This is a genomic window from Streptomyces albiaxialis (assembly GCF_039530985.1).
GTDB lineage: Bacteria > Actinomycetota > Actinomycetes > Streptomycetales > Streptomycetaceae > Streptomyces > Streptomyces albiaxialis.
In genome coordinates, this window is the sequence record NZ_BAAAPE010000023.1 from 1 (window position 1) to 42,767 (window position 42,767).

At 71.2% G+C, this 42,767-nt stretch carries 48 protein-coding genes; 34 read left to right on the forward strand and 14 right to left on the reverse strand.

Annotated elements, in window-relative coordinates; genetic code table 11:
• Nucleotides 1–361: hypothetical protein (locus tag ABD343_RS36225; RefSeq protein ID WP_344534509.1), on the reverse strand; the 361-nt coding region annotated here is incomplete at its 3' end.
• A gap of 54 nt (nt 362–415) precedes the next feature.
• Between ABD343_RS36225 and ABD343_RS36230 the strand changes: the two genes are divergently transcribed.
• Nucleotides 416–1,567: a DUF2637 domain-containing protein gene (locus ABD343_RS36230; protein WP_344534511.1), complete on the forward strand. Its 1,152-nt coding sequence runs from the start codon at nt 416–418 to the stop codon at nt 1,565–1,567.
• Between the two features lie 88 nt (nt 1,568–1,655).
• Here the strand turns inward: ABD343_RS36230 and ABD343_RS36235 are convergent, their stop codons facing one another.
• Nucleotides 1,656–1,997, reverse strand: a complete 342-nt coding sequence (locus ABD343_RS36235) for a DUF6233 domain-containing protein (protein WP_344534513.1) — start codon at nt 1,995–1,997, stop codon at nt 1,656–1,658.
• Nucleotides 1,998–2,336: 339 nt separating this feature from the next.
• On the opposite strand from ABD343_RS36235, the gene ABD343_RS36240 reads away from it, so the two are divergent.
• Together ABD343_RS36240 and ABD343_RS36245 are read left to right on the forward strand one after the other, a co-directional pair.
• On the forward strand, nt 2,337–2,852 hold the full coding sequence (locus ABD343_RS36240; RefSeq protein ID WP_344534515.1) for an AAA family ATPase: 516 nt from the start codon (nt 2,337–2,339) through the stop codon (nt 2,850–2,852).
• 154 nt (nt 2,853–3,006) lie between these two features.
• Complete coding sequence (locus tag ABD343_RS36245) at nt 3,007–3,462, forward strand: hypothetical protein (RefSeq protein ID WP_344534517.1); 456 nt, start codon at nt 3,007–3,009, stop codon at nt 3,460–3,462.
• A gap of 111 nt (nt 3,463–3,573) precedes the next feature.
• On the opposite strand, the gene ABD343_RS36250 is transcribed toward ABD343_RS36245, so the two are convergent.
• The 4 genes from ABD343_RS36250 to ABD343_RS36265 form a co-directional block, all read right to left on the reverse strand.
• Nucleotides 3,574–4,308, reverse strand: a complete 735-nt coding sequence (locus tag ABD343_RS36250; protein ID WP_344534519.1) for a hypothetical protein — start codon at nt 4,306–4,308, stop codon at nt 3,574–3,576.
• Complete coding sequence (locus ABD343_RS36255; RefSeq protein ID WP_344534521.1) at nt 4,305–6,428, reverse strand: FtsK/SpoIIIE domain-containing protein; 2,124 nt, start codon at nt 6,426–6,428, stop codon at nt 4,305–4,307. The genes ABD343_RS36250 and ABD343_RS36255 overlap by 4 nt, the downstream gene beginning before the upstream one ends.
• A gap of 169 nt (nt 6,429–6,597) precedes the next feature.
• Nucleotides 6,598–7,353: a hypothetical protein gene (locus ABD343_RS36260; RefSeq protein WP_344534523.1), complete on the reverse strand. Its 756-nt coding sequence runs from the start codon at nt 7,351–7,353 to the stop codon at nt 6,598–6,600.
• Nucleotides 7,350–8,174: a ParA family protein gene (locus ABD343_RS36265; RefSeq protein WP_344534525.1), complete on the reverse strand. Its 825-nt coding sequence runs from the start codon at nt 8,172–8,174 to the stop codon at nt 7,350–7,352. Before ABD343_RS36265 ends, ABD343_RS36260 begins: the two co-directional genes overlap by 4 nt.
• A 274-nt stretch (nt 8,175–8,448) precedes the next feature.
• Between ABD343_RS36265 and ABD343_RS36270 the strand changes: the two genes are divergently transcribed.
• From ABD343_RS36270 to ABD343_RS36355, 18 genes are all read left to right on the forward strand, one after another.
• Nucleotides 8,449–8,817: a hypothetical protein gene (locus tag ABD343_RS36270; RefSeq protein ID WP_344534527.1), complete on the forward strand. Its 369-nt coding sequence runs from the start codon at nt 8,449–8,451 to the stop codon at nt 8,815–8,817.
• 8 nt (nt 8,818–8,825) lie between these two features.
• Nucleotides 8,826–9,200, forward strand: a complete 375-nt coding sequence (locus tag ABD343_RS36275; protein WP_344534528.1) for a hypothetical protein — start codon at nt 8,826–8,828, stop codon at nt 9,198–9,200.
• Between the two features lie 54 nt (nt 9,201–9,254).
• The gene (locus ABD343_RS36280; protein ID WP_344534529.1) at nt 9,255–11,975 is read left to right on the forward strand and encodes an ATP-binding protein; all 2,721 of its coding nucleotides are present in this window, start codon (nt 9,255–9,257) and stop codon (nt 11,973–11,975) included.
• Nucleotides 11,972–14,509: a hypothetical protein gene (locus ABD343_RS36285; protein WP_344534531.1), complete on the forward strand. Its 2,538-nt coding sequence runs from the start codon at nt 11,972–11,974 to the stop codon at nt 14,507–14,509. Before ABD343_RS36280 ends, ABD343_RS36285 begins: the two co-directional genes overlap by 4 nt.
• Nucleotides 14,509–15,030, forward strand: a complete 522-nt coding sequence (locus ABD343_RS36290; protein ID WP_344534533.1) for a hypothetical protein — start codon at nt 14,509–14,511, stop codon at nt 15,028–15,030. The genes ABD343_RS36285 and ABD343_RS36290 overlap by 1 nt, the downstream gene beginning before the upstream one ends.
• A gap of 3 nt (nt 15,031–15,033) precedes the next feature.
• On the forward strand, nt 15,034–16,062 hold the full coding sequence (locus ABD343_RS36295) for a C40 family peptidase (protein ID WP_344534535.1): 1,029 nt from the start codon (nt 15,034–15,036) through the stop codon (nt 16,060–16,062).
• 13 nt (nt 16,063–16,075) lie between these two features.
• On the forward strand, nt 16,076–16,330 hold the full coding sequence (locus ABD343_RS36300) for a hypothetical protein (RefSeq protein WP_344534537.1): 255 nt from the start codon (nt 16,076–16,078) through the stop codon (nt 16,328–16,330).
• Nucleotides 16,327–16,581, forward strand: coding sequence for a hypothetical protein (locus tag ABD343_RS36305; RefSeq protein ID WP_344534539.1), 255 nt, complete (start codon nt 16,327–16,329; stop codon nt 16,579–16,581). Before ABD343_RS36300 ends, ABD343_RS36305 begins: the two co-directional genes overlap by 4 nt.
• A gap of 191 nt (nt 16,582–16,772) precedes the next feature.
• Nucleotides 16,773–17,039, forward strand: coding sequence for a hypothetical protein (locus ABD343_RS36310; RefSeq protein ID WP_344534541.1), 267 nt, complete (start codon nt 16,773–16,775; stop codon nt 17,037–17,039).
• 4 nt (nt 17,040–17,043) lie between these two features.
• Complete coding sequence (locus ABD343_RS36315; protein ID WP_344534543.1) at nt 17,044–17,466, forward strand: hypothetical protein; 423 nt, start codon at nt 17,044–17,046, stop codon at nt 17,464–17,466.
• 126 nt (nt 17,467–17,592) lie between these two features.
• Nucleotides 17,593–18,186: a hypothetical protein gene (locus tag ABD343_RS36320; RefSeq protein ID WP_344534545.1), complete on the forward strand. Its 594-nt coding sequence runs from the start codon at nt 17,593–17,595 to the stop codon at nt 18,184–18,186.
• A complete protein-coding gene (locus tag ABD343_RS36325) occupies nt 18,183–18,788 on the forward strand; it encodes a hypothetical protein (protein WP_344534547.1) in 606 nt (201 codons plus the stop codon). The genes ABD343_RS36320 and ABD343_RS36325 overlap by 4 nt, the downstream gene beginning before the upstream one ends.
• Before the next feature lie 144 nt (nt 18,789–18,932).
• Nucleotides 18,933–19,616, forward strand: a complete 684-nt coding sequence (locus ABD343_RS36330) for a hypothetical protein (RefSeq protein WP_344534549.1) — start codon at nt 18,933–18,935, stop codon at nt 19,614–19,616.
• Nucleotides 19,613–20,362, forward strand: a complete 750-nt coding sequence (locus ABD343_RS36335) for a nuclease-related domain-containing protein (RefSeq protein ID WP_344534551.1) — start codon at nt 19,613–19,615, stop codon at nt 20,360–20,362. The genes ABD343_RS36330 and ABD343_RS36335 overlap by 4 nt, the downstream gene beginning before the upstream one ends.
• Nucleotides 20,359–20,628, forward strand: a complete 270-nt coding sequence (locus tag ABD343_RS36340) for a hypothetical protein (protein WP_344534553.1) — start codon at nt 20,359–20,361, stop codon at nt 20,626–20,628. The genes ABD343_RS36335 and ABD343_RS36340 overlap by 4 nt, the downstream gene beginning before the upstream one ends.
• 4 nt (nt 20,629–20,632) lie before the next feature.
• Nucleotides 20,633–20,920 carry a hypothetical protein gene (locus ABD343_RS36345; protein ID WP_344534555.1) on the forward strand — a complete coding sequence of 96 codons (288 nt, stop codon included), beginning with the start codon at nt 20,633–20,635 and terminating at the stop codon, nt 20,918–20,920.
• Nucleotides 20,921–20,925: 5 nt separating this feature from the next.
• A complete protein-coding gene (locus tag ABD343_RS36350) occupies nt 20,926–21,069 on the forward strand; it encodes a hypothetical protein (RefSeq protein WP_344534557.1) in 144 nt (47 codons plus the stop codon).
• 98 nt (nt 21,070–21,167) lie between these two features.
• The gene (locus ABD343_RS36355) at nt 21,168–21,806 is read left to right on the forward strand and encodes a hypothetical protein (RefSeq protein ID WP_344534559.1); all 639 of its coding nucleotides are present in this window, start codon (nt 21,168–21,170) and stop codon (nt 21,804–21,806) included.
• Nucleotides 21,807–22,022: 216 nt separating this feature from the next.
• Here the strand turns inward: ABD343_RS36355 and ABD343_RS36360 are convergent, their stop codons facing one another.
• The 6 genes from ABD343_RS36360 to ABD343_RS36385 all read right to left on the reverse strand — a co-directional run bounded on the left by ABD343_RS36360 (nt 22,023) and on the right by ABD343_RS36385 (nt 26,403).
• Nucleotides 22,023–22,937 (reverse strand): hypothetical protein, encoded by a 915-nt coding sequence (locus tag ABD343_RS36360; protein WP_344534561.1) that lies wholly within the window; start codon nt 22,935–22,937, stop codon nt 22,023–22,025.
• Entirely contained in the window at nt 22,934–23,839 is a 906-nt protein-coding gene (locus tag ABD343_RS36365; protein ID WP_344534563.1) for a ParA family protein, read from the reverse strand. Before ABD343_RS36365 ends, ABD343_RS36360 begins: the two co-directional genes overlap by 4 nt.
• A gap of 125 nt (nt 23,840–23,964) precedes the next feature.
• Nucleotides 23,965–24,243 (reverse strand): hypothetical protein, encoded by a 279-nt coding sequence (locus tag ABD343_RS36370; protein WP_344534565.1) that lies wholly within the window; start codon nt 24,241–24,243, stop codon nt 23,965–23,967.
• Entirely contained in the window at nt 24,240–24,593 is a 354-nt protein-coding gene (locus ABD343_RS36375; RefSeq protein ID WP_344534567.1) for a DUF6247 family protein, read from the reverse strand. Before ABD343_RS36375 ends, ABD343_RS36370 begins: the two co-directional genes overlap by 4 nt.
• Nucleotides 24,594–24,654: 61 nt before the next feature.
• A complete protein-coding gene (locus ABD343_RS36380; RefSeq protein WP_344534569.1) occupies nt 24,655–25,599 on the reverse strand; it encodes a formylglycine-generating enzyme family protein in 945 nt (314 codons plus the stop codon).
• Nucleotides 25,600–25,620: 21 nt separating this feature from the next.
• Nucleotides 25,621–26,403, reverse strand: coding sequence for an aminotransferase class IV family protein (locus ABD343_RS36385; RefSeq protein ID WP_344534571.1), 783 nt, complete (start codon nt 26,401–26,403; stop codon nt 25,621–25,623).
• Between the two features lie 278 nt (nt 26,404–26,681).
• Between ABD343_RS36385 and ABD343_RS36390 the strand changes: the two genes are divergently transcribed.
• Both ABD343_RS36390 and ABD343_RS36395 read left to right on the forward strand, forming a co-directional pair.
• On the forward strand, nt 26,682–26,933 hold the full coding sequence (locus ABD343_RS36390; protein WP_344534573.1) for a hypothetical protein: 252 nt from the start codon (nt 26,682–26,684) through the stop codon (nt 26,931–26,933).
• Between the two features lie 34 nt (nt 26,934–26,967).
• Nucleotides 26,968–27,261 carry a hypothetical protein gene (locus ABD343_RS36395; RefSeq protein ID WP_344534575.1) on the forward strand — a complete coding sequence of 98 codons (294 nt, stop codon included), beginning with the start codon at nt 26,968–26,970 and terminating at the stop codon, nt 27,259–27,261.
• A 218-nt stretch (nt 27,262–27,479) separates the two neighbouring features.
• Here the strand turns inward: ABD343_RS36395 and ABD343_RS36400 are convergent, their stop codons facing one another.
• Nucleotides 27,480–28,169 carry a hypothetical protein gene (locus ABD343_RS36400; RefSeq protein WP_344534577.1) on the reverse strand — a complete coding sequence of 230 codons (690 nt, stop codon included), beginning with the start codon at nt 28,167–28,169 and terminating at the stop codon, nt 27,480–27,482.
• A 262-nt stretch (nt 28,170–28,431) separates the two neighbouring features.
• On the opposite strand from ABD343_RS36400, the gene ABD343_RS36405 reads away from it, so the two are divergent.
• The 3 genes from ABD343_RS36405 (at nt 28,432) to ABD343_RS36415 (ending at nt 34,607) form a co-directional block, all read left to right on the forward strand.
• Nucleotides 28,432–28,638 (forward strand): hypothetical protein, encoded by a 207-nt coding sequence (locus ABD343_RS36405; protein WP_344534579.1) that lies wholly within the window; start codon nt 28,432–28,434, stop codon nt 28,636–28,638.
• 417 nt (nt 28,639–29,055) lie between these two features.
• Nucleotides 29,056–33,816, forward strand: a complete 4,761-nt coding sequence (locus ABD343_RS36410) for a hypothetical protein (RefSeq protein WP_344534581.1) — start codon at nt 29,056–29,058, stop codon at nt 33,814–33,816.
• Complete coding sequence (locus ABD343_RS36415) at nt 33,807–34,607, forward strand: hypothetical protein (protein ID WP_344534583.1); 801 nt, start codon at nt 33,807–33,809, stop codon at nt 34,605–34,607. The genes ABD343_RS36410 and ABD343_RS36415 overlap by 10 nt, the downstream gene beginning before the upstream one ends.
• Nucleotides 34,608–34,653: 46 nt before the next feature.
• Here the strand turns inward: ABD343_RS36415 and ABD343_RS36420 are convergent, their stop codons facing one another.
• The gene (locus ABD343_RS36420; RefSeq protein ID WP_344534585.1) at nt 34,654–35,124 is read right to left on the reverse strand and encodes a hypothetical protein; all 471 of its coding nucleotides are present in this window, start codon (nt 35,122–35,124) and stop codon (nt 34,654–34,656) included.
• 574 nt (nt 35,125–35,698) lie between these two features.
• On the opposite strand from ABD343_RS36420, the gene ABD343_RS36425 reads away from it, so the two are divergent.
• The 8 genes from ABD343_RS36425 to ABD343_RS36460 all read left to right on the forward strand — a co-directional run bounded on the left by ABD343_RS36425 (nt 35,699) and on the right by ABD343_RS36460 (nt 42,626).
• Complete coding sequence (locus ABD343_RS36425; RefSeq protein ID WP_344534587.1) at nt 35,699–37,006, forward strand: hypothetical protein; 1,308 nt, start codon at nt 35,699–35,701, stop codon at nt 37,004–37,006.
• Between the two features lie 634 nt (nt 37,007–37,640).
• Nucleotides 37,641–38,237 (forward strand): hypothetical protein, encoded by a 597-nt coding sequence (locus ABD343_RS36430; RefSeq protein ID WP_344534589.1) that lies wholly within the window; start codon nt 37,641–37,643, stop codon nt 38,235–38,237.
• Nucleotides 38,238–38,546: 309 nt separating this feature from the next.
• Nucleotides 38,547–39,050 (forward strand): hypothetical protein, encoded by a 504-nt coding sequence (locus tag ABD343_RS36435; protein WP_344534591.1) that lies wholly within the window; start codon nt 38,547–38,549, stop codon nt 39,048–39,050.
• A gap of 82 nt (nt 39,051–39,132) precedes the next feature.
• Nucleotides 39,133–39,621: a hypothetical protein gene (locus ABD343_RS36440; protein ID WP_344534593.1), complete on the forward strand. Its 489-nt coding sequence runs from the start codon at nt 39,133–39,135 to the stop codon at nt 39,619–39,621.
• A 186-nt stretch (nt 39,622–39,807) separates the two neighbouring features.
• The gene (locus tag ABD343_RS36445) at nt 39,808–41,013 is read left to right on the forward strand and encodes a DNA polymerase III subunit beta (protein WP_344534595.1); all 1,206 of its coding nucleotides are present in this window, start codon (nt 39,808–39,810) and stop codon (nt 41,011–41,013) included.
• Between the two features lie 106 nt (nt 41,014–41,119).
• Nucleotides 41,120–41,374, forward strand: a complete 255-nt coding sequence (locus tag ABD343_RS36450; protein ID WP_344534597.1) for a DUF3263 domain-containing protein — start codon at nt 41,120–41,122, stop codon at nt 41,372–41,374.
• Nucleotides 41,375–41,660: 286 nt separating this feature from the next.
• Nucleotides 41,661–42,035: a hypothetical protein gene (locus ABD343_RS36455; RefSeq protein WP_344534599.1), complete on the forward strand. Its 375-nt coding sequence runs from the start codon at nt 41,661–41,663 to the stop codon at nt 42,033–42,035.
• A 78-nt stretch (nt 42,036–42,113) separates the two neighbouring features.
• Entirely contained in the window at nt 42,114–42,626 is a 513-nt protein-coding gene (locus ABD343_RS36460; protein ID WP_344534601.1) for a hypothetical protein, read from the forward strand.
• Nucleotides 42,627–42,767: the final 141 nt, after the last annotated feature.

Genomic DNA, 42,767 nt, shown 5'->3' on the forward strand with positions numbered 1-42,767 from the left:
AAGCGCCCCGGCTCCAAGCATTTTGCTTTTCGCGTTGCGAAAAGCCACGGCCGCCTGCTGATCCGCCTATTGGTCTCTGGATTGCCAGAAAATTCCAGGTCAGAGGCTTGTGAGCTTTCCTGGGGTCGGAGATATGCAATTTATCTAAATTCAGGTGATCGATGCGTGAATTCCTGAAAATGCAAATCTCTGAATTCGTTGGTTCAATTCTTCTGCCTTCTAGGCTAGCACGCTTCGCGTGCTCTTTTGGAAATTTCGGCGCGCCGATGCCCGCCCGGTTGACCTCATGTGCTGTCTCGGATATTATTCTTCCTGTCGCTGAGTAAGTTACATGTAACTTACTTGACTTGAGCACTAGCATGGCCAGCCCCGGCGCGGACCGGTCATGACGGACCATCACGAAAGGAGGACGCGGATGCAGACCGACACAGAGCCCCGCGCGCAGGCCGAGGAAGACCCGCAGGCTTGGACGATGCCCACGCTGTACCGGGCGGAGTGGGTCGTGATCGTGCTGGTCTTCTTGGGAGCCGCTGCGGTCGGCCTCATCGGGCTCTACAGCAGCTTCGACAACGTCGCCGAGCACATGCGGGACAAGGGCTTCGAGCACCCCGAACTCGTGCCGCTCGCCGTCGACATCGCGATCCCGGTCTTCGGAATGTCCTACCTTCTCCTGCTCCGGGTGAACATCCGGCTCGACTGGGTCAGGTGGCTCTCTCACGCCCTGGTCGGCGTCACCATCTACCTGAACGTCACCAGCACCAACGAGCTGGACGCCCAGGTAGGGCACACCATCCTGCCTCTGCTGTGGGTGGCCTTCACGGAGGTGATCGCGCACTTCTACCGCGTGCAGATCGGGCGCGCGAACGGGACTCACACCGACCCGATCCCCCGGAAGCGGTGGATCTTCTCCCCCATCCCGACGTTCCTCCTGTGGAGGCGGATGCACCTCTGGGAGATCACCAGCTACCGCACAGCCCTCGACCTCGAAGAGCAGCGCATCCGCGCGGTCACCGCACTCCGCAAGAGGTACGGCCGCTTCGGCTGGCGCTGGCACACGCCCCTCGACCTCAAGACCGAACTCCGCCTCGGCCGCCTGACTCCGCACCAGGTGTGGACGGTCGACTCCGTCCCCACCCCCCCGACAGCCACCCCCGACGAGCCGACCCCGGCGGCCCTCCCGGTCCCCGCACAGCGCGAGGCCCAGCCCGAGCTGGAGAACACGACCGAGCAGACCGCCCTGCCCACCGGCACCCAGGCCGCGACCGACGAGGGCGACACCCCCTACACCCCCGCCCGCACCACCCTCCTCGACACGGCACCCGCCCCGACGGTCGAGACCACCATCGAGCGCGAGGCCCGCGAGGAGAGCGAGCGGCGGCAGCTCCGCCAGGACAACTACGAGAAGGCCGTGGCCGTGGTCCTTGAGTACGTCGAGCAGAACCAGCCGATCAGCGGTCCCCGCCTTGCCAGCGACGACCGGATTCCCGTAGGCGCCCGCTCCGTACAGCGCTACCTCGACCGCATGGTCAAGGAGGGCGTGGTCTCCGCCGACCTCGTCAAGAAGTAGGCCAGCTAGGCCAGCACCGCCCAACGCGAAGGGGCCCCGACACCATCGGTGTCGGGGCCCCTTCGCGTTCGAGGTAGGCCACCCGGCCTCACTCCGGCAGGAGATCTTGCGGGCGGCACGCCGAGCACAAGTCCAAGATCGACGCCACCTGTCGGTCCTCGCGCGCCAAGAGCGCGTCCTCACGGCTGAGCGGCCTACCGCCCGGCACCCAGCAATCCGCCCGGTGCAGCTCCGCGCGCCCCGGCGGCGTCCGCATCGGCACCAGCCGGAACGGCTCCGTACGGGCAGCCTCCGCAGCACTCAGCGCCGCGTCGACCTCGCCGAGCTGGAGCCGCAAATACGTCGCCACGACCTCATGCCGCGTCGCCTCCTGATCCAGGAACGTACGCAGAATCCGCAGGCGCGGCTCATCCGGCGGCAAATCAGACACGCGTTCGATACTAGCGGAGGTGGCCCGCACAGCTCCTCACCGGTCCGCAGCCACCGCCCCCGGCCCCCAGCCCAGCCGTCGACGCCCCGACACCTCGCAGGTTGCCAGAGGCTCTGAGCGCCCCTCCAGCAGCCGTTCCGCCGGGCTCCGGCGCTCACCCCGGCCCCCCGCATCCACAACGGCAGAGAGGGGCACTCCTGGCTCTGATCCCGTCCCCAGAGGACGGCGCGACCTGGTCATGCCCCCGCAACGAACACCGGGCGCCCTCCGTCACCGCGCGCGACATGATCGCGACACCTCTTTGCTGAACTGGCCTCTCCCCCACGGAGGGAGGCACCGATGCCCCTTGACCGCCCCGCCCTCGTCCCCGTGCCGCCGGGCGCGCTCGTCGTCCTCATCGGGCCCGCAGGAAGCGGCAAGAGCACCACGGCGGCGAGCCTCGCCGCCCCCGAGGCCGTCGCCGGGCGCGACGAGATGCGGCACCGGATCGCCGGTGACCCCAACGACCAAGGGGCGACCGCGGAGGCCGGCATCGCGCAGCACCTCATCCTGCGCGGCCGATTGCGCAGGCAGCTCGCCGCCGTCGCCGACAGCACGAACCTCGACCCCGCCGCGCGGGCCGCCCTCCTCGACCTCGCCCGGCCCTTCACCCCGCACCTCCTGGCCGTGCTCCACCGCGTACCCGTCACGACCTGCCTCCGCCGCGCCGCCACCCGCGAACGCCAGGTCCCACCCGAAGTGATCCGCGAACAGGCGCTCCGGGCACGGCCGCTGACCCTCCCCGGCCTCCGCGCCGAGGGCTGGTCAGCGGCCTACCTCGCAGGCCCACCCGGCGCCCTCCTCCAGCCCGCATGAGTAGCTGTGGCACATGCCTTGATCGGCGAGGGTCTGTGAGCCGGTGCCGGACGAGGGCTAGTGGGTGGTGTTCGCTCGTACTGCCCCGCCCCCGGGCGTGGGGGTCTACGGTCGCTGATGAGTAGACCTGCGGGCGTGTTGAGGAGGAGTTCTCATGGGGCGCGATAAGGCGGGCAAGCAGCGTCGACCTCGGCCAGAGGAGACGCATGATCATCACGGTTGGAGCCTGGATGCCGTGCCGCAGCCTGGTGGTTGGGCGCCGGACAGCAAACTGTTCGAGGACGTCACGGGCGCCGCCTTTGAGGGCTGCGTTTCCTGCCAGGATGCCGCGCTGACGCTGCTGGTCGAGGACGCGGTGACCACGGCCCGGCTGGTGGAACTGGCCTGCGGCGTCATCATCGGCCTAGAGGGGGACATGCCGCCCTCCCAGGTCGATCCCGACGCTCCGGGCAACTCCAGCCCAGAGTTCCGGCGCCTGGCCCGTGCGGGACTGGGCAAGACCACCGACGGGATGTACCACGAGTGCGAACAGATGACGCCCTCCGAACGGCGCGCGGCTGCGAACACCGCACTCGACACCCTCGTCGGCTTTGCCGCCATGCGCCCCTGAGCCACAGCCACTGACCGCGACATCGGACGGCCAGCACACCCGTTGTACGGTCGCGAGAGAGCCCGGAGGCACCACCATTGCCTCCGGGCTCTCTCGCGGCCGTACAGAGCCTCACGCCTCCCCGCTCCGCCTCCCCGCCAACGAGGTGATCAGGAGCCAGCCTCCTACGCAGATCAGTACGGCACCGAGAAAGCCGCCAACCGAGCTGACGAGCGCGCGATGGATCCCCAGCCACTCGACCGGCTTGGACAGCAGCGGGCAGCACACCCCGGCGACCATCAGCAGAATCGCCTTCGGCCGACGCGCCTCGGACTCCCGATCCGCTTTCTCCGCACGCTCACGCTCACGCCGGGCGGCGCGGGCCTCGTCCGCCGTGAGCCAGCGCGCGTCGAAGTCGATCACGCGCGCTGACAGATACTGCACGTACCGCGCCCGCACGTTCTCAAGGACGGTGGGCAGCAGGTCATCGGGGCCGGCCCCGGCCGCGTCCTCCTCCCGCGCCCACGTGAGGCCGGTGAGCATCACGGTCGGGTCCGTGTCGCTCTTCAGCCACAGCGTCCACTCGAACGCGCCCCTCTGGTCGTTCGCCTCGGTCTCCGTGGCGCGGCCCTCCCTCGTGCCCGCCAGCGCGGCAGCAGCCCAGCCCCGCCCGTCGGGGGTCAGCCGGTAGCCCTCGGCGCCCCGCACCGCCCATCCGGACCGGACGAGACTGTCCAGGGCCGTCGTCACACGGTCCGCCCGCACCGTGGACCGGGTGACGAGGTCGGCGTACGGCAGGGGCCCGGCGGCCGTCAGCAGCTCCCGCACCACCCGGCGGACCGGACGGCGCAGCCGTCCCGGGCTCACCGCCCCGTCTCCCGTCGGCTGACGACGTCGTCGGCGTCGAGGGAGCGGACCTCGGTCTCCCCCGTCTCCTGGTTCGTGACCGTCACCTCGATCACCTCGGCTCCGTCCTCGCCGTCCTCGAAGTGAAGATCGGCCACGGTCACGATCTCGGGCACGCCGCACTCGTCCTCCAGCATCACCGTGTCGCCGATCTCCAGCTCGTGGGCTCCCGCCGGGGACCACGTCACCCCCTCGCCCTCGTCCTGGTCCTCGACGGCCGCCGTGTCCGTGTCCGGCTGCTGGTCCGCGCGCGCGTCCTCCTGGTCCTGGTCCTCGACGACGTCCGGACCCGCGGCCTTCGTCAGCTCGACGGGCGCGGGCGCTTCGGGCACCGCCTCCGCCCGCACGGCGTAGCGGTCTTGCAGGTCCCGGATGGCCGCCTCCCGCCGGGCCCTGAGCCGCAGCAGCGACTCGGGGACCTTGACGTCCTTCCACAGCTCGGGCTCGGCAGCGCGCGCGTACGCCGTCTTCCACATGGCCGCGTCCTCCGCGCCATGCCCCTCCGCCGTGGGCGGGAGGACGCGGCAGACCTGGACCTCGCGCGCGGTCCGACCGTCGACGCGCGAGATCGCGCGGCCCTGCACGCTGGGCAGGTTCGTGCCCGTGCGGGCGTCACCCCACATCATCAGCGCCGTCTCCCGCGTGTGCTGGTCCAGCGCCGTCCTGCCCCTGAAGGAATCGCGCAAGACGCCCTTGACGACATCCGCGTCCGGACGCTGGAGGCCCTGGAGGCAGTGCATCTCCGCCGTGCGGCCCATCAGCACGAGGTTCCCCCAGTGCTTCAGGCAGGGGTGATCCTTCGGCCCCTTGTTGCCGCCGCCGTTGCCCTCGGCCGCCCGCGCCGCCTTTTCCTCGGCCCACAGCTCGTTGACCTGTTCCTTGAATACTGCGTACTCGTCCATGACGAACAGGAACTTTCCGTGATGGCCAACCTTGGTAATTCCCGCTTCGATTTCCCCATAACGTTCCTGCATTTCCCAGAACGCGGCCGTAATCGCCGAAGCGATATCCTCCGTATCCGTTACGAGGATCACGCCCGGGAAGTGCTGGAAATCCAGGTACTCCGTACGCTTGGGATCGCACAGCACGACGGGAATTCCTTGAAGTACCGCACTCAGGACGAGGTTGCGGATCATCACCGTCTTACCGGACCCGGTCGGGCCCACGACGAGATGGTGCGGCGTCTTGGACCCCAGGACCCAGGACAGATGATTGCCGTCCTCGTCCACGCAGTAGACCAGTTCGCCGTACTGCGCCCGGTAGTCCACCGGGTACAGCACATTCCTCGGGAACGGCGGGCGCTTCTCGAACCTGACCTTGTTCTCCTCGAATTCCCAGATGTCCCTCCATTCGCCCGGCAATTTGCTCTCCACCTGCATGAGGAGCTTCTGCCGGAACGCGGGCGACAGGTCGCGCGACGTTGTCGCGTAGGCGACACGGATGTCTGTGGGGCTGTCGCTGCCCTCCTCGAACGTGATCTTGTCGATTGTCGCTGTCGCCCCCATGACGGCCTGGACGACATCCCCGGCCCGCTGTCGCATGGCGGCCTGCTCGGCGGTGTCGCCTGTCGTGTCGCCCGTCGCGCCGCTGTCGCGCTCGACCAGGTCGGCTGTCGCGGCGTCATAGTCGAGGCGACAGAGAAGCTGTCGCTTGTGGCGGCGCCATGTCGCCTCGACTGTCGCGCCCATCCGTGTCGCGACGATCTCGCGGACTGTCGCGCGCGCCTTCTCGTCGGCGTCCTTGAACGTCGCCGGATAGACGATCTTGATGCGAGTGGGCCCCTGCCGGTTCCGCTTCTGCACCGTCACCATGCCCCGGGTGCTGCTCGTGCCGAGGACGGGTGCGAGGGCCTGGGCGAGGTCGCGGGCCCGGCTGGTGCGGCGGTGGTGCCACGTGCCGACGAGGCCCCACACGAGGGCCAGCAGCAGCGCGGCGCCGAGCAGCGGCGGGCGCAGCTCGGTCCGGTCGGTCATGCCCGAGGCGGCCCAGCCGACGAGGCCGAGGCCGAGGCCGGCAGTGGCCGCCTGGACGGCGGGGCCGCTGGAGGGCGGCTGCCCGGAGGTGGGTGCGGACTGTGTCACGGTCTCCTCCTTGGATACTCTCAGTGATTCGATCTTGGTTTGGCCGCTCGCCCTCTCCAGGCTTGACACGGGTGGTACGCTGGGGCCGCTTCGCCGCGTAGCAAGAAAAGGACCCAGCGTAAACCCGGACGTCAAGCCCTCCGAGGCCGGAATATCCCGCTGCGCCCCGCTACTCCTCCCCGCCCCCGCCGGACTCCGCCGGGGGCTTCTTCGTGCCCCTCTTGCCCCGCGCCCGCAGCTCCGCGCCGCGCGAGGCACCCCGGGGCCCCGGGCCCGTGCGCAACTTGGGTGCCGGGGGGAACGGCCGCCCGCCGTTGTGCCGCTCCTCCGCCTCCCGGGTGTGCTGAAGGACGGCCTCACGGACGAACTCGGCCAAGTTCTGCGCGGCCCCCTGCTGACCCCGGGTGTGCCACATCGCGTTGCGTGCCCGCTCGTAGAGGGAGTCGGGCATCGGGAAGCTTCGGGGCTTCATCGGGCCTTCCGCTTCGGTGCCGTGCGCGCCCGCGGCCGAGGCCCCCTCCGTGTCGCCTGTCGCCCCGCCCCTCCTGTCGCCGGTGTCGCCGGTGTCGCCGGTGTCGCCGGTGTCGCTGTCGCCCCGCCCGGCTCTGTCGCCGTGTCGCGTGTCGCTGTCGTCTGTCGCTGTCGCCTGTCGCGTCGTCTTGTCGCCGTGTCGCTGTCGCCTGTCGCCTGTCGCCGTGTCGCTGTCGCGCCCGGTGTCGCTGTCGCCTGTCGCCTGTCGCCGCGTCTGTCGCTGTCGCGGGACGCCGTCGCCTGTCGCGTCACGCCCGCTGTCGCTGTCGCCGTCCGCCGTCGCCGGGGTGTCGCCGAGGACGACGTCGACGGGGTCCGGCTCGCGGTGCTCCCGGAGTCCGGCCGGAGCCGACCGCACCCGCCGCCCCTTTTCCGTATCCCGCTCCTCGGTCACTGCCCCGCCCTCTCCTGACGCGCCCGCATCTCGTCGTAAATCCCCTGGTACATGTCTGCGATCTCTATAAGCCCGGCATCACCGAAATCACGCAGCGGCGTATGAAAACTTTCAATGGATTCCCGCACAAGAGGATTCCTCGGAATCGGCGGAGAAAGAACAAGATTCCCCAATGTCCGACTTTCTCTCATAGTCCGGAGAATCCTTTTCGCGTCCCGCGTTCTGTCGAATTCGGTAACGATGATTCCGGCGATTTCCAGTTCCGGGTTCCGTCGGGCCCGTATTCGCTCCGCGCTGTAACGCATTTCCTCGGCGCCCTGTGCGCTCCACAACGAGGCGCGCGCGACGATGAAAAGTTCTTCGATCGCGAGGAGCCCGGCCACAGCAAGATTTCCCAGGCCACGGGGAAGGTCGACCACGACGTCGGCGACCATGTCATCCAGTTCCTCGGAAAGCCGCGCCCCGCGCAGCGCGCGGAGGGATTCCGGGACCATGTCGATTTCCCGGTTCGCCAGGAGCCGCCCGGCGGGCGCGGCCACGATCCCGTCCCAGGCCGTCGGCGTCAGGACCGCCCGCAACGACAGCGGCCCGTCGCCGAGCTGGTCGTCGGCGACGGGCCGCGCGAGGACGTCCTTGATTCCGGGCGACAGGCGCTCGGGCTCCAGCACCGTCGTCGCGTCGCCCTGAGGGTCCAGGTCGAGCACGGCGATCGCCCGCGGATCGCCCTCCTGCCTCCGACGACGTACGGCCGCGTGCGCGATCTCCAGCGCGCTCGTTGTCCCCCCTGTACCGCCCTTGCCCTTGCCTACTCCGATCCACATGTCATGACCGCTCTCTCCATCCGTCCGACCGGCCGCCCGGGGCGACCGGCAAATTGCATGCGACATGCTAGGCCCCTCCGCCCCCTTCCTGACCTGCGGACAACGCATCAGGCAACGCACGGGAAACGCCTGGCAGTTGGCGATTCCGGCTATCGCATTCCCCTCATGGCAGCCTATGGTGGAAAGCCAAATCGCGTAAGTCACATGCAACTAAGGGCGCTTGATGCGGCGTCACAGCATGCGACCGCACCCCACCAACCCCAGAGGTGACCCCATGAACACTCAGCACACCCCCACCACCGCGACCGGGCCCGACACCGAGCCGTCCGGCCGTCTCCGCCGCTGGCTCCACCGTCACCGCGCCCGCCAGCTCCATGCCGGCGCCCGCTCCCGCCTCCGCGCGGACGTGCTCGTCCCGCTCGCCGCCTTCGGAACCTCCGGCCTGGAGAAGTTCCTCAAAGGCGACGCCCTCCAGGTCGGGATCCTTCTTGCCGGGCTGGTGATCCTCTACGGCGCCAAGCAGAAGAACGCCGCCGCATCCCTCACCGTCGGCGGCATCGCCCTCATCGGCCTGGCCGTCATGGGGATCGCCAACGACGGGATGGCCGTGTCCAACTTCCTCGGCGGCTGGATCTGGAACTAGGAGCCGTCATGCAGATGCACACCGACGACGAGATCTACGCGGTCGACGACACCTTTCTCGGGCCGCCTGGCCAGACCTTCCCGTTCGCCGTGCGGTACCGCGCCTACGGCATCGGGGCCGCGATCTTCGCGGTGATCCTCGCCCTTGAGATCTGGCTGGAGATCATCGGCCCGTGGAACGCGGTCTACGGACTGCTGGTCACCGTCGGTCTCACGATGTGGATCATGGACCGCGTCACGCACGAGACCGGCATCCGCCCGCTCCTGACCGTCTTCTGGCACGAAGTCAGCGCCCCCCGGCGCCGCACCCCGCACAGCCGTACGGGCCGCCTGGACCTCGCCAAGGTCCAGCGCCGCCAGCGCAACAACACCCCCGCTTCCTGACCCGAGCGGGGATCTCCGATGACCGCCTCTTGCCCAACACACGAGGGGAACACCGTGCAGCCCAACGACACGACCCAGGCCGCGCCCGCGCCCGACGCGCCGCGCAGCCGAGGGCGGCGCCTGCTGACCACCCGCCGCCGCTCCGCCGACACCCGCTACGACTCCGGCCTCGCCGTTCGCGACATCACCGGACACCTCGCGCTCGCCCAGGACGGCACCGTGACCGCCTGGTACACCGCCGCCCCGCAGCGCTGGAGCTTCCTGTCCGACGCCGACCGCAACGGACTGCTCGCCTCGCACGCCAAGCGCGTGGCCGAGCTGACCGGGCGCCGTCTCCACCTGCGCGTCACCCACCGCCCCTACCCGGTGCACCTGTGGGCCGAGGCCCTCGACAAGCGGGCCGTCAACCCGCTCCCCGGCTGGGACCGCTACCTCCAGGAGGAGCAGATCCACGTGGGCAGGAGCGGCCTGGACCTCAAGGTCGTCTACTACGGGGTCACCATCGGCCGCCTCAACGGCGCAGGACGCGCCTCCGCCCTGTTCACCGGAGGCCAGCGCGAACTCGACGCGCTCGCCCGGGACGTCCACGAGGTGGACGGCATCATGGCCGCGCACGGCATGGAGGCCAGCCCGGTCACGGCAGCAGAGATGGACTGGCTGCTCATCCGCTCCGTGGGCCTGGGCCTGCCCGCCCCGCTCGACGTCCCGCCGCGCCCCGACGACCAGTGGCTCCCCGGCGACTTCGCGGAGTACACCGACTCCGTCGAATGGGCCAGCCCGGAGGCGTACGCGCCGCACATCACCGTGACCGGGCACCGCAGCGGCACCAGCCTCACCCGCTACGTCGCCGTCCTCACCCTCGGCCAGATGGCGCTTCCCGACATCCCCGAGTCCGGACACGCCCCCTGGCTCCAGCGTCTCGACCGGCTCGGCTTCCCCTACGAGGTCAGCGCGGTCATCGACGTCCGCGACCCCGACAAGGTCGTCAAGGAGCTGCGCCAGCAGCTCCAGAAGATCTACCACCAGGTCAAGCACCACACCGAGCACCAGGTGGACATCAAGCAGCAGCTCGCGCGGCAGCGCCAGCACGCCCTGGGCACCGAGGACGACATCCAGTCTTCCGGCGCCACCGGCCTCGGCACGAGGGTCGAGGGCTGGTTCCGGATCGCCGTCTCCTCCTCGACTGAGAAGGGCCTCCTCGACCGCGTCAGCCAGGTCAAGAAGCGCTTCGGCACGCACGTGCTGGTGCACCACACCGCCGACCAGTACCGGCTCGCCCGGGAGTACATCCCGGGCGAGCCCCTGGCGAACTCCGCCTACCGGCGCCGGATGCCGGTCACCACCCTCGCAGGGGCCCTGCCCGCCGCAACCGCCCTGGTCGGCGACCGCGAGGGTGTGAACCTGGGCTACACCTCCGGGGCCTCCAAGCGCGCCGTGATGTGGCACCCCTGGCGCTCCCAGGAGATCCGCGAGGGCTCCGGCCTCACCCCCGTCGTCTCCACCCTCGGCGGTGGCAAGTCCACGCTGATCGGCAAAGTCGTCTACGACACGACGCGCATGGGCGTCCCGTGGGTCGTCCTCGACCCCTCCGGGCCCCTCACCCGCATGTGCGGCCTGCCCGAACTGCGGCCCTACGCCCGCGAGATCAATCTGATGGACGCCGCCCCGGGCACCCTCAACCCCTTCCGGGTCATCCCCGACCCGGACCCCGCGCACTTCCGTACCGCCGACTACTGGCACACCCGTGACCGCCAGGACGCGGCCGAGCGCGCCTACCAGCAGGCGATCAAGACGACCGCGGCCTCACGCCGCACCCTCGCCGTCGACGTGCTGCGCGGGCTGCTGCCGGAGTCCCTGCGCACCAGCGAGGCCACGAACAAGGCGTTGTTGATGGCGGCGCAGCGCGCGGACTGCTCCGTCCACTCCAGCCCGTACGCCATCATCGACGCCCTCGCCACCCTGGACGGCTCCCTGTCCGAGCACGCTACGCAACTTGCCGAGCTGCTGCACGGCGTCGCCGAGATGCCCCAGGGACAGCTCGTGTTCCCCGAGACCGACGGGGGCGACGACAGCTACCTGACCGCCCATCACCGGCTCGTCGTCATGTCCCTCAAGGGCCTGACCTTGCCCACGGCCGGTGTGCCCGCGAACGAGTGGACGCTGGAGGAGCAGTACTCGATGCCGCTGCTCTACCTCGCGGCCTGGTACGCGCAGCGCTCCATCTACGGCCGCGACATGCACGAACGAAAGGGGCTCGCGCTCGATGAGTGCTGGGCGCTGCTGTCCGTCTCCTCCGGCCGCACGCTGCTGAAGAAGACCGGCCGCGACTCCCGCAAGCACGACTGCCGCGCGCTGTACTCCACCCAGGACGCCGGGGATCTCATGTCCGCCGACCTCGGCAACTGGATCGATTCCACGTTCGTGGGCCGGACCGTCGGGCCGGATGCGCAGCGCGGCGCGCTGCGCATGCTCGGCATCGAACCCGGCAATGGCTATGAGGACCAGCTCGCCGGTCTCTCCCAGCGCACCCGCGATTCCGATCAGACGCAGATCCCCCGGGAGTTCATTTTCAGCGACGGCGAGGGCGGTATCGAGCGGATCACCGTTTCCCTCGCGCACCGCCCCGCCCTCCAGGAGGCGCTGAACACCACCGCGAACCCCCTCGCCCACGCCCGCCGGGCCGCGCAGGCCGCCAACCCGTGGACGGCCGACCTGACCAAGACCGGCGCGCTCAACGGGGCCGCGCACCTCAACGGGAACGGGGGCCCGCGATGACGCCGCGCCTCCTGCCCCGGCGCCTCCGTACGGCCCGGCCCGCCCGGCGCCGCCTCCTGGTGCTCGGCCTCCTGCTCCTGGTCCTCAGCGGCACGTTCCTCCTGGTCCCCCAGGTGGTGACGCCCGCGCAGGCCAACCCCTGTGACTCCCTTCCCGGCGGCAAGGACTCCCCGGCCTACGAGACCTGCATGGGCGACAAGCTCCCCGAGAAGGACAAGAACAAGAAGCCGAAGCCGCCGAGCATCGACGACCCGGCCGGCCTCCGGCCCGAGTGCAAGTCCGCGCCCGTCCCCGGGCGCCCCGGCCGCGGTGCGGGCTCCTGGGCCCTGCGCGAGCCCGGGAAGGCCCCCGCCCCGCTCAGCCCCGGCAGCAAGGGCGCCTCGGCGCACCTGTACGAGCAGTACGGGCTCGCGGGCATGCAGTGGCACACCTACGACCTCGCGTGCGACACCGCAGGTGACAGCCTCAAGAACATCCACGCCGATTACCAGACCCAGCTCGCGAACTGGCTGTTCGGCGCGAGCAGGTGGTGGACCTCGCTGGCCATCGGCATGCAGGAAGAGGCCACCGGCAAGGGCTACATCAGCAAGATCTACGACCTGTCCGGCGATGCCACCAAGCAGGTCCGCGACGCCGTCTATGCCCCCTGGATCGGGCTGTCCGTCGTCGTCCTCGGCCTCAGCATCCTCTACCGCGCCCACCGCAAGGACATGGCCGCCACCACCCGGGCGATCGGCTGGGCGCTCCTGGTCATGGCGACCGCCAGCGTGGCGTTCAACTACCCCAAGGCCGTCGGCAGCATGGCCGACACGGCGATCGTGGAGACGGTGGGGCAGCTCCAGCAGGGCGTAGCCGGGGACGTCACCCGGGGCTCCGAGCCCGGGGTCGCACAGGGCAATCTGCTGACCAAGGGCGTGCTGTACGAGGGATGGCTGCGCGGCAACTTCGGCGACTCCGACAGCAAGGTCGCCCGCAAGTACGGCATGAAGTTGTACGACGCGCAGTCGCTCACCTGGGCCGAGTCCCGCCTGCCCGACGACGAGCGCAACAAGATCATCGAGGCGAAGCAGAAGAAGTGGGAGGACATCGCGTCCAAGGTCAAAAAGGAGGACTCGGACGCCTATCAGTACCTCACCGGGCAGGCCGACGGCCGCCTGTCCACCGCGCTTGAGACCGGCCTCGGGGCGACGCCCGCGAACGCCTACAGCTTCGCCGCGTCCACGCTGATCATCTCCGCGCGGCTGATCATCCCGACCGCGTTGGTGTTCTTCCCCGCCATCGCGGTCATCGCACTGCACCGGCTGATGAGCGGCACCCTGCGCTCTCTGGGCTCCAGCGTCGCCGCCGCGCTGATCAACGCGCCGGTGTTCGCTCTCGGCGCCGCCATGGAAGTGCTGTTCGTGAAGACGTTCTTCAGCAACAACGCCTTCCCCGACTGGTTCGCGGTCGTCCTGCTGTGGATCCTCACCGTGATGATGTGGATGATCACCAAGCCGATGCGCAGGCTCGCTGCCGTGGTCTCCCCGAACTCCTCTTGGTTCCAGGCAGGGATCGGGGCGCCGCGCGCGGCCAAGGCCGCCCTGGGCGGTGCCGCGCTCGGCTACGCCAAGGGCCGGATGAGCGCCCGCCAGATCGGACGCATGGTCAACGGCAAGGGCAAGAAGGGCAAGGGGGACGAGGGTCCCGAGGACCACGACAGCACCCTCTCCGACGACCTCACCGCCGACGGCGACCAGGAGCGCCACGGCCGCGGGCCCGACTTCAACGACCTCGTCTCGGCCCGCGCCCGCAACGGCGACGCCCCCGAGCACGACGACGGCGGGTACCGCTGGTCGGATCAGGACTGGTGGGACGACTACAACGGCCAGTCCACCCCGGCCACCTACACGCCGGACCGCACCGGCACCGCCGCAGGCAGCGACACCACGACGCCGGACACGGACCGGCCCACCGTCCCCGAGCAGCCGACGGCGGGAGCCGCTGCGCGGCCCTCGGCCACGGCCGTGGCCGACGCGGACGACGCGCCCGCCGCCCGCGCCTCCTCGGCCCCGCCGCCGCCCCGTCCCTTCCATGACGCCCTCGGCCGCGCCATGGCACGCGACCGCGCCCACGGCATCGCCCCGCCGAACATCCCGGACCCCACCAGCACCCCGACGACCGGCGCCGAGGGCAGCCCGCCGCCGGTCGTCGGCGAGGCGTCCTCCCGCGCCGCCGAGCGCCGCCAGGCCGCGCAGGAGGACATGCCGGACCCTGCCGCGCCCTCCGCCGTGCCGGGCCCGGTCTCGACGCCCGGCACGGGCAGCAGGCCGAGCAGCACCCCGCCGCAGGAGCCGCCCGCCTCTCCCCCGCCGCCGCGCGCGCCGCACGAGGGCGACCGGCCCGCGCCGTTCGTCGCCCCGACCATCGAGGAGGACGGCGGGCAGGTGTTCGTGGTCTACAGCCCGACCAGCACCAGCGGCTACGACACGCACCGCGCCGAGCCGCCGCAGCCCGGCACCAGCACCCCCGAGCGTGACGAGGACGGAGGAGCCTGATGAACGACCGCATCCGCAGCTCGCTCGCCTGGGTCCTGCACTCGCCCCGTCGGCTGGTCGCCGTCCTCGGCGCCGTCGTCCTGGTGCTCGTCCTCGTCGCCGCCCTCGACGGGGAGGACGAGCACCAGGAGCAGGACGCCAAACCGGCCCCGAGCAGGTCGGCGCCGCGCAGCTCGGCACCCGCCTCCCCGAGCCCGAGCACCCCGCCCGACCTGAACGCCGCGCTCGACACCGGCCGCGCCGTCGTCGCGCTGTGGGCCTCACACCAGGACCGGGACGCGTGGCTGAGGGATCTGAAGCCGCACGTCACCGAGCGGTTCGCCGCCCGGCTCGCGTCCGTCGACCCCGACCGGATCGAGAGCAGGAAAATCGGCAAGGCCCGCAACACCGACACCGGCGGCGACACCCTCACGTCCGTTGCCGTCTCCACGGACGCCGGGCCGGTCACGGTCAACCTCATGTGGCAGGGCGAACGCTGGTGGGCCTACGCCATCGAACCCGGCGCGCAACCGGAGGCGTAGACGATGAACCCCGTACTGCTGGCCGCGTCCTCGCGACGCGGCCGGCGGGGCCTGGCCGTGCTCGCCCTCGCCCTCGCCGCCGCCGGAGTCGCCTTCCTGCTGACCACCATGTCGATGCTGAGCACCGCCGCCGCCTCGCCCTCGATGAGCGGCCTGCCCTGCCCCTCCGAAGCGGTCGCCGTCGGCGACGGCGACGGAAAGACCGGCCTCAACGCCCACCAGATCAGGAACGCGCAGACGATCATCGCCGTGGGGCAGAAGAACCAGGTCCCCACCCGGGGTCAGGTCGTCGCGATCGTCGCCGCCCTCCAGGAGAGCAACCTGACCAACCACCCGGGCGGCGACCGCGACAGCATCGGCCTGTTCCAGATGCGCCCCTCGATGGGCTGGGGCACCCCCAAGCAGCTCCACAACCCCACCTGGGCCGCCGGGAAGTTCTACCGCGCCCTGCTCAGCGTCCCGGGCTGGGAGAAGATGAGCGTCAACGACGCCGCGCAGGCCGTGGAGAAGAGCGGTTTCCCGGACGCCTACGCCAAGCACACCAAGCGCGCGGTGCAGATCGTGGCGTCCATCGGACGGGGCACCGCGGACCGCGCCCAGATCGACACCACCGGCTGCACCGCCGCCGTCGACACCCCGGCCGGTCCCACCCGGGACGCGCTGAAGACCATGCTCGCCCAGGTCGGCAAGCCGTACGAGTGGGGCGCGACCGGCCCGGACTCCTTCGATTGCTCGGGGCTGATCGTCTACGGCTGGAGGAAGGCGGGATACCAGCTCTCCGCCCGCACCTCCCAGGCCATGCACACCCTCACGACCCCGATCAAGAAGGGGCAGGAGAAGCCCGGCGATCTCATCTTCACGCAGTTCCGCAGCGGCGGCCCCGCGCACGTGATGGTCGTCGTCAAGCCCGGCCTCGCCGTCGAGGCCCCGCGCACGGGCCTCGACGTCCGCGTCCGCGAGTACGACCCGGGCGAGAAGATGCGGTTCGGCCGCCTCCCCAAATCCGCCCTCAGCCGCACCTCCCCCGCCTGACAAGGAGCACCCCATGCCCGTATCCGACGACGAGCCGACCGTCCGCAAGGCCGTCCAGGCGTACTACCGGCTGTGCCAGACAACCGACGCCGCACTCCAGCCCGGCAACCCCGCACCGGAGCATGCCGGGGCGACAGTCGAACCGTTGGCGTACGAGGCCAACAGAGCCATGCGCAAGGCCGGGTTGTTCACCCTGTCCCGGGACGAGTTCGAGGCCGTGGTCCAGCGCTACTTTCCCGACTTCAAGTTCGAGGGCGGGTCCTGGTGAGCACGACCAGCCCCGAGTACGCGCCCGACGTCGTCTGGGGCGGGCAGTGGGAACACCCCGTGTGCGGCGCCTCCGGTGAGGCCACCTGGGGCGACGAGGAGACCGCGTACGCGGGCCACGAGTGCGAGAACGACGGTGAGGTCACCTGGAGCGCGGAATGGCGCTGCGACGCCTGCGGCGCCACCTCCGGGCCCTACCTCCTCGGCGACGACAGCCCCACGTACTCCGACCACGAATGCGGCGAGGACTGACCGCACAGACGCTTGCGCCCGTACCCCCTGAAAGAGGGGTACGGGCGCAAGCGTTTTCCCATTGACAACTGTTTCCAGCGAGAACAGTATGGGAGGGCTGGTTCACACGGACCGGCGGCACATCCACGCACGCGGGGCGCGGCCCCGCTACCAACGACTGCCGCGCCCCGCCTCCAACAGGAGGTAACCCATTGTCCACCCCGCACCTCGCCACCCTCACCCCCCTGCCCGGCGGAGCCGATCACCTCGACGGCGACCAGGTCAACGACGCGGCATGCACGCTCGTTGAGCTGTCCACCGTCCCCGACGACCCCGGGCTGCGGGAACGCGCCGTCCAGCAGCTCGTACCGCTGATCGCGACCCTGCGCCGGATCACCGGCACCGCCGACACCGTCGACGACCGGGACTGGCTGGACGTCTGGCGTGCGTACGGGATCGTCACGGAGAGGACCCCCTGATCCCATGAGCCGTACCCCGAGCAGCTACCACCTGCGCGCCACCCTCACCCAGGGCGGACGCTGGCAGGGCACGATCACCGAACTGCCCGAGGTACACCCGACGATGCGGTCGCTGTCCCAGCTTGAGACCCGCGTCCGTACCGAGATCGCCCAGGGCGAGGGCCTCGACCCAGAGGCCCTCGCCCTGGAGGTCACCCACCACACCGGAGACGACGCCCTCGACGCCGACGCCGCCCGCGTACGCGAGCTGAAGGCCGGCGCCGACCAGCTCGCCGAGCAGGCCCGCCGGGCCGCCGAGGACGCCCGCACCGCCGCCGCACCCGTAGCCCGCCGCCTGCTCGACCTCGGCGCCAGCGTCCGCGACGCCGGAGCCGTCCTCGGCGGCTACAGCGGCAGCTACATCCACAACCTGACACAGAGCAACTGACGCAACAGATCATCGTTCTACCGAACGAACCACTCCTCGCCGGGGGTTGACCACGTCCGCTAGCCACGGACGGCCCCGCCGAGGAGACCGACCGCACACCCTGCCCAACACCCAGGGAGACAGCACATGTCCGCAGCACCCGACCCGTGGCAGAGCACCCTCTCCGCCTCCATCCACGCCCTCAAGACGGCCGCCCGGGACGCCCGGGACGCGTACCAGCGCGTTGCCCGCGACCACGACCAGGCCCAGGAAGACGCCCTTCGCGCCGACCTCCCCGGCGAGGCCCTGCGCCAGCCCAGCGCCGAGCGATACATGCCGTACGCCGACGTCCTCGGGCGGATCGCGTTCTCCCACCAGGGCCTGCGGACGTCCATCAGCCGCACCTGGTTCAGCACGGCCCGTACGTACGCCTGGGGCACCAGCCACGCCCTCGCCGCGCTCCGCGACGGCCGCACGCCGCGCTTCGCCACCACCCCGGCCAGCACGCGCGTCGCCCTCCCCACCCTCACCCTCACCGGCCCTCCGGTACACACGCTGTCCACCGCGCACGCCACCGAGGCCAGCATCCATATCCAGGTACGGGAGTTCGCCGCCTCGGACTGGTCGGAGGCCGCGGAAGCGTGGCACACCCACGCGGACGCCGTCCACGCCCTCCTGCTCCCGCTGATCGTTGAGCACGGCGTGGCCGCGACCAGCACCACCGAGGGAGGGCAGGCATGAACCGCCGTCCCCTCCGTCCCGCCGACGGACGCGAGTTCCGGCGCGGCACCCAGCTCGGGGCCGCCCACACCCTCACCCGCGTCCTGCGCCGCCCCGGCATGCCGTCCGTCCTCTCCTGGGAGATCACCCAGCACGGCACCCTGCGCGGCCGTCTCGCCGAGGACGACGCCCCCGCCGAGACGATCCGCTCACTCCGGCGATTCTTCGGCGGCAAGGTGCGCTGCTGCCACATCGACGGCCACCGGGCCCTGCTGCTCCGTACGCTGGTCGGCTCCTGGTACGTGGACCTCTGGCTCCCCAGCCCGCTCCCCATCCCGGCCCGCACACCGGCCCCCGACCCCGCAGGCGACCCCGACGCCAACTACGACGAGGTTCCCGCCGACGTCACCGCGTTCGCGCACCGGGCCTCATGCGCCGCTGCGGCCCTGGCGTTGATGGCCGCCGCCGTCCGCGCGGGGGACCTCACCCCCGAGGCCGCTGCCGCCTCCCTCCGGACCGGCGACGTGCACACCACGCTCGTGGACCTGATGGAGCCTCCGAGTAGCTTCCGGGAAGAGGTCGCCGCGCCCGCCGACGCGGACGTCTGCCGCCTGCGCCCCTAGGCGGTCTGTCCTCCCGCCCTGCCCGGCATCCCCCTTCTCCGGGATGCCGGGCTCGGCGGCCGGACAGACCCCGGCCCGCGCGGCGGGACCGTCCGCCCAACACCGGCCGCCCGCCGCGCGTTCCTCCCCCTGACCAGGAGGACGATGATGACCGCCACGTACATCGCCGACGACCTCGTGACCGCCCTGAGCGTCAGCACCCTGCCGACCGCCGACCTTCCGACCCTCACCCCGGACCAGGCCCGCGCCACCATCACCCTCATCCTCACCGGCTACGGCCTCACCACCGCCCGCGCCGAGGACGCCCAAGCCCTCGGCGACCGCCCCGAGACCGCCGGGCCGCGTCGCATCGCCGCCTACAACCTCGTCCACCGCTACGGCCCCGACAAGCTCCAGCCCACGCCCATCCGCGGCCTGACCGCGTATCAGCCGTGGACCGCCCGCATCCTCCACCGCAACAAGCGGGTCGAGAACCGCGGATGGGCGCCCCCCAAGCACCTGCGGAACGCGTGGATCCTCCTGCACGCGGGCGCCGGAGCCGACCTGCGCGCCCTCGCCGACGTCCACGAGAACGACCCCGGCCTCCTCCCCCACCTCACCTACAAGGCTGTCGTGGGCATCGCCCGTCTCTCCGGCTGGCACCGCGCCTCCGACCTCGGCCGGTGCTGCCCCGCGTGGGGCGAGCCCGACGTGTGGCACTGGATCCTCTCCGACGTCCGCGCCCTGGAGCGGCCTGTGCCCTGCCGGGGACGACAGCGGCTCTGGACGCCTCTGCCCGTCACCGTCACCGCCGTCCGCTCCCAGCTCGGCGAGGGGGCGCTGCTGTGACCGCGCACTCCGCCGGAGCCTCCGCCCGCCGCCGCGCCCGCGAGCTGCGCCGCGCCGAGATCGCCCGCCAGCACCGCCAGGGCCTCCCCCTGTTCGCCGGGCTCCTCCTGGTCGACCTCATCCTCATCCCCACCTGCGCCAGCTCTTCCGGGCTCGTGCGCCTGGCCGTGCTCGGCGTCGTCTTCGGCGGCCCGGTCCTCGTCCTGCGCCGCGTCTACCGGCCCGGCCCGGACGTCATCCGCTGGCGCCACGGTGCCGAGGGCGAGCACCGCACCGCGCGCCTCCTCCGGCCACTCTCCCGGCGCGGCTGGACCGTGCTGCACGACCGTGCGCTCCCCGCGACGAGCGCCAACGCCGACCACCTGGTGCTGCTGCCCGACGGCCGCGGGGGCGTCGCCATCGACACCAAGCACCTCAACCGCCGGGGCATCGTCACGACCACCCGGGACGGAGCGGGCCTGCGCTGTGCCGGACGCTCCTACCCCGACATGCTCACCGGCGCCCGCCGGATCGCCACCCGCGTCTCCGACGTCCTCGGCGTACCCGTCGCGCCCCTCATCGTCGTCCACGGGGCACGCGTCCCGCACGGACGCATCCGCCTCGACGGCCTGACCATCGTCAGCGCCCGCCAGCTCCGCCGCGAGCTGCGCTCCATCCCCTACACCCCCGACCGCCAGCGCGCCGCCGCCCTCGCCGCCCGCGCACGCCAGAAACTCCCCCCGCACACCAAGGAGTCGACCCGATGACCCGGAAGCCGGTGACCAAGCGGCTCGCCGCCGCCCTCGACCGCGACGACCAGCGCGAGGAAAACGGCATGCACCCCGACGACCGCGCCACCTGCCACACCCACCAGTCATGGGCCGAGGACTGCGCCGACCGGCACATGCCCCTCACCGCCGGAAGCCTCCTCGCCCAGGCCCGGGAACTCGACCGCGTCCGCTACCAGGCCGCCCAGGACCACGAAGACCCTTCGCGATCCCCCCACGGCACCACGACCCCGCTGGAAGGATGACCCCATGCTGAAGCGCCTCCTTCACAAGGTCTTCCCGCCCTCGGCCACAGAAGTCGAAACCAGGATCGCGCGGGTCCTGCTCGACGCCGAGAAGCCGCTGACCGAGGCCGGAGTATGCCGGGCGGCCGACCTCAACCGCTACCCCGACCTCGCCCTCTCCCTCTCCCTCTTGTACGCGTGGACACGCCAGGGCTTGCTGGAGAGGGAACCCGCCAAGTACACCGCGACCAACTACTTCCACCTCACCCAGCGCGGGCGCGCCCGCGCCATCGACCTCGCCAAGAAGGACTAGCCCGCATGCACTGGCGCCGGTCGGCTCTCGTACTCGCGCTCACTGTGGCGTTCTCCGTCGTGGCCAATGCCGCTGACTTCTCCGACTACGTCAAGACTGGCGGGGTCCTCTGCGGGGTCACCCTGGCCGTCCTCGTGGCGGCCCCCTGACACACACCCACCCGGGAGCAAGAGGAGAGGGCTGAAGGGCAACCTTCAGCCCCTCTCCTCTTGCTCCCATCCGCCGCACGGTGCGGGATACTCCCTGCATGAGCGAGGACCTGCCGCACCTGCGGGTGGAGACCTGGCACCAAGCCGTGCCGCCCGCCGCCGTGCCCGTCCCCGCCGCCCACGTCGCCGAGCTGCACCGCGCCCGCGCCATCGCCTCCCTGCCCGGCATCGGCCTCCTGCATGATCTGCGCGTCCTCGGCGAGGCCCGCCGCGACGCCGACGGGACCGACCGCCTCGACCTCGTCCCGGAGCTGGACTACTGGCGCACCCGGATCACACCCGAACGCCCCGTCATCCCGCGCCGCGTCGACGTCGACCGCGTCTGGATCGAGCACCGCCTGGACTACGAGCCCGACGAGGACCAGGAGCAGCGGCCCGTGCCGCCTCCCGGTGATGCCGGCGCCCTGCTCCGCCGCCTCGCCCCCGGCCCCGACCAGCCTGGAGCCCGCACCCCCGTCCCCGCCCGTACGGTCGCGCACCTCCACGGCCGCCGCATCATCCAGGCCACTCCGCTCGGGTTCGCGTGGGACCTGCGCGCGGTCAGCGAGCCCTACGACACCGACGGCGAGATCGTCCTCAACCTCACGTCGGCGTACGACTACCACCGACTGCTGCTCACCGGGCAGGCCCCCGACGACCTCACCCCCTGCCCCCTCTACCTCCTGTGGACCGAGTAGCCGGTCAGAGGTGGCCGGTGCCTCGGTCAAGTTGTTCGTGAAGAACCTGACCGAGGCACCGTCAGCTATCAGTACGGCGGAGCGGAGCCTCACCGGCGGATGTAGCGCGAGGCCACCCCGAGGCCGCGGTTGCGAACTCTCCTGCGCTGGCCGAGAGTTACAGCGACGCCCCGGCCACCACCTTTGGCCGGGGCGTCGTGCGCGCCTGCGGACTGCCTACTCCGGCCCGGCCTCCTTCATGCGGGCAAGGACGGCGTCGAACACGGTCGAGTCCTGGTCGTCCGCGAACGCGCGCAGCAGGTGGAGCATTAGCTCCCCGCGCGGGATACGGCCCCGGTCCAAGCGGTCCGCGAGCATCACCGCGCGCCGGTCCACGCTCTGCCGTACCTCTCGCGGGACCGCCGGGGCCGCTGGCGCTGGGGCCCGCCCCGGCTCCTCCGCAACGAGCTGCCCCTGGAGGGTCTTGGCGATCTCCATGGGGTCCTCGTCCTTGAGTGCCAGATCGCCGGGCAGCATCCTGACCACCTCACGGAGCCGCGCGGCCGTCACCCCGGCAGCACCCGCCGACTTCACGACCAGCTCGTACACGCCGACAGCGACGGGGATTCCGTGCGCGTTCTTCACCGGCACCAGCTCCAGCACCTGCCCGAGAGGCGCGTCGTATCCCCGGGCCGCGAGGATTTCACCCAGCTCCCAGCCCGCGCGGAGCTTCGAGGCGCGGGACTGCCGGAGCCCCTTCTCCACCCACGCCCACTCTTCGATCGTCTCGTAACAGCGGGCGGGGTCCTCCTTGTGCGGGAGGTCCCGGAAGAGGCGTCCGACAGCCATGGTGTCCAGGCTCTTGCCCGCGATGTAGTACGCCTTGTTGAGCAGGTCGATGCCCTCTTCGCACCGGTCCCGCCGCTCCCTCTCCTCGACGGTGAGGGGGCCGTCCCCCGCCGGGGCGACAGGGTCGGGGATCTTGCTGAGGCTCGGCGTCGCCGCCTCCACCGCGGCCTCGACCTGCCGGGCGACCTCCTCGGCCTGCGCCTGCTGCCGCTGCTCTCTGGTCGTGTCGACGGTGGCGAGGGCATCCGCCGTCTCCTCGGACTCGTCCGGGTCCCCCCAGGTCAGGCCAAAGTCCGGACTCATGCTGCCTTCACCAGCCTCCCCTTCAGCGCGATCTCCCGGAAGAACTGCGCGGTGTCCGTACGGGGACGGGCCTGGCACACGGGAAGCCCCTGGTGCCGCGACTCCTTGATGTCGGCAGCGCGCACGGGGATCTCTGCGAGGCAGCGGATGGTCGGGTGGGCGCGCAGCAGGTCGTAGACGGCCTTGTCGAAGTGGCCCATGGGCTTCTGCACGCGACCGACCACGAGGCCGACGACCTCGAAGTCGTCGCGCTGCGCGCGCGCCATGGCCTTCTTGTGCTGCGCCACCTGCCTCTTCAGGCCGTCCATGGACCACTCATCCACGTCAACCATGATGATCGCCCCGTCCGAAGCCACCAGTTGCGCATCGGTGTCCAGCTCCAGGGCGGGCCGCTGGTCGATCAGAATGTCGTCCCAGAGTCCGAGGGCCCGGAGCTTGTCCACCATCACGCGGTACAGCGTCAGCCCGGTACCGGTGTCGCGCAGGTCGGACGAGAGACCGGTCATGTCCAGGCTCGCGGGCAGCACCTGAATGTTCGGCACATTCGTCTGAGCGATCAAGGGCTGCGGGTCGAGCGCGTCGAGCACCACCTGGGCCTGCGTGAGGTCCCTCGGCCCGGGACTGGCCACGTGGAGGCCCGTGGTCGCGTTGCCCTGGGGGTCGCCATCCAGCACGAGGACGCGGCGCCCGTACTCCGCGAGCGCTCCCGCGAGGTTGATCGTGGTCGTGGTCTTGCCCACCCCGCCCTTCTGGTTGCACATCGCGAGGACGCGGGTTCCCTCGGGGCGGAAGAGGTCGACGCTCTGTTCCGGCTGCTCCTGGTGCTCGTCCGCACCCGGCAGCGCCTCCCTCGACCGTGTCGCCTGAGCGCCGATCGAAGGTTCTGCGGTCGTTTCGGTCATGGGGAGGACGATAGCCAGCCGCACCACCCCGCCAAGACCTGTCACCCCCTTCGCACAACACCCGCCCCCCGACCAAGATCATTCTTGCCTAATTGGGAAAGAATGATCTTGGTCGGGGGGCGGGGCTACAGATGATGCAGGGGCGGGATGACCTTCACGACCTCGATGCGCTCAAAGCGGGGGAGAGGCAGGACCAGCATCCAGCCGCCCCCGGGAAGATCAAACCGTCGCAGGCCGCCGCTGCCGCCATGATCCGGGCCACGGCCGAGGTCGGTCACATCGACGCCGACCTCGGCCAGCTCCACGAGCTGCCGCGCGATCTGCTCGACCTCGGCGACCACGTGCGCGGGAAGGCCCTCGGCGACATGCCGCCGGTCGGGGTCGTACTCCCAGAACCAGGTCACGCGCGCCCGGCCTCGGCCTCAGCCTCGTCCTGGAGCTGCCGCAGCTCGGCGAGGAGCGGCCGTACGGCCTCCATCGACTCCGCCGCCTCCATCTGCTGTACCAGCTCGTCCATCCGCCGCGCGGTCCCCAGCCGCTCCGCCGCGACCCGATGGGCCCACTGGTCGAGCATCTGGTGCATCGGCGTAGCGGCGAGCTGCGTACGCGCCCGCGACATCGCGTCAGCGGCCTCGCGGTCGAACTGAGGGAGCGCCGTCGGGCACAGCAGCTCCAGCGCCTCACGGAGCGCCTTGAGCGTGCGGGGCGGCTGCGGGGGAACGTTCGGGCGGCCCGCGGCGGTCGCTTCGCTCATCGTCGTCTCGCCCCTCCCTGACTCGGCCGGCACCGCCAGCGTACCGGCCGAGGGTCGATCACTACTTCACGAACTGAGACATCGGCGCAGTGCAGCGGAACCCGGTGTCGTCGTCGTACATCTCGCTTGCTGCGTCGTTGTACATCTCGGGGGCGCACCGGAAGAACGGAGTGGTGAAGGCTCCGCCCTTCAGCTCGTACCGCCCCGGCTCCGTCTCGGAGCTGCACCATTCCCAGGTGTTGCCCACCAGGTCGTACACGCCATAGGGGCTTACGCCACTGTGGTAGCGGCTCACGGGGGTCGTGCCCCCGATTCCGCTCTCGCGGACGTTCGCCTTGGCCGCCGTCCTTTGATCTCCCCACGGGTAGCGCTGTCCGGCAGTGCCCCGCGCGGCTTTCTCCCACTGGTCTGCGCTCGGCAGTCCTTTGTCGGCCCACGCCGCATACGCCAGCGCATCGTCATGCGTCACCCAGACGACAGGGTGGTCCATCTGACGGTTCGGGCACCGGCCTCCCTCCCAATGTCGAGGAGTGCGGTGTCCCGTCGCGGCGACGAAGCGGGCGTAGTCCGCGTTCGTTACCGGGTGCATGTCGATGTAGCACGCTGTAGCCCAGCGAGGGGTCAACTCGGCGCCGCTCAGGTAGATACCTTCCGGAACCGGAACCATGGGCTTGCCGTCGACAGGATGCCTGACCGGCTCGTCGAGCAGCACCGCCTCGGGCTCATCAACGACGGCCCGCCCCGTCGCCTCCGAGCCCGACTCGGCCGGGCTCGGAGATACGGCGATCATGAACCGTGCCATCTCATCAGCCGAGAGCGCAGCCAGCACGGCGTCCAAAGCGGCCTGATTCGCGGGGCGGGGGGTGATGAGTTCCCCCTTCTCCTCCCACTTGGACAGCATGCGGGAGGTGATGCCCAGCTTCTCCGCGAACGCCTCCAGACTCAGCCGTTTTGCGGCCCGGAGCGCTGCTGCCTCTCGCCCCGTCCACGTCAGAACCACGGTCATCTCGTCGTCTCCTGCGCTTCGTCAGAGGGGATCGCATGGGAGGGTGCTGTACGTGCGGCGCAGGTCCTCGATGACCTGGTGGTCGACGGGGAACTCGACGTCGTCCACTGCCGAGATGGGCCGGACACCGATGGAGGTGTTCGTCGCGAAGACCGCTTGCGCGCCGAACAGGTCCTCTAGTCCCACAGGCTCCGTGACGAACTCGTGCGCACGCTGAAGGAGCCGCATCGTCACGCCGGGCAGCACCTCGCCCTTGGGCCAGACAACGCCGTGCCCGGTGACGAGGCCGAGGTTCCAGGTTCCGCCCTCCGTCACGTGACCGTCGTCAGGGGAGACGAAGAGAGCGTCATCGAATCCCGCGCGCTGGGCCGAACGACGGGCAGCGAGCTGCCCGAAGAGCCCCATGTGCTTGATCTCTGGCCAGTCGCGCTGATAGCGGACGGTCTGCACCCGCAAGGGGGGAAGGGTGCCAGCATCGATCGCCCGACTCGTGACCATCACCTTCGGGTGCGCGTCCGCCCCCGGGGAGCCCATGCTGAGCTTCGGATCGAAGATGGTGACACGAACGACGAAGGTCTCCGCTGTCTCCGCCGCGACCGCTTGCCGTACCAGGTTCCGCACGTGGACAGGGTCGAGCGTCGCGTCGAAGACGGCGCGGCAGTTACTCACAAGCCGGTCAAGGTGTAGGTCAAGGCCCCGAACAGAGCCGTTGTCGACCCGCATCGACGTGAAGTGGCCAAGGTTGGTGAGCGCAAGGGTCTGAAGGTCGTTGGGGTCTATCGGAACGCCATCCAGGTATGCCATACAGCCAGTCTGTCACTGTGGCCAGCCCCAAGAGCCCAGCTCAGGCTAACTAGTTCAGGGAAAGTTCAGTGCTGCGGCGGCAGCAAGACGTTCCACATGGCGAGACATCGCAGCAAAGTGAAGGCACGTTGAAACGCCTCACTCTGGACGATTCCCATGCAGGCCGCGCAGCACCCTCTGGATCCCCCCTCGGCGACCGTTCCCGCAGTCGTGCTCTGCACCTGCGCTTCGTCGCGGGGGTTCATGGTCGCCACACTCGACCTAGTGGGGGGTCGCTGATGTCCCACCTTTCGTTGCATTCCACCCCCGTCGACGGCGCCCCTGCGTGGCTGCACAAGGGTGCAGTCGTCTACGACCACCGGCTCAAACGGTGGGGTGTCGTGGTGGACGTCGGCTTTCCCGGCAACGAGGCCCGGCAGGCAAAGCGTGCGTGGCTGCGCCCTGAAGGGGGCGGTCGCGAATGGAATCCGCCGATTGAGGACCTGCGCCAAGAAGCACCTGATCCTTTCGAAGACTGGAGCGACGAATGATCCGGCCCTTCGCGCACTGGGGGAGGGGGCCCTCATGATCGAAATCCGACTGGCCTCCATCGACTACTCCGCCCACGATCTCGCCCAGGCGCGTGCAGCGATGAACGAGCTGCTGTCCACGCTGGACGCCCTCGTCAAGGCACATCCCGAGGGTGTTTGGCAACCAGCCTCGTCGGACGCCCTCGCGCAGATCGCCGAGGCCGACGCATTGGTATCCCTGCTGTACCGGTCCGCCGGGGTCGCGCGACGGCCCATCAGGACGGCCGATAGGAACGCGCGTCGCCACCTCCTGGACCGCACGATCCACCAACAGCCCCGATCTGCCTAGCCGCAGGCTGCTCCTGGCCGTCCCCGCCCCACGCGGCCGGAGCCTACGGGCAGCACGACGCCCGCCGTCCCCCGAGCGGCTGTCGTGCTGCCGCTGGCGGCCCCGGCTCCCGTCCGCCCAACATGAGACCGGGAGTCGGGGCCTCCCTACTTCTGGAGGTCACCGTGCACGCAGAAGGGCCCCGCCGATCGGCGGGGCCCTTCTGTCTCGCGCTCGCGTCACACCAACGCCTGCGCTTCGTCTATCCGCGAGAGCACATCGCGCAGCGCCCCGTGGTACTCCTCCCCGCGCAGCCGCAGCAGGTCGACCAGCAGCTCGCCGCCCCACACGAGGTCGGCCGTCTCCTCGACGCGGCACCAGCACGCGTACGCCCGCTGCGCCGCTTCCCGGTACGCGGCGGGGCTGTTGAGGGTGTGCCAGCCCCGCGCGGCCTCCATGTACAGCTCGGCCGCGGCGCCCGGCATCCCTATGGCCATGGTGGCGTGCGCCGTCAGCTCCCGGGCACGCCAGACGTACGGGTGCCCGGTTCCGTAGTCGCGCTCCATGTCGCTCTCCAGCTCGCGCGCGAGCCGCGCTCCGTCCAGCTCATGCCCGCCCGCCACGGCCGCGCCGACGGCGTCGGTCCGGGGCCGGAGATGCGCCGGCACCGCGACAGCGTCGGGGTCCTCTGCCTCGCGGACGGTCTCCTCCTCCTCGGCCCGGCCGTTGGGGTGGACGACGAGCCGCCACGTCCGTCCGTCCGGATCGGTCGCTGCTACCCGGACCGAGCGCCCGCGCTCCTGGGCCCGCGCGGCGACCGTCCGCAGGGCTGCCGTACGGGCCTCGTCCACAGTCCCGTGACCGCTCAGCTCCTGGCCGTCGATCCACCCACGCCCGTCCGAGGCGAGCGTGATCGTCATCGTGTCCACAGCGCCCCCTTGGGATCCGAGCACCCGTCCCGCCGTAAGTGCGTGCCGCCGGACGGGACTTCGCCGAACTCCATCACACCATGCTCCCGCCTCCCGGGAGCGGACGCGCTCACCGGGTCGAGTGAGGGTGGCCTGCTCAAAAATGGAAGCGCGACACGCAACGCCGTGATGGTGCTGGTGCTTTGCGGGACGGTAGAGTCCGTGCGTGTCTGTACGTACGGGAGGGAGACAGACGATGGGACGCCCTGGGTATCCCCACCGCGTGACTCTGGATCTGACGTCGGAGCACTACGAGGCTCTGAACAGCGCGATAGACGAGACGGGCGGCAGCATGGCCGAGTACCTGCGCGCGCTCATCGAGCTGTACTCCGATGATCCACAACTGGCCGAACGTACAGCGCAGCAGATGAAGCAGATGCGCCAGGCGCGGCGCCGCCGTCGTACTCCGCAGAGTCTCGCCGCCGCATAAAAAGACGCTGGGCCCCCGGAGACCAATCCGAAGACCCAGCAAAGCTGACCGCACACCCGCGTGATTCGCCCAACTGCCAAGTAAGGCATTCGCTCGGCCGCTGCCAACGGCCAGACGAGTGGATGCGTGTCCGCCCAACACACGTGAGGGTACCCAATGCCCGCCCCCACTGCCGAGAGCGCAGCCAGCTATGACCGGATTGTGTCCGCTCTGAGAGAGCAAGGATCACGATTCGAATACGAGCGATCACACAAGGCGAAGTGCCAGTGTCCAGCTCACGAGGACCGCACGCCGTCCCTCGCCATTGATCACCTATCGCTCGACCGGAAGACGGTCGTCTGCTGCCATTCGGGTTGCCCCACCGAGGATGTCGTCGCCGCCCTCGGACTACAGCTCTCGGACCTCTACGACGATCCGATGCCCGAGAACAAGCGGAGCGGGTTCCGTCGGGCGGCCGTACCCCGGGCTCGCACCAGGAAGACGTCAGGCTCCGACACTACGGCCCCGCGCAAGAAGACGAAGAAGGACACGCCCTCGTGCGCGGGCCCCTTCCGTGAGGCCGCACGGTACGAGTACCTCCGTCTCGCCGACGACGGCGAGCGCGTACCGGTGGGGGAGAAGATCCGCCGCCAGTGCATCGGCTGCCCCACGTGCGCGGCCGACGGCGTCAAGCCGGAGAAGCGGATCGTCTGGCGCCGTGCGACCGCCGAGGGAACCTACGACTGGCCGGACCGCGCCGACCAGTGGCACATCCCCGAGAACCCCCCGCTCTACCGCACGCCCGAGCTGGCCGCCGCGCCACGCGGCAGCCGCGTCTACCTGGTCGAAGGCGAGAAGGGCGCGGACCTGCTGGCCGCGCGGGGGGAGCTGGCAACCACCAAGCCGGGCAACGCGCGGTCGAAGTGGCGTCCCGAGCACACGCCCCTGCTCGTTGGACAGCACGTGATCATCATCGCGGACCGGGATACGCCGGGCTACGCCTGCGCCCACGCCGCCCGCGAGGCCCTGCTGCACGACGCCGCGTCGGTCGCCGTCGTGCACACTCCCGTGGAGGGCAAGGGCGCGGACATCGAGGAACACCTCGACGCCGGGCTCGGCCTGGAGGACCTGGTCGCAGTCCCCGAATCCCTCCTCGACCCCACCGCGAAGAAGGACAGGGGCGGGGCCTCGCAGGAGGCGCCCGCAGGTTCGGCGGCCGAGGGCGCCCGGGGGGTCGGTGAGCCCATCGAGGGCGACGACGGCCGCCCCAACAGGAGGGACGAGTACGCCGTCCGGGATGGCGAGCTGGTCAAGGTCACCCGCCGCCGGACGGGCTCCGACGAGGACGGCCACCCCGTCTACGAGGTGAATTTCGACGTCGTCCTCGGCCTCGCGGCGCGGATCGTCCGTACCGAGGCCCGCGACCTCGGCGAGGGCCCCGAGCACCAGCCCAACATGGCAGCTCCGGCCGGTGACGACGTACCGCCCACCCTTCCCACCTACAGCTACGTCCTGGAACTGGTCCACCCCAAGCACCAGGATCAGCCCGTCCTCATGCGCGTCGACCGCAAGGACTTTGACGAGGGCACATGGCTGCACAACTTGCCCTGGCCCGACACCTACTGGCGCCCCGGACGGACCGGCGCCGCGCAGATCTGTGCCGCGATCCGCTCGCAGAGCGCGGACGCGGAACGGGCTCTGGTGTACGCAGCCACGGGATGGCGCCGCCTGGATGACGGCCGCTGGATGTACGTACACGCCGGGGGCGGGATCACCGCCGACGGGCACCGGGCGCTCCACTGCCACTTCCCCGGCCGCCTGTCCCTGCTGGCGCTCCCGGAACCGACGCAGGACCCCGCGCGGATCCGTGAGGCCGCGCTCGTATCGCTCACACTGCCCCGTCACCTGCCCGAGCACGCCGCCGTGGTGCTGCTGGGACTCACCTACCGTGCCGCGCTCGGCCGCTGCCCCAGCTCCGTCCTCGCCTACGGCCTGCCCGGCTCCGGGAAGACCTCCACGTGCACGCTGCCTGTCCGGCACTTCGCGCCCGCGCTGCACCGCTCCGAGGCCATGCTGTCGATCTCCGACTCCGGCTCGACTGTCGGGGGCGGCACGGAGATGCAGTACCGCACGAAAGACTCGCTGCTGCTGGCCGACGACTCCGCGCCGGACCGCTCCACCAAGGACGCCGCCGTCCGCACCTCCCGGATGGCCCGTACCCAGTACGGCGGCGAGGGCCGCGTGCGGCTGGCCCGCACCCGCAACGGGGACCTCGACCTGGACGAGCAGCGCGGCCCGCGCGGCAGCCTGATCCAGACCGCCGAGGTGCTGCCCTCCGCGCAGTCCGGGCAGGAGCGCATGCTCACCCTCCAGTTCAGCGCCTCCGCCCTCGACGTGGAGACGCTGGCGCGGCTGTCGAGCCCGGAGACCGCGCAGCAGTGCGCGCTGCTGATGTCCAGCTACATCCGGTGGCTCGCGGCCGACTACGAGCGGCGCCACCGCGAGGTCACCCGCCTCGCCGACGTCTACGCCGCCCGGCTGCGGGACTACTGCGGCCCGCGCCCCGCCGAGCACCTGGGACAGTTCGCGGCGGGCTGGGCCATGATGTTCTCCTTCCTGCGCGACGTCGGCGCCCTCACCCAGGCAGAGACCGAGGGATGGGGCGCGCTGGCCTGGAACGCGCTGCTGGACGCCGCCGACCACGAACGCGACCTGCTCAAGGACCAGGTGATGCACCGCAAGCTGCTGCGCTATCTCTCGGCCGCGCTCTCCGGCGGTCACGCCCACCTGACCGGCCCCGATGGGAAGTGCCCCAGCGACCAGGAAACGGCGCTCCGCTACGGCTGGACGATCACCGACAACAGCGCCGAGGCGAACACCCCGCCGAACACCCCCCCGCCCGCTCCCGTGCTCCGGGCGGGGGGCGTGCCGATCGGCGTCGTCACCCTGGTCGACCGCGAGGACAGCCCCGGCACCCTGGAGGAACGGCTCTGGCTGGACCACCAGCAGGCAACCCGCGTCGCCCTGCGGATGGCGTCCGAGCTGGACGAGCCGTTCAACGTGCAGGCCCACACGCTCACCGAGGCCCTGCGCCAGGCAGGCGTCATCACAGTCGAGTGGGAGACGACGAAGAACGGCCGTTGGGTCAAGCCGCGCAGGAGCATGCCGGGCGGGCGCCGCCGCGTGTGGGATATGCCCGTCCACGCGCTGACCGACCCCGACGGGGGCGAGGGCAACGGTGGCACATCCGGGCCGCGTCCCGCCCCGCCCGGCATGGACCCGCTGTTCGACCTCGGCGACGTCGCCCCGCCCCCGCCGCCGTCCACCCCCGAGTCCAGCCCGCCCGCCGTCTTTCCCGACCACACCTCGGCCGAGGCCCCGTCGGCACCCGCCGCGGTGACGGCCGTACAGCCCGAACCCCAGCCGCAGCAGCCGGAGTTGCCGGACGCGGCCGACGAGCCGACCTCCGGGGACGAGCACCAGGACCCGGACGACGACGAGCACCAGGAGCACGCCGCCGGGGTGCCGGAGGCGATGCCGGGCGCGGACGAGGACCCGGAGGACAACGAGCACCAGGCCCTCGCCGACGGCGCGCACCAGGACCCGGGCACCGAGGAGTTCACGCACCGCAAGGGCACCGTCCGGCAGCCCGTGGACCCGTGGCGCGCGGCCGTCGCCGTCGCCGACCTCGACGGCGTCTACCTCCCGGACGGCGACGTCCTGCCGCTGCCCGCGCCGCCCGGCGAGCTGCACGCCGGGCACCTCGCCCAGCTCGCCCAGGACATCGGGCTCGGGCACGGCGGAAGCCGCCGGGGGAGCGGTCCGTCCGCGCGCTGGCGCCCCGACCCGGGCATGGTCTACATCCATCACGCCCTCGCCGAGGCCCTGAACCTCCCCGACCCCTACGCCGTCGACACCGACACGTTCGAGCACCGCACGGCGCGGGAAGTCCTCGCCCGGCACCGGGGGCACCCGTTCCTCGCCCGCGCCCGGACGGCCGGATGGCAGGTCGACCACTTCGGGCAGCCCACCCGCGTCTGGCGGGAGGCCGAGGACGGGCGGCGCCAGTCGCTGATGCTGGAGGTCACCGACTGGGCCCAGCAGAAGGGCGACAGCCCGTTCCTCACCGACGGCCCGGAGCCCGTGGTGCTGGCCCGTCGCGCGCAGCAGCTCGCCGACACCGTCGGCATCACCTACCGGACCGGGCCCGGCTCCACCGGTCACGATCTGCTGCGCCGCATCCGCTCCGGCACCGGCCGCGCCGAGGCCCTCCAGCCCGTACAGCTCCCCGACGTCGCACGGCGGAACCTCTCGCTGTACTCCGGGCGCTCGTACGCGCGCGGGCTGACCGCCTCGCCGCTGCTGGCCGCGCTCAGCCCCGCCGAGCAGGCCCGCCGCTTCGTCACCCTGTGGGACGCCAACGGCTCCTACCTGTCCACATGCGGCCCGCTGCGGGTCGGGTACGGCGAGGTCACGCACCTGACCGACCCGGACGAGATCGACGCCGCGCTACGCGACCAGCTCCCCGGCTACTACTTCACCACCCCTCCTAAGCACACCGAGACGCGGACGTTCGACTTGTTCGCGCCCCGCCGGGGCGGGGCGCAGCCGTACGCGATGCCCACCGTCCACTACGCCCGGCATCAGCTCGACCTCGACTTCCGCATCCGGGAGGCGTGGGTGTGGCGCAGCCACTACCGGATGCTGGAGCCCTGGTACGAGGTCCTGCGCGGCGCCCGCGCGGGCCTGCCCGCCGACGTCGACCCCACGGTCCGCACCACCCTGAAGGCCGTCGGCAACCACGCGATCGGCCTGTTCGCCGCCCCCGCGCTGGCGGGCAACCCCCGCCGGGGCATCGAGGACCGCGCGACGTTCCAGCCGTACGCGAACGCCGCGATCCAGGCCGCGCAGCAGACCAACATCATGCGCACGATCCTGCGCGTGGCCGAGCGCAGCGCCGCCGAGACCGGCGAGGCCATGTGGCCCATCGGCTTGATGACCGACTGTCTCGTCTACGCCACCGACACCCCGGAGTGGACCCCGCCGCCCGGCATGCGCACTGGTGACGGTCTCGGCGCGTTCAAGCCGAAGGGCGCCGCGCTCATGACCGACGTCCTCGACCACCTCCGGGCCAACGGGCGTCACACCGTGCTCGACACCTCCCTCTACACGGCGCCGGAGGCATGGTCATGGCAGTGAAGAATCAGGCGCACGTGCTGTGGGCGGGGTTGACCGGGAGGCGTCCGCCGCGCAGCGTCGGGGAGATCGTGGACGCCGTCGGCGGCACCCGCGCCGCCGCGCGGCTGGCCGGGGTCGCGCAGCGCACGATGCAGAAGTGGCGCAAGGAGGAGGCCGACGCCGTCGGGAGCGTGCGCGGCATGGTCCGGGCCATGGGCGGGCGCCAGCAGGCCGCCTCGGCCGCAGGCGTCTCCCCCCGCACCATCCGGGACTGGGAGCGCAAGGAACGGCGCGGCGAGGCCCTGGGACCGCGTCAGCAGGCCCGTGCCGGTCGCCTCCAGGACGCCGCCGCGCGCGCCCACGCCGCCAAGGTGGAGCACCGGCCCGGAATCGCGAAGATGCGGCAGGACGTGGTGAACGACGCCGCCGCCCGGCAGCGCGCCATGAACCCCCGCCGGGCCGCCCGGATCGCCAACTCCGGTGCGCGCGTACGGATGCACGCCCACGTCTCAGTGATCGCGACGGACCCGCTCAACCCGGACCGCCGCAACCGGGAGAACATGGACGTGGAACTCCGGGGGCCGGTGCTGGACGAGACGGTCAACGAGTGGATGAACGGCGGGGACGCTGACGCGGTGCTCGGCAAGATGTCCGAAGCGTTCACTCAGCACTACCTTCACCACGACCCCAACGCCGAACACGCAGGGCCGCAGGGCGGTGGCGGGGCACGGTGGACGTTCAACAGCATCAAGTCCATGCAGATCTCACAGGCCACTCCCGGCGCCCCCAACACCTTCCGCTACCGGGACTGACCGAAAGAACGCGCGACGCCCGGCATGCTGCTCAGCATGCCGGGCGTCATGCTGAGCGCAGCCAGCGGGCCCGGTGGCGGGGGAGGGGCAGCCCGCCGCGCGGCGGGCGCGGACCGGACCCGGGCGAGGCGTACAGCAGCGCCGCGACGGTCAGGCTCAGGCCCTCGTCCCCGGGCCCCGCCAGACACTGCGCCGCCTCGGCCCCCGGGTGCCGGAGCGCGCCGACGTCCGCCGGGCCGGCCCCGCACCACTCCGCGGCCGTCTCCCGCGTACGTCCCGCCGCCTGGTGCAGGTCGTACGCCCACAAGCTCGCCGCGTCGGACGGTTCGGGGAACGGCCGCTCCTCGGGATGGCTGCACCACGCCAGACGCAGTAGCAGGTGGACCCGCGCGTCCGGGCACAGCCCGGCCCACAGCCCGGCGAGGACGTCATCCTCCGCGCACGCCCGGGGATCGCGGTCCGCCGCGCGGTAGATGTCCTCCAGCTCCACCAGGAACGTCTCAACAGCCGTGTCCATAGGGCCAGTCTGCCCGGTCCGGGCCAGCCCGAGGTTCCGGTTCCCGGACCCGTGACGATCGGGACGAGAGAGCCGTTGACCGTGTCACCAGCGAGTCATCCCCGACGAGAGCAGGAGCAGCGGCATGCGGTGGCGCGAGGACTCCGGGGGCCGGATGACACCGGGCACGGCGGGCGCGCTGGCCGTGGTCGGCCTCGGTATCGGCGTGGCCTCGGGAGTGCTCGGGGCATGGCCGGGGTGGGTGCGGGTGGCCGGGGCGCTCGGCGCCGTGTTCGCGGTCCTCGCGTTGCGTTCCGGGACCGGAACGGATCGGCCCCGGGCAGAAGAATGGCCGGTGTCCTCAGTCCGCCGCAGAGCAGCGGGTGGCACAGACACCGGCCCCAAACCCCTTAGCCACGAAAGGTGACGTCGGGACCGCCATCATAGCGGCCAGGTCTCCGGACGGGGTACAGCGCGCGCGTCACCGTTGCCACCCGTTGACAGGGTCGGATATTGTTCTCCCTGTCGTTTGTCTCGGGTGCGGCCCGTGCCGTCATGCCTCCGCGCGCCCTCCCTCGCCCCGAAAGGACCCGCCATGATCCGTGCCGGGCGCACCACCTACACCCTCGCCCAGCTCGCCCAGAAGAAGGGCCTCAGCAAGGGCCGGTTCTCCAACCTCAAGATCCACAAAGCGCGCGAGCACCCGGCGCCGGTCAGCTCGGAGCGCGCGCGGCTCACCCTGTGGGACGCCGGACAGATCGACGCCCACTACGCGGGCGAGCCCGTCCCGCCGCTCCCGCCCGAGGGCCCCGGCGACCTCCTCGACCGGCACGAAGTCGCCGCCGTCCTCGGCGTGGACGTGGGCACCTGGGACCGCTACGTCTCCGGCCTGCCCGGCATCCCCGGGACTCCCGACCCCCTAGACGTCCACGGTGTGGAGCACTGGAGGCGCGGGGACATTACCGACTGGGACGCGCAGCGTCCCGGATACGGCAGCGGCGGAGGACGGCCGCGCGCCCGCCACCAGGACGCCCCGACCCTGCGGGACCTGAGCGGCGCCGACCTCCTTCCTCCCGGTCACCCCGAGGCCGCCGCGCTGCTGGACACCCCGGAGCTGACCGCCGAGGCCGCCGCCGAACGCCTCGACCTCACCCCGGACTCCGCCCGCCGCGCCCTGCGCGCCGCGCGGGCCCGCGCCCTCGCCGAGGCCCTGCCCGACCCGGCCGGCATCGACCCGGCCGGCATCGAACAGACGGCGCGCGACGAGCTGGGCTACACCGCCCGGGACGCCCGCACCGCTGCCCGCACCGTGGCCGCCTGGCACCGCGCCGCCGCCGCGCACCCCTACCTGCTCGGCATCCAGACCGGCCTGGAGGCCGAGGGCCTGACCGTCTCGTCCGCGTGGCTGCGGGTGCGCCCCGGCGACATCGTCACCGCCTCCCTCGCCGTCACCGACGGCCCCACCGCCGGATACCTGATCTGGGACGAGCGCTATGGCTGGCGCACCAGCCCGACCGCCGTCGACGCCACCGCCAGCGAGACCGCCCCGCCCACCGGCCCCGGCATCCGCTACCTGTGCCGCTCCGCCCCGCACCCGGACGCCGCGCACCTGCGCCGCCAGGTCGCCGACCGCCGCACCGGCACCCGGCAGCCCAAGCGCATCGTCGCCCCGCCCGGGGCGCTGCCCGCTCCTCCGGTCGACGGCCCCGGGCAGCGCCCCGCCGACGATTACCGGCAGCTCGCGGCCGACGCCCTCGACCGCATCGAGGACATCCGCGCGAAGGGCCGCGAGCCGTCGCTGGAGGACCTGAGCACCGTGAAGGGCATCCTCGACGCCGCGCACGCCGCAGGCATCAGCCGCGACCAGATCAACGCCGCCCGCCGCGGGCGTCAGCGGCCGTAGGCCCCGCGGCACAACTCCAGCGCAGAACCCCGCAGTTGCCCGGAGTCCGCACCCCACCGGCACAGGTCGGCAGGGGAGACCCCGCCGACGCGCGTACGCGGCACCTCCGGCGCCGGAGCAGCAGCACGAGGCGGCGCCGCAGGCCGCCGTGCCGGAGCAGGCTCCGGAGCACGGCCCGGCGCCGCCGTACGGCCCGCAGACGCCCGCACCGGCGCCTGCGGCTCCGGCACCCCCTCCGGGTGCTCCACGGCCCTCCTACGGCCCTCGGCCCGGTCTCCCGGTGCCGTCGGCGGCGCGGCCGAGGGCACCGATGCCGCCCGCCTCGGCGGCTCCTCCGAGGGCTCCTCCGGAGGCGACGCGGGGCGCGTCGCAGCGGGCGCCGCCGCCCTCGGCTCGCGGCCGTGGTGACCCTCGGGGTCCGCGCCCGGCTCCGTCGTCACGCACCCCGCCACCGGCACCGCCAGGAGCAGCACCAGGACGCGAGGGACGCGGGGGGCCTGATTCCTCATCACGCACTGGCAACGCGCGGGGGTGTCTGCGCGTTGCGGGCGTGATTAGTATCGGATATTGTTTCACATGCCGTTCGGCAGTGGCAGCCGTCGGCACCCGAACCCGCCCGACGAAAGGAACACGCATGCCCGAGTTCTCCGCCGGTCAGTACATGTGCACGCGGACCGACTCCGACCCCGTGAGGATCACCGGCGTCTACCCGTGGCACATCACCTACGAGTGCAGTGACGGCGTGCTGGAGAGCGTGGACGAGACGGCCTACCGCACCCTCGCGGAGCAGACCGCCGACTGGCGCCCCGCGACGCCCGAGGAGATCGCAGCGTTCAAGGCGCGCTACCGCCCCGCCCCCGTCAACTACCTCCCGGACGACGAGGCCGCCTACCTGGAGGAGACCTACGGCGACCCGGACACCGGGGAGAGGCCCTGCCACTCCTGCGGCGGCCGTCGCTACCACTACACCCAGGCGGAAGGGCAGCCCCGCCCCGCCGAAGCGGAGCGCGCGTACCAGGAGCTGGAACGCCGTATCGCCGAACGGGGCGTGAGCGAGCTGGACGTCATGGGCGCCTCCCTGTTCGACGACCTCGACCAGCTCCTCGGCGACGGCGCGCAGGCCCTCATGGAAGCGGCGGACACCACCGTCTGGATCCGGGCCGCGTGCGGCTGCGCGGAGAACCTGTGCCGCGTGGTGGACATCAACGATCTGGAGGCGGTGAACCAGTGACCTCTACGGCCGCCCCGTACTGACTTGCCGTGGCGAGGACGGCGAGGCCGCCCGGTCCTGCACTGCGTGCGCGTCGACCCCCGCCCCAAGCGCTGATCCCGCGCCACCCACGGGGCCCCTGCCCGCCGACATGGCAGGCAGGGGCCCCGACGCGTGCGCGGCTCCCACGGCTCCGCGCACGTTCCCCCCGCATCACCCGCACGGAGGACAGCACCGCCTTGCCCGTGTGTTGTGTCTCGGATAATATTCTTCCTGTCGGAACGCGGTGGCAGCGGACCGACACCAGACCCCGACCCGGAAGGGAAGAACATGACCACCCAGCACACCGGCGCCCCCACCACCGACCCGCACCTCGCCCCCCACCTCCCGCCCACCCCGCGGAACCTCGAATCGGCCGTGCGCGCCGTCGCACGGATTACCGAAGACGCGTGGCTGCCGCTCGTGGGCTACCCCGGCAGCGACGTCCACTGGCGCGTGCGCTGCCTGCTGTGCGGCTGGGAAGGCGAGCGGTTCTACAGCCACCTGCGTCGAGGGCGCCCCGCGTTCCGCCACCCGGACTGTCTCCCGCTCGAAGAGCAGCAGGGCGCCCTCGACGCCTACCGCACGGCCCGCTCGCCGGAATGCGTCTGCCTCTTCGCGCACCCCACCACCCCGGCGGCCGTGCGTGAAGTGCGCTCCGCGATCGACTACGCGCGGCGCGTCGGTGACCTCCACGGGCTGATGATCCACCTCGTCCGGCTGCTCGGCCCCTGCCCCGCCGCGCCCGCCCGCGCCGAAGCGTTCCGCGCCGAGGCCGCACAGCCCACCCGCTGACCACCCCGGGGCGGGGCCCGGCGGCCCCGCCCCGCCACCCACTTCACCCGGCGGACACCACCGCCCCACGACAGGAGACACCATGACCGACCGCAAGTTCGTGTTCCTCGCCGGAGCCTCCGTCAAGGTCACCATGCAGGCCCGGACCGAGGAAGCCGCCCGTGCCGCGTACGCCGAGATCCGAGGCGAGACGTTCGCCGTGGAGCACACGACCGGCGACGGGCACGGCATCGACAGCCTCGAACTGGAGGGCTTCGAACCCGAGCTGGAGGAGGACACTGACACCGACAACGGCCAGATCACGCTTCTCGCGGAGGCATCCGTCCTCGTATGCATCCGGGCCCGGACCGAGGAAGCCGCCCGCACCGCGTACGAGACGATCCACGGCCAGCGGTTCGGAATCGACTCCACCACCCGTGACGGGCACTGCCTCGATGACCTCGACCTGGAACAGGCGCACCCGGAGCTGTACGAGGTCGATGACGAGGAACCGGTGACCGACTGCCCCGCCCAGGGGTGCCCCGGCTACCTCGTCGCCGACCGCTGCACCTCCGCCGACCACCCCGCCTGACCCGAGGCCCGTACGGAGCCGCGCACCCCGCGAGGGCGGGGTGCGCGGCTCCGCGCACGTCCGGCCACATCACCCGCCCGGGGGACGACGCCACGTTGCCCCCGTGGCGTGTTTCGGATATTGTTTTCCTTGTCGGAACGCAGTGGCAGCGAACCGGCACCAAACCCCGACCCGGAAGGGAAGACCATGACCCAGGCCCAGGCCCAGCTCACCGTCTCGCACCACACCCTCACGGACGCGCTCAAGCTCGCCGCCCTCGCTGTCCCCGCCCGCCCGAACCCGCCCATCCTCGGAGGCGTGATGGTCGAAACCGCGGCGGCCGGCACCGCCACCCTGCACACCTACGACTACGACGTGTCCGCCCGCGTCACCCTGCACGCCTCAGCCACGGCCGACGGGCGCAGCCTCCTCATGCACGAGGACATGAAGAAGACCCTCGCCGCCGCCGCAAGCGGCGAGACTGCCGCCGTCGCCGGACGCGCGCCGGTCACCGTCGCCGACGGGACGCTGTCCACCCCGGACCTCACCGTCCCCCTCGACACCGGGGACCTGAAGGAGTACCCCAGCGCCCCCGAGCCCGCGCCCGTCATGGCCACGGTGGACGGCGCGGCCCTCATGTCCGCACTCAGGCGCGTCCTGCCCGCCTGCGCCACCGATGAGACGGTCTGGCATCTCACGGGCGTCCACGTGACCCTCACCGGGAAGTCGCTGCGCCTCACCGCCAGCGACCGGTACCGCCTCACGGACGCGGAGATCCCCGCAGACCTCACCGAGCACGCACCCGCGCGCGCCACCGCCATCCTGCCCGGGGCCATGCTGCGGGCCCTGCACAAGCAGCTCCGCACCTACGAGGGCCCCGTCGGCATCGGCATCCTCGACACCGCCCCGTACGTCGCCACGCTCACCCTCGGGCACCTGGATCTGACCACGCGGCTCCTGGAGGGCGAGTTCCCCTCGGCCGACGCCCTGTTCCCCAAGACGTGGCACGCCGCCCTCACCCTGCCCCGCACGGCCATGGAGCGCGCCGCGCGCAAGGCCGCCGCCCTGAGCAAGGTCAAGGGCGGGAAGAACAACCCGGTGATCATCGACTGGCACGACACCATGACCATCGCGCCCAAGGTCGATGCCGACCAGAGCGCGGTTCGTGGCATCCCCGTCCCGGTCCCGGAGTCCCTGGCCCCCCTGCGCGGCACGCGGCTGATGCTCAACGGCGGATTCCTCCTCGACGCGCTCAGCACGTTCGACGGCGAAACCGTCACCCTGCACATCCCCGAGCCGGAGCAGGACCAGGGCCCGGACGACCTGAAGCACGTCATCAAGCCCGTGTGCTTCACCGACGGGTCGTCGGCCTCCGCCGACTACCGGCACCTGCTGATGGCGGTACGGCCGTAGCAGGCCCCAGCGTCCGCCCCCGGAGCACCCCGGGGGCGGACGCACGCCCGGCACCCCGCCGGGCCCCCGACCGCCGACCGTGCGCCAACCGCCCCAGAGAGACCCCATGCCGACTCCCGAACTGACCGACACCGACCGCGCCCTGCTCCGTGTCGCCGCCGCCCACGCCCCGGGCCACATCCCCGGCCCCCTCGCCCGCCGCATCCGCGAAGACCTCGGCCTGTCCACCACCCAGTACACGCAGCGTCTCCTCGCCCTGCTGCGCTCCCCGGAGGGCACCGCAGCAGCGCCTACGCTCGCGCGCCAATGGCACGGCTACCTCGACCACATGGCCGCAGCACGCGGCGAAACGCGGCCGTAGGCCCTCGCAGAGGCCCTGCTCTCCTGTGCCCCCGCCCGGACTTCCGGGCGGGGGCACAGCCGTCCCCGGACCCCGGTAGGCCAGTAGGCCACCCCCAAACCGGCCCACTGACCAGCACAGATGCCCACCCACACCCCCCATGGCCTACCGGCCTACCGGGGTCCGAAACACCACCCCATAGGAGTACACGACACGTTGGAACGCGTGGCACATCTCGGATAGTGTTCTTCCTGTCGGAACGCAGTGGCAGCGAACCGGCACCAAACCCCAACCGAAAGGCAAGATCATGAAGGCGTACGCTCTTCTCCTCCGTCCCGGCGGCCCGTTCGAGGTCCACGACTGGCCGGCCGACGGGGTCCCCCCTCAGCAGACCCTCTGCTCGGACTGCGACAAGGCCCTCGACGTCCTCGACCTCGACGCGGACCTCACCCTGTGGTTCGCCGACCTCGGCGACCAGGACCCGCGCCCCTTCAACCCCGCCGCCACCGCCCTCATCGGTGACTACCTGCCCCACCAGCAGCGACACCACGGCATCGCACTCCTCACGGGAGGCATGTCCGCCCAGGGGCTCATCCTCGGACTCACCGCCCACCAGATCACCGGTCTCACCGCCCACTACTGCGGCCAGCCCTGCGCACTGCCGCCCCAGCGCCAGAGCTGATCAGCACCGGGGGCCGCTCCAGCAGCGGCCCCCGGCCTACCCCGCACCTCATAAGGCCCAAGAGACCGGAGATCCAGAATGAAGTTCACATTCCTCTGCGACTGGACAGACGAAACCGAAACCCAACTCTACGGCGACCCATTCGCCATCGTAGTCACCGCAAACAGCCACGCAGAGGCAGCCCACAAGGCCGCAGAGACCGCCATCAACTCGCACGGGCTCCAGGAAACCCACAACCCAGAGGAATTCTGGAACGAACCCAACGGGGCACGGATCGCATCGTCCCACATCGGAGACATCATCAGCACCCTCACAAACCGCAGGAACTTCGAGATCATGCGCGCGGAGGAGCCGGAGGAAGAGCCAGCGTGCCCGCACGCGGAACTTCTCCGCAACCACGGCAAGACAGTGCTGGAGGCCCTCGCAGTGTACGAAGCGAGGATGGCCAGCAACGTAGCGAAAACCCAAACCGCAGCCGCATTCGGAGCAATCCCAAAAAGGGACGCTAAGGAAATCGCCCAGACATTCCGAGAGCAACAAGAAAAGGGAATTCAAGCGCGCGAGGAAATCAACGCCATTTCACCAGAATAGTTGCGCCGAATAGGTAAAGAAAATCCGCGAGAGGAAATGAATTCCTCTCGCGGATTTTCTTTACCACTACAAAAGCGGGAGAAGATCACGCTTTAGCGTGATCACAACGCTAGAGCCTGGGCGCCCTGGCGCCCAGGAACC

Coding starts and splice junctions, on each gene's coding strand:
- ABD343_RS36230 (WP_344534511.1), top strand. CDS start 416: ATGCAGACCGACACAGAGCCCCGCGCGCAGGCCGAGGAAGACCCGCAG.
- ABD343_RS36240 (WP_344534515.1), top strand. CDS start 2,337: ATGCCCCTTGACCGCCCCGCCCTCGTCCCCGTGCCGCCGGGCGCGCTC.
- ABD343_RS36245 (WP_344534517.1), top strand. CDS start 3,007: ATGGGGCGCGATAAGGCGGGCAAGCAGCGTCGACCTCGGCCAGAGGAG.
- ABD343_RS36265 (WP_344534525.1), bottom strand. CDS start 8,174: ATGTGGATCGGAGTAGGCAAGGGCAAGGGCGGTACAGGGGGGACAACG.
- ABD343_RS36270 (WP_344534527.1), top strand. CDS start 8,449: ATGAACACTCAGCACACCCCCACCACCGCGACCGGGCCCGACACCGAG.
- ABD343_RS36275 (WP_344534528.1), top strand. CDS start 8,826: ATGCAGATGCACACCGACGACGAGATCTACGCGGTCGACGACACCTTT.
- ABD343_RS36285 (WP_344534531.1), top strand. CDS start 11,972: ATGACGCCGCGCCTCCTGCCCCGGCGCCTCCGTACGGCCCGGCCCGCC.
- ABD343_RS36290 (WP_344534533.1), top strand. CDS start 14,509: ATGAACGACCGCATCCGCAGCTCGCTCGCCTGGGTCCTGCACTCGCCC.
- ABD343_RS36295 (WP_344534535.1), top strand. CDS start 15,034: ATGAACCCCGTACTGCTGGCCGCGTCCTCGCGACGCGGCCGGCGGGGC.
- ABD343_RS36300 (WP_344534537.1), top strand. CDS start 16,076: ATGCCCGTATCCGACGACGAGCCGACCGTCCGCAAGGCCGTCCAGGCG.
- ABD343_RS36315 (WP_344534543.1), top strand. CDS start 17,044: ATGAGCCGTACCCCGAGCAGCTACCACCTGCGCGCCACCCTCACCCAG.
- ABD343_RS36320 (WP_344534545.1), top strand. CDS start 17,593: ATGTCCGCAGCACCCGACCCGTGGCAGAGCACCCTCTCCGCCTCCATC.
- ABD343_RS36325 (WP_344534547.1), top strand. CDS start 18,183: ATGAACCGCCGTCCCCTCCGTCCCGCCGACGGACGCGAGTTCCGGCGC.
- ABD343_RS36330 (WP_344534549.1), top strand. CDS start 18,933: ATGATGACCGCCACGTACATCGCCGACGACCTCGTGACCGCCCTGAGC.
- ABD343_RS36340 (WP_344534553.1), top strand. CDS start 20,359: ATGACCCGGAAGCCGGTGACCAAGCGGCTCGCCGCCGCCCTCGACCGC.
- ABD343_RS36345 (WP_344534555.1), top strand. CDS start 20,633: ATGCTGAAGCGCCTCCTTCACAAGGTCTTCCCGCCCTCGGCCACAGAA.
- ABD343_RS36350 (WP_344534557.1), top strand. CDS start 20,926: ATGCACTGGCGCCGGTCGGCTCTCGTACTCGCGCTCACTGTGGCGTTC.
- ABD343_RS36355 (WP_344534559.1), top strand. CDS start 21,168: ATGAGCGAGGACCTGCCGCACCTGCGGGTGGAGACCTGGCACCAAGCC.
- ABD343_RS36360 (WP_344534561.1), bottom strand. CDS start 22,937: ATGAGTCCGGACTTTGGCCTGACCTGGGGGGACCCGGACGAGTCCGAG.
- ABD343_RS36365 (WP_344534563.1), bottom strand. CDS start 23,839: ATGACCGAAACGACCGCAGAACCTTCGATCGGCGCTCAGGCGACACGG.
- ABD343_RS36375 (WP_344534567.1), bottom strand. CDS start 24,593: ATGAGCGAAGCGACCGCCGCGGGCCGCCCGAACGTTCCCCCGCAGCCG.
- ABD343_RS36380 (WP_344534569.1), bottom strand. CDS start 25,599: ATGACCGTGGTTCTGACGTGGACGGGGCGAGAGGCAGCAGCGCTCCGG.
- ABD343_RS36385 (WP_344534571.1), bottom strand. CDS start 26,403: ATGGCATACCTGGATGGCGTTCCGATAGACCCCAACGACCTTCAGACC.
- ABD343_RS36390 (WP_344534573.1), top strand. CDS start 26,682: ATGTCCCACCTTTCGTTGCATTCCACCCCCGTCGACGGCGCCCCTGCG.
- ABD343_RS36395 (WP_344534575.1), top strand. CDS start 26,968: ATGATCGAAATCCGACTGGCCTCCATCGACTACTCCGCCCACGATCTC.
- ABD343_RS36410 (WP_344534581.1), top strand. CDS start 29,056: ATGCCCGAGAACAAGCGGAGCGGGTTCCGTCGGGCGGCCGTACCCCGG.
- ABD343_RS36415 (WP_344534583.1), top strand. CDS start 33,807: ATGGCAGTGAAGAATCAGGCGCACGTGCTGTGGGCGGGGTTGACCGGG.
- ABD343_RS36420 (WP_344534585.1), bottom strand. CDS start 35,124: ATGGACACGGCTGTTGAGACGTTCCTGGTGGAGCTGGAGGACATCTAC.
- ABD343_RS36425 (WP_344534587.1), top strand. CDS start 35,699: ATGATCCGTGCCGGGCGCACCACCTACACCCTCGCCCAGCTCGCCCAG.
- ABD343_RS36430 (WP_344534589.1), top strand. CDS start 37,641: ATGCCCGAGTTCTCCGCCGGTCAGTACATGTGCACGCGGACCGACTCC.
- ABD343_RS36435 (WP_344534591.1), top strand. CDS start 38,547: ATGACCACCCAGCACACCGGCGCCCCCACCACCGACCCGCACCTCGCC.
- ABD343_RS36440 (WP_344534593.1), top strand. CDS start 39,133: ATGACCGACCGCAAGTTCGTGTTCCTCGCCGGAGCCTCCGTCAAGGTC.
- ABD343_RS36445 (WP_344534595.1), top strand. CDS start 39,808: ATGACCCAGGCCCAGGCCCAGCTCACCGTCTCGCACCACACCCTCACG.
- ABD343_RS36450 (WP_344534597.1), top strand. CDS start 41,120: ATGCCGACTCCCGAACTGACCGACACCGACCGCGCCCTGCTCCGTGTC.
- ABD343_RS36455 (WP_344534599.1), top strand. CDS start 41,661: ATGAAGGCGTACGCTCTTCTCCTCCGTCCCGGCGGCCCGTTCGAGGTC.
- ABD343_RS36460 (WP_344534601.1), top strand. CDS start 42,114: ATGAAGTTCACATTCCTCTGCGACTGGACAGACGAAACCGAAACCCAA.